Origin of the sequence: Allobrachymonas sp., from assembly GCF_041912815.1 — a bacterium.
Taxonomy (GTDB): domain Bacteria; phylum Pseudomonadota; class Gammaproteobacteria; order Burkholderiales; family Burkholderiaceae_C; genus Brachymonas.
The window spans coordinates 228,293-283,835 of record NZ_JAYRLV010000002.1; the positions used below are offsets into that span (position 1 = coordinate 228,293).

The following is a 55,543-nucleotide window of genomic DNA, read 5'->3' on the forward strand; positions in this document are numbered from 1 at the left end:
CCGGTGCACCGGCTGCAATGAGTGGCAGGGCCGCGAGCTGTGCCGTGCCCGCAAACACGAGCAGCGTCATGAGCACGCCCTCGACGAGACTCAGCCCCGAATTGGTCATGGCCACCCCGGTCATCAGCCCCCAGGCGGCAATGCCGAGCCACACGGGCAGATAGTCGCGTGCGCCCTGCCGAAAGGCGGCCTGCCGCCACATGGCAGGCGAAAGCACCACGGGTTCGAGCTGCCAGTCCCGCGCGGGAATCGGCGCGGGAATCGCCTCGCGGGCATGGTCCACGCAGGGCACAGAGGCCGACATGATGCAGTCAGCTCCGCCCGGCGGGCTGGGCCGGCGCCGATTCCCGATGGCCACCCAGCAGCGTGCCCACCGGCAGGGCCACCCCCCGCAGCCAGTCCGCCACCGGGAGCCGCTTGCCTCCGGCACGCTGCAGCTGCGTCAGGCACAGGGCACTGCGGGGCTCCTGCCCGCCGCACGCCACATGGATGCCCTGGGCATCGATGGTCAGCACCTGGCCGCACTGCACACCGGCCGGCACCGGCACTGCAGAGCGCTCGGCTCCCCATATCTTGACGATTTCCTCTGCATGCCCATGCCCCAGCGGCACCGTGGTCGACGCGCCTGGAAAGGGACAGAACGCCCGCACCCGGCGCCCAAGGGCAGCAGCCGGCAGCTGCCAGTCGACCGGAGCCTCGCTTTTCTCGATCTTGTGCGCATAGGTCACGCCGGCCTCCGGCTGGGGCACTCGTGCAGGAGCCTCGCCCCGGGCCAGCTGCTCCAGCAGGGCAACGATCTCCTGCCCCCCCAGCACAGCCAGCCGGTCGTGGAGACTGGCCGTCGTGTCATCGTCCGCAATCGGCACGCGCGCCACACGCAGCATGTCGCCGGTATCCAGGCCCGCATCCATCTGCATGAGGGTGATGCCCGTCTCCGCATCCCCGGCCTCGATGGCACGGTGAATGGGCGCCGCGCCGCGCCAGCGCGGCAGCAGGCTGGCATGGATGTTGAGGCAGCCCAGCCGCGGCAGGTCGAGCACCCACTGCGGCAGGATGAGCCCATAGGCCGCCACCACCATCACATCGGGCTGAACCGCCTGCAGCGCATCCCGCGCCGCAGCCGCTTCGTCGGGCCAGCGGCCATCGAGGCGCAGGCTGCGGGGCTGGAGGACTTCAATGCCATGGGCCAGCGCGGTGCGCTTGACGGGCGAGGCCTGCAGCTTCATGCCACGGCCGGCCGGCCGATCGGGCTGGGTCAGCACCAGAGGCACGGCGTGCCCGGCCTGCAGAATGGCATCGAGCGCCACCTGGGCAAATTCCGGCGTGCCGGCAAACACCACCTTCATCTTGGGATTCCTTGTCGTGTCGATGCGCCGCTCAGCGGGCCTCGGTGGCCACATGCGCCTGTTCGCGGGCCAGCTCGCGCTGGGCCTTGACCATCTTGCTCTTGATGCGGGTGCGCTTGAGTGGACTGAGGTATTCCACGAAGACCTTGCCCCTGAGGTGATCCATCTCGTGCTGCAGACACACCGCCAGCAGACCCTCGGCCTCGATCACGCGGCTCTGGCCGTGCCGGTCCAGCGCCTTGACATGCACCTGCGCAGCCCGCTCGACCCCGTCGTACACCCCCGGCACGGACAGGCAGCCTTCCTCGCCCTTGAGGCGCTCCTCGCTCATCCAGACCACTTCGGGGTTGATGACCACGAGCGGCTGGTTGCGCTCCTCGGACACATCGATCACCACAAGCTGCTCGTGATGGTCGACCTGGGTCGCCGCCAGGCCCACCCCGCGGGCGTCGTACATGGTCTCGAACATGTCGTCGATCACGCGGTGCAGGCGTTCGTCGAACGCCGTGACCGGCTTGGCGACCGTGTGCAGGCGGGAATCCGGATAGACGAGAATGGGGAGCTTGGCCATGAATGAAAATGCAGAAACTGAAAAGAAAACACCCGTCGCGCTGCAGCAGACGGCAGCCAACGGTGCAGGCGCGTAGCCTCTCTGGCAGCAACTGACAGAGACAGCCACCACCACATGCCCCAGGTGGGGCCATGCCCGTATTTTCCCCGTTTTGGCAAAGTCGTGGCGCGAAGAGAACAAATGCACGCGCAGGTCCCGGCAGAACCCGCCAATCCGCCGGCCCTGTTACCCGATGCAAGTATTGTGAGATATGCTTTGGAGGCTTGTTGTCTTTTCTCCTACAAACCATCGGCTGCACATCATGAGCACTTCCCCTTCCTGGCAAACGCGTCGCACCATGCTGCGCAAGATGGTCGCCGTGGCCGGCCTGGGAGCGGCGGCCGGCGCCGGGCATCTGGCTTGGGCCCGCACCTATCCCGTCACCCCCGACCAGCGCCGGATGGCCCGGGCCACTGCCGCGCGCGGAGTTCCCATCAGCGAACTGGCGCCCCATGCCCCCTCCGAATACGTCGTCAAGCGCGGGGATACGCTGTGGGACATCTCGGGCAAGTTCCTCCGGCATGCATGGCGCTGGCCCGAGCTGTGGGGCATGAATCTGGCCCAGATCCGCAACCCCAACCTCATCTATCCGGGCCAGCTCCTCTGGCTGGAAATCGTCAACGGTCGCGCCCGTCTGCGCACCGGGCGCATGCTCAGCCGCGGCAGCAGCAATGGTCGCCTCTCTCCGCAGGTGCGGGTCGAGTCGCTGGGAGACACGGCCATCCCCACCGTGCCGCCGCAGCTCATCGAGCCCTTCCTGTCGGAACCGCTGATCCTGCAGGAAGACACGCTCCGCAACGCCCCGCGCATCGTCGCCCCGCAGGAAAACCGCGAACTCATGAGCAAGGGAGACCGGGCCTATGCGCGCGGCCCCGACGGCCACCCCCTCGAAGACCGCGGCAGCGATGAAGCCAACATGTACCGCATCTTCCGCGAGGCCGTTCCCATCAAGGACCCCGCCACCAAGGAAATCCTGGGCTACGAGGCCCACTACGTCGGCCGCGCCCTGCTCGTGCAGGGCGAGAGCGTCAGCACCTCGGCCGATGGCGGGGCAGCCGGCGTTCCCGTGCCCGCATCGCTCGACATCGTGAGCGCAAAGGAAGAAGTCCGCGTCGGCGACCGCCTGCTGCCCGAACCCGAACGCGAACTCCTCACCCACAATCCGCACGCGCCTTTCGTCGAAGTGCATGCCCTGATCGCCTCGGTGTACGGCCTGGCCGTGCAGAACGTGGGCCAGAACCAGATCGTCACGATCAACAAGGGCACACAGGACGGCATCACGCGAGGCGACGTGCTGGCCATCATCAGCTCGGGCCGCCGCACCGTGGACAAGACCGAAGACCGCCATCAGGACATCAAGCTCCCGGACGAGCGCAACGGCCTGCTCTACGTGTTCCGTCCGTTCGAGCGCGCGTCCTACGCGCTGGTGATCGAAATCCGCGACCCGGTGAAGATCGGCGACCGGGCCGAGAACCCTCTCGCCCCCGCCGAAGAACCCGCCACCGACAGCCCCGAGCCGCGCTCCTGAGCCCGGCTTTCGCCACAGGCCGCCCCCAGGGCGGCCTTTTCATGTCCAGACTCTCCGACGGCTGCCTCTTCCATGGACACTCTGACCCACGATGACCTCTGCGCATGGCTGCGCCTGACCCTGGCACCGGGCATCGGGCCGGATGCGGCACGGCGGCTGCTCGCGGCCTTCGGGCTCCCTGCCCAGATCCTGTCCCAGTCCCGTCTGGCGCTCGAACAGATCGTCTCGGCGCGACAGGCCGACGCCCTGCGCTCCTCCTCCGAAGAGGTCGACGCACAGATCGCACGCACCTGGCAATGGCTGCAGGATGCCACCCCCGAGGTGCCACGCCGGGTCATTCCCCTGGGCCATTCCCACTACCCGGCCAGCCTGCTGCAGATGGCCGATCCTCCGGTGCTGCTCTATGCCCTGGGGCAGATCGACGCCCTTCCGGAGCTGTGCGGCATCGCCATGGTGGGCAGCCGCAACCCCACGCCCCAGGGAGCCGACAATGCCCGCCAGTTCGCCCGCTGCTTTGCCCAGATGGGCTGGACCGTGGTATCGGGACTCGCACTCGGCATCGATGGTGCCGCGCACGAAGGCGCTCTCCAGGGCGCCACGGAAGCCGCCTCTGCCCCGCAGCGCCCCCTGGCCACGATCGCCGTCGTGGGCACCGGACTGGACCGGGTCTACCCGCGCCAGCACCGCGACCTGGCACACCGCATCGCACGGCACGGTCTGCTGCTGAGCGAGTACCCGCTTGGCGCCCCTCCCCTCACGCACCACTTCCCCCGGCGCAACCGCCTCATTGCCGGCCTGAGCCATGGCGTGCTCGTGGTCGAAGCCGCCCTGCAGTCAGGTTCGCTGATCACCGCACGCCTCGCCAGCGAACAGGGCAAGGAAGTGTTCGCCATCCCCGGCTCCATTCACTCGCCCCAGTCGCGTGGCTGCCATGCCCTCATCCGGCAGGGAGCCAAGCTGGTGGAACATGCCGAGGATGTGCTCGAAGAGCTGCGCCCCCTGCTGGCCCGCTCCCCGCTGCCTGCCGCTGCCGCCACCAATGCACCCGCCAGTCCCGCCCCGGCTCCCGGCCACCCCGTGCTGGAAGCCATGGGGCATGACCCGGTGAATCTCGACGCCCTGCTGGCCCGCACCGGACTGGACACGGCCGCACTGCAGGCCGAACTGCTCACGCTCGAACTCGATGGCCGGGTCGGCCGACTGCCGGGCGGGCTGTATCAGCGCATCGGCAGCGCCTGACAGAAACCCACCGCCAGCCGGGCTGGCATCCGCCTCTCCCCGGTTCAGTCTTCGCCACCGTTCTCGATGGCCGCACGCTGCCGGGCTGCGAACTCCTCGTAGGTGTTGATGCCACGGAGCTCCAGAATCATGTTGCGCACGGCCGCCTCCACCAGCACGGCAATGTTGCGCCCCACCACCACCTGGATGATGGCCTTGCGGATCGGCACCCCCAGCACCGCCTGGTAGATGGGTGCCGTGGGCATGCGCTCGTAGTCGCGCTCCATGGTTTCCTTGCGCACCAGATGCACGATGAGCCGCAGCCGCATGCGCCTGCGCACGGCAATCTCGCCAAAGATCTGCTTGATGTCGAGCAGACCTATGCCCCGCACCTCCATCAGGTTCTGCAGCAGCTCGGGACAGCGGCCCTCGATGGTGGTCTGGTTGACCCGGAAAAAATCGACTGCATCATCGGCCACCAGTCCGTTGCCGCGCGAAATCAGCTCCAGCCCCAGTTCGCTCTTGCCCAGGCCGGACTCTCCCGTGATGAGCACCCCCAGCCCCAGAATGTCCATGAACACCCCATGCATGGTGTCCCGGTTGGCAAAGTGCTTGGACAGGTAGGTGCGCAGCAGGTCGATCACATACGCGGCGCGCTCCTCGGTGGCAAAGAGCGGAATCTGGGCGCGCTCGCACATCTGCAGCAGTGCGTCGGGCGGCGTCTGCGCATCGGCCACGATCAGCACCGGCGGCTCCAGCGTCACGATGCGGGCAATGCGCCGCGCCACATCCTCGCGCGAGGACGTGGTGATGTAGCTGATTTCCCGCGCGCCCAGCACCTGCACCCGGTAGGGATGGATGTAGTTGAGATACCCGACCAGATCCGCCCCCGAGGAGGCCTCGCTCACGGCCACCTCCTCGAAGCGGCGCTCGGAAGCTCCCAGCCCGGCAAGCCAGTGCCAGCCCAGTGTGGAGCGGAAATCCTCGAACAGTACGTCGGCGCTGATGGCGGTATGTTTCATGGCTGGCGGGCAATCATCGGGAAAAGGTGCTCCGATGGTAATGCAGCAACCCGCCTCTCACCACTTGGCAGGGGGCGAAGGCCCCGCCGCTTGCGCGTCAGGCGGCCTGCACCGACTGCCAGTCGGCCACGAGCTGATGCAGCATGCCGGCATCCTCTGCGTGCATCATGCGTTCGCGCAGCTCGCCATCGCTGAGCATCTCGGCAATTTCGGAAAGAATTTCCAGATGCTTCTGCGTGGCCGCCTCCGGCACAAGCAGAAAGATCAGCAGGCTCACAGGCTGATCGTCGGGCGCATCGAAGCCGATCGGGTGTTCGAGCTGGAACAGGGCGGCCAACGGCGCCTTGAGCCCCTTGATGCGGCCATGCGGAATCGCCACTCCGTGCCCCAGGCTGGTCGATCCCAGGCGCTCTCGTGCAAAGAGACTGTCGGTGATGAGGGCCCGATTGAGGTGATGCAGTTCCTCGAACAGGAGGCCGACTTCTTCAAATGCACGCTTTTTGCTGCTGGCGTCCACATGGACGACCACCTGCTCAGCCGGAAGGATGGAAGCTAGACGATTCATAGAAACAGCCAAAAAATACCGTCTGCATTATGCACAAATGTGTGCCATGCCCTACGGAAAAACCCGTACATGCCTCCAGCGGAGCCGTGATCGCGTACCCCATCCCGGCGGCGGCTTCCATTTTGAAAACGAACGCCTGACATTTCCCTGTCCGGCATTCCGACCCTGCAACAGGGTTATTGCCCATCTGCAGCCCTTGCTGCAGGCCTTTCATGCGCCGGGGCGCCCCGCAGAATGCAGGCTCCCGAGGCATTCAGGGTGTCCATGATGCCACCATGCCCATAAAAAAGGCAACCGCCACCACGGCGGTTGCCCGGAGAAAGAGTCCCTGCGCAATCAGGGGGTAAGGCGCGCAGCCTCACTCCTCTATGTGCAGGGCATCAGTCCATGCATCCGATCAGACGTGTTCCATGCGCTTCTGCGCCTGGGCCTGGTAATCCTGCAGTTTTTCCTTGTATCGGCCCACCTGGCGGTCGAGCTTGTCCATGAGGTCATCGATGGCGGCATACATGTCGTGCTGGCTGCTTTCGACATGGAGCTCATCGCCCTTGACCAGCATGTTGCACTCGGCATGCTGACGGCGTTCCTTTTCCTTTTCGTTGAGGATCGACAGGGTCACCCGCACATCGACCACCTGGTCGAAATGGCGCAGGATACGCTCCAGCTTGGTGGACACGTAGTCGCGCAGGGCGGGAGTGACTTCGAGATGGCGTCCGCTGATATTGAGATTCATGGATCCTCCTGTAGGCATGGCAGGAATGGCAACGACCGGAAACCGCACTGCGGTGCATCCGGATGGCGGAGGTCGTCGTCACAACCCACCGCACGCATCGAACATGTTCGTTGCTTCTACTATGCCACCGCAAAAGGCCGAAGTTCAAGCGCGCTGCACTTTTTTACCAGCCGCCTGCGGGCAAACCCCGATCGGCCCATCACGCACCGGCGGCCCCCTCACTCGCCCCTTCAGTAGCCTCGTGCGAGCAGCACACCCAGCAGGGGCAGCACCAGCATCAGATGCGCCGTCCAGAACATGCGCCGGCGTGTGGCATCCACTTCGGGCGCAGGCGGCAGCACTCCGGTGCCGGCCTGCGTGCGGCGCCAGCGTGCCAGAGTGATGGAAGGACGCACCGACAGCACCAGCATCACCACGAAAAGCGTGACCTTGACGTGAAAGAGCGGGTTGTGCACATACCATTCCCAGCCCTTGGCCCCCAGGGCAAACCGTGCCAGTCCCGTGGCCAGCACCGTCAGCGCAGAGCCCATGTAGATCAGATCCACGCGCGCGAGCCGCTGCACCACGGCAGCATTCATCCAGGCCGGACGGCACAGCGCCACTTCGGCGCTCAGGAAGACGGTCATGGTCAGGATGGCGATCAGGTGGAGATAGGCAAGTACGACTTCGGTCATGATGGAAATGCAGATGCAGGCAGGGACTCGACTCTGGCGAGCGGCCAGCATAACTTATCCCCGATAATCGCAGGATGAGTGGCAATACCCTAGGCACCCTTTTCGCTGTCACCAACTTCGGTGAATCCCACGGCCCGGCCATCGGCTGCGTCATCGACGGCTGCCCGCCCGGCATGGCTCTGTCCACGGACGACATCCAGCCCGACCTGGATCGACGACGCCCTGGCACCAGCCGCCATGTCACCCAGCGCAACGAGGCCGATCAGGTCGAAATCCTCTCGGGCATCTACGAGGGACGCACCACCGGCACACCGATCTGCCTGCTGATCCGCAACACCGACCAGCGCAGCAAGGACTATGGCGACATTCTCCAGACCTTCCGCCCCGGTCATGCCGACTACACCTACTGGCACAAGTACGGCATCCGGGATCCACGCGGTGGCGGACGCTCCTCGGCCCGACTCACGGCCCCCACGGTGGCCGCAGGGGCCGTGGCGCGCAAGTGGCTGGCCGAGCACCATGGCGTCGTCATCCGAGGCTGCATGACGCAGGTGGGCGAGATTCCCATCCCCTTCGAGAGCTGGGACCACGTGGCGCACAACGCCTTCTTTGCTCCCTGTGCCGACGTGAGCGCACTGGAGTCCTACATGGACAGCCTGCGCAAGGCCGGCGACAGCTGCGGAGCCCGCCTGCGGGTGGTGGCCAGCCATGTCCCGGTCGGATGGGGCGAGCCGCTGTATGACCGGCTCGATGCCGACATTGCCAAGGCCATGATGGGACTCAATGCCGTCAAGGGCGTGGAGATCGGCGACGGCTTCGCCAGCGTCGCCCAGCGCGGCAGCGTCCACGGCGACTCCCCCACGCCCCACGGCTTTGCCAGCAACCATGCAGGCGGCATCCTGGGCGGCATCAGCAGCGGGCAGGACATCGACGTGTCCCTGGCCATCAAGCCCACCAGCTCGATCATGACGCCCCGCAACTCCATCACCCTGGCCGGAGACGCCACTGTGGTGCAGACCAAGGGCCGGCACGATCCCTGCGTGGGCATTCGTGCCACCCCCATCGCCGAAGCGCTGCTGGCGCTGGTACTCATGGAACACGCCCTGCGGCAGCGCGCCCAGTGCGGCGATGTGCACGTCGATACCCCCGACGTGGCCCGGCTGGGCTGACTCCCCGAAGGGCACGTCCATGCGCTCGCTCTCCGGCTGGATCGCTGACCATCTGCTGCGCCACCGCATCCTGAGCGACCTGGAAGAGGCCGGTTTCTCCGAAGCCGACTGCATGGCCGTGGAGAGCACTTCCTGCATGTGGGAACAGGTCAGCCTGTTCTATCGGCAGGGAGGACGCGTGGTCACCCTCCGCGACGGTTTTTCTGCAGCCAGCGGCGCTCCGGACCAGATCACCATCTACCGCCCTGAAGACCCCGCCGACTGCATCCACTCCACCTACGCGACGCTCGCCCACGAGCTGGGCCATGCCCTGCAGGAACCCGACCAGTGGCGCCCTCCGGGTGACTTCTCCACCGCCGATGCCTATGCCCATGCACGCGAGCTGGGTGAAGCCCATGCATGGCTCAACGAATACCTCCTGTGCATCGCCCGCGCCGACGATGCTCCCATGCCCCGCCTGGAGCTGCACATCGAGAACCGAGAGGATTTTGGCACCCATGTCGTCGAGCCCTTCTCCCTGATCGTGCAGTGGCACCACGAAGGCGCCTCGAATGCGGTCATTCTGGAACGCCTGGCCGAACTCAACTCTCACATGTTCCCAAGCGGCATGGGCCCCGGCAACCACAAGACCTATGGCCAATGCAACCGCTGGGACTACCTCATGGCCACCGGCCACCATGAGGTACTCGACAGCTTCTCGGCCGCCATGGGACGTGCCCCCCTGCCCGACGAGCAGAAGGTTCTCATGAAGTTCCATCTCCAGGGCAACTGCGTGCAGGATCCCATCGTCCCGGCCATGTTCGAGACCGTCTACCAGGTCTACCCGGACGGACGGCCCGAAGCCCTGCTGGGCGCCGCAGCAGCCCCTGCTCCCGCCCACGGAGCTCCCGCACAACCGGCGGCGTCCGCCACCATGTGACTCGCCCCCGCATCTCCGGTCTGCCATGCCCGACGACCTGTTCTCCACTCCGGGCCTGCCCCCCATCAATCTGATCCCCCGGGATGGCGTGCTGCATGATCTGGGCACCATGCTCACGGCCCGCGAAGCCGACGCCGCCTTCCAGGCCCTGCAGGCTGAAGCAGCATGGGAGCATGACACCCTGCGCATGCATGGCCGCACCGTCGTCACCCGCCGCGAAATTGCCTGGCACGGCGATCCCGGCATGGTCTACCGCTATTCCGGACGCCCACACGCCGCAGCCCCCTGGACCCCGACGCTGCAGCATCTGCGGGACGAGGTGAGTCTTCTGACCGGCTCCACCTTCAACTCCTGCCTGCTCAACCTCTACCACGACGGCCGCGAAGGCATGGGCTGGCACAGCGACGATGAACCGGAACTCGGCCCCCTGCCCTGCATCGCCTCCCTGAGCCTCGGAGCCACCCGGCGATTCCGCTTCCGCCATCGCAGCATGCCGCACACATGCGAACTGCTGCTGCATCACGGACAGCTCATCGTCATGGCGGGTACCCTGCAGCGCCACTGGCAGCACGCCCTGCCTCCCATGACAGGCATCCGGGAGCCGCGCATCAACCTCACCTTCCGCACCATCACGCTGCCACGTTCTGCCCGCTGACCTCACTTCGGCCCCCTCAGTCGCCGCGTCGCAACAGGCAGAAGGCCCCATGCCCCATTCGACCACCCAGCAGGTTTCGCACCACCACTCCGCACTGCCATGGTGCATATTGCAGTGCGATAATTCCGTGCATTCCCTCAACGGCATTTGCCCTCCCCTCATGGAACCCAGCCCGAGTTGCTGGCTTCCGCGCGACTGACGACGGTCCTTCTCCCGGACTGGCCGCACGCGACGGAAGCCACCCCCGCCCCTCCGTGCCCTGCCAGTCGCGCCTTCCGAGGTGCGACTCCGAACCGTGGATGAAACGACCCCATGCTGAACATTTTCACGCTGGCCAACGGCCGCCTGTTCCAGGAAGAAATCGAGTCGCTCGAAGAGCTCACCCGCTTCAAGCCCATCTGGGTCGACCTCGAAGACCCGACCATGGAAGAAAAGCGCTGGATCAAGCAGCACTACGGCCTCTCCATCCCCGAAGATGCGATGGACGAGGACATCGAGGAATCCGCCCGCTTCTACGAGGAAGACAACGGCGAACTGCACATCCGCTCCGACTTCCTGGTGGCTGACTTCGACGACCCCAGCACCGAGCGCGTGGCCTTCATCCTCAATCAGAACAATCCCGAGCTGCGCAGCTTCAACATCCTGTTCTCCATCCACGACGACACGGTGCCTGCCTTCCGGCTGATCCGCATGCGGGCCCGCCGCATGCCCGGGCTCATCACCGATGCCAAGGAGCTGCTGCTCAAGCTCTTCGATGCCGATGTCGAATACAGCGCCGACACGCTCGAAGAAATCCACCTCGCGCTCGAAAAGGCCAGCGATCAGGTCCTCAAGGGCGACGTCACCGACGATGTCGCCGGCGAAGTGCTTGGCACCATCGCCCGCCAGGAAGACATGAACGGCCGCATCCGCCGCAACGCCACCGACACCCGCCGTGCCGTGAGCTTCATGATGCGCAGCCGCATGCTCACGGCCGAGCAGTTCGAGGAAGCCCGCCAGATCATGCGCGACATCGACTCGCTCGACAGCCACACCACGTTCCTGTTCGACAAGATCAACTTCCTCATGGACGCCACCGTCGGCTTCATCAACATCAACCAGAACAAGATCATCAAGCTGTTCTCGGTTGCGAGCGTGGCCCTGCTTCCTCCCACGCTGGTGGCCAGTCTCTACGGCATGAACTTCAAGTTCATGCCCGAGCTGGAATGGAAATTCGGCTATGCCTGGGCCATCGTCCTCATGATTGCCAGTGCGCTGCTGCCCATGTGGTACTTCCGGCGACGCGGGTGGCTCAAGTAAGCCGCCTGTCGGGTTCAAGGCGCATGCTCCGCCCACAGACACGCCGGCATACGCTCCCTTTTGAAGCATGTGCGCCTAATTGGAGCAATGCAGGGTTTCTCTGGAACACTCTTTCCGACAGCCGCGCGACATAATTGACGCACCAGATTCTCCGCTCTTCGCCGGATCATGCGCACACGAGACAGACACCCCCTCCCGCCCCGCAGGGATGCGCGCCAGGCTTCCTCGCCGGCACAGCCCCTGATCGCCCCGACACCGGACACGTCCAGCCACACCGCTTCCCGGACGCCTCTCCCGGAACAGGCCCACACCATGACCATCGAGGAGCTCGCCTCACAGGTCGGCATGACCGTGCGCAATGTCCGCGCCTACAACAGCGCGGGACTCCTGTCCCCGCCCACCCTCAAGGGACGCCTTGGTCTGTACGGTGACGAACATCTCATGCAGCTTCAGGTCATCCGCACCCTGCGGGGACAGGGCATCAGCCTGGAACGCATCAAGGCCGTCTTCACCGAATCCGGCGACCAGAGCGGTCTTACGCCCTGGCTGCGTCTCGGCAACCTCGCACGCACCCTCACGCGCCACCTGCCGCCCGACTCCGAACCACAGCGCATCTCGGTGGAAAGTTTCGAGGACAAATGGCAGGAAAACCTCACCCCTGCCATGATCGAGCTCATGCACAGGAGCGGCCTGCAGCGCATCCTTCCGGGCGGCACCATCGAACGCGACAATCCCGAGGTGGAGGCCGTGGCTGACCGCATGGTCGAGCTGGGCATCCACCTGGAGCAGGCACTCGAGATTCAGGCCACCATCAGCCGCGAACTCCGGCTGGTGGTTCGCAGCTATCTCCGTCTGCTGCTGTCGGCCCTTTCTGCCCAGCAGACCGGACACAGCCCCGGCCATGCCTCTGCAGAAGCCATGATCACAGAAGGTCCCCAGCTGCTCATGCAGGCCATCAAGGGCATGCTGCCTGTCCTGCTGAGTCAGGAAACACAGCGCATGGCCGAACTCGAACAATCCATCGTGCCCCCACCCCCCTTGGCACAGCAGGCTTCAGCACGCGCACAGAACGACCGCTGATCTGCATCTGCCGCAGGGCCTTGGTGCGGTGCCTGTCTGCAGCAGCAGGCTCTGGCCGAGAAGACTCAGTGCTCCGAAGGTTCCGAGACCGCCGGTGCTTCCGCTTCTCCCAGGCGGGCATTGAGCTCCTCGATGGCTGCCCGACGATTGCGCCGATGCGCCAGGTGCCCCGCCACCAGAATCAGCAGCGTCACAGCGACTACCACGCCCCAGTACGCCACGGGACGCTGCGCAAAGAAGGCTTTCAGCCCCCACGGCTCGCTCACGATCATCTTGCCGGCTGTCACGCCCAGCACCCCTGCACCCAGATAGGTGATGATGGGGAACCGGTCCACCACCTTCAGCACCAGGCTGCTGCCGAACACCATGATGGGCACGCTGATGAGCAGCCCCGCCACCACCAGATCCACGCGCCCATGCGCTGCGCCTGCCACCCCCAGCACATTGTCGATCCCCATCAGGGCATCGGCCACGATGATGGTCCGCAGCGCCCCCCAGAACGTAGTGGCCGAAGGTCCGGCCTCCTCGCCGTGCCCCACATCCGCCAGCAGCCGATAGGCGATCACGACCAGACCCAGTCCGCCGATCAGCATCAGCCCCGGAATGCGCAAAAGCCAAACCACCCCGATGGTCATCAGCGTGCGCACCACTACAGCACCGACAGTCCCCCACACAATGGCCTTGCCCTGCAGGTGGCGCGGCAGGGAACGCGCAGCCAGCGCCACCATGATGGCGTTGTCCCCCGCCAGCAGCAGATCGATCAGCACAATGGCCATCAGCGACGACCACCAGGCCGCAGTCAGCAATTCCATGATTCTCCTTTGTGATCGGAAAAGGAGGCTCCGCATCCATCTCCGACTTCCTCGCCCGGAGCACACAGACGCTTGCCTCATACAGAGGATGCCCACAACGGGCATGACCTTTTTCTGGTTCTAGTGTAGCGAGCCCACTCCCTTGACCACAGAGAAACGGAACACGCACCTCCTGATGCATCCTGCAGCATAAGCACAACCAGGAGGCCATCGCCCTCCCGAAGTACATCGCCATGCGCAGCCCTGGAGGCAGCGGGTTGATACCGATGCCTCAAAAAAAAGTCCACACGTCCCGAAGGAGGTGTGGACCTGGGAGCCTCTGGCTCCCCCGGCATCCTGCCCAAAGGCAGGGACGCGAGGAGGTGCTCAGTGCTTCTGGCGGAAGCGGCGCAGCGCAGCGAGCTGTGCTGCCATGACAGCCAGTTCAGCCTGTGCAGTCGCCACATCGAAGTCGGTCTTGGCGTTCTTGAGGGCTTCCTCGGCCGCCTGACGCGCCCGATTGGCCTTCTCCTCGTCCAGATCCTTGCCACGGATGGCCGTGTCGGACAGAACCGTCACGCCGTTGGGCTGCACTTCCAGAATGCCACCGGCCACGAAGACGAATTCCTCGTTGCCATCTTCCTTCTGGATGCGAACCGACCCCGGCTTGATGCGCGTGATCAGCGGCGTGTGGCCGGGCAGAATGCCCAGCTCGCCGCTCTCGCCGGGGAGTGCCACAAAGCGTGCCCGACCCGAGAAGATCGACTCCTCCGCGCTGACGACATTGACGTGCAGGGTATTCATTCAGCGTCCCCTTTTCAGCCCAGCTTCTTGGCTTTTTCGATGGCTTCGTCGATGGTACCGACCATGTAGAAGGCCTGTTCGGGCAGATGGTCGCACTCGCCGCTGACGATCATCTTGAAGCCGCGGATCGTTTCGGACAGGGGCACATACTTGCCCGGAGAGCCCGTGAACACTTCGGCCACATGGAACGGCTGCGACAGGAAACGCTGCATCTTCCGTGCACGTGCCACGGTGAGCTTGTCTTCAGGAGCCAGTTCGTCCATGCCCAGAATCGCGATGATGTCACGCAGTTCCTTGTAGCGCTGCAGCGTTCCCTGCACCGCACGGGCCACGCCATAGTGCTCTTCACCCACCACCTGCGGATCGAGCTGGCGGCTGGTGGAATCGAGCGGATCGACGGCCGGATAGATACCCAGAGCCGCGATGTCGCGGCTCAGCACCACGGTGGAGTCCAAGTGGGCGAAGGTCGTGGCAGGAGACGGGTCGGTCAAGTCATCCGCAGGCACGTAGACGGCCTGGATGGACGTGATGGAACCGACCTTGGTCGACGTGATCCGCTCTTGCAGACGGCCCATTTCCTCGGCCAGCGTCGGCTGGTAGCCCACGGCGGAAGGCATGCGGCCCAGCAGAGCGGACACTTCGGTACCGGCCAGCGTGTAGCGGTAGATGTTGTCCACGAAGAACAGCACATCCTTGCCTTCGTCACGGAAGGACTCGGCCATGGTCAGACCGGTCAGGGCGACGCGCAGACGGTTGCCCGGAGGCTCGTTCATCTGGCCATACACCATGGCCACCTTGGATTCGGACAGGTTGTCCTGCTTGACCACGCCGGCGTCCGACATTTCGTGATAGAAGTCGTTGCCTTCGCGGGTACGCTCGCCCACACCAGCGAACACCGACAGGCCCCCGTGGCCCTTGGCGATGTTGTTGATGAGTTCCATCATGTTCACGGTCTTGCCCACGCCAGCACCACCGAACAGACCCACCTTGCCGCCCTTGGCGAACGGGCAGACCAGGTCGATCACCTTGATGCCGGTTTCGAGCAGTTCGCGCGAGGGGCTCAGTTCGTCGTAGGCCGGAGCCTTGCGGTGGATCGAGGCCATCTGCGCCTGATCCACGGGACCGCGCTCGTCGATCGGATTGCCCAGCACGTCCATGATGCGGCCGAGGGTCGCAGGACCCACCGGCACGGTGATGGGAGCCTGCGTGTCATACACCGTCATGCCGCGACGCAGACCATCGGAAGAACCGAGGGCAATGGTACGCACCACGCCGTCACCCAGCTGCTGCTGGACTTCCAGCGTCAGCGGAGAACCCTCCATCTTGAGGGCATCAAAAATTTTCGGCAGGTGACCGCGCGAGAATTCGACGTCCACCACGGCGCCGATACACTGCACGATCTTGCCTTCTACCAGGTTTTCCTGAGCCATTTTTTGCTCCAATGATTTGAATATTTACACTGCGGCGGCGCCGGCCACGATTTCCGAGAGCTCCGTCGTGATGGCAGCCTGGCGGGTCTTGTTGTAGACCAGCTTGAGCTCGTTGATCACGTTGCCGGCATTGTCGGAAGCGGCCTTCATGGCCACCATGCGCGCAGACTGCTCGGACGCCATGTTCTCAGCCACGGCCTGGTAGACGAGGGCTTCCACATAGCGCACCAGCAGGTCATCGATTACCGACTGGGCATCGGGTTCATAGATGTAGTCCCAGGAATGGGCCTTGCCGCTGGCGATGGATTCTTCCTCCATCTTGGCCTTGGACAGGGGCAACAGTGCCTCCACCACAGCTTCCTGCTTCATGGTGTTGTGGAACTGGGTGTAGCTGATGTACACCCCGCTCAGCTCACCCTTGGCGTAGGCATCGAGAAGCACCTTCACGGGGCCGATGATCTTCTCGAGGTGGGGGGTGTCCCCCAGCTGGATGCTGTTGGCCACCACCGTCGCTCCGGCCCGGTTCAGAAAACCGAGACCCTTGTTGCCGATGGCGACCGCGCGCACATGCTTGCCCTTGGTCTGGAGCTCCTGGATCTTGTGGGTGACCCAACGCAGCACGTTGGTGTTCATGCCACCGCACAGGCCCTTGTCCGTGGTCACCACGATCAGGCCCACATCCTTCGCATCCTCATGTTCCTTCATGAAGGGATGAACATACTCGGGATTGGCCCTGCCAAGGTTGGCAGCAATATCGCGGACCTTCTCGCTGTAGGGCCGAGCCGCGAACATGCGATCCTGTGCCTTGCGCATCTTGGAGGCGGCGACCATTTCCATGGCTTTGGTGATCTTCTTGGTGTTTTCCACCGATTTGATCTTGCCGCGAATTTCCTTACCTGCTGCCACGTTGCTCTCCCGTGATCAAGCGAAGGACTTCTTGAAGGCAGCGATGGCGTCAGCCAGCTCCTTCTCGGCCTTGCCTTCCTTGTCGAATGCCTTGCTGGTTTCGAGCTGTCCGAGCAGTGCGGCGTGCTTGTCCTTCAGATAGGCATGCAGGCCGGATTCGAAATCAAGCACGCGCTTGACTTCGATGTCGTCCAGGAAGCCCTTGTTCACAGCAAACAAGGTGGCAGCCATCAGGCTGATGGACAGCGGGCTGTACTGGGCCTGCTTGAGCAGTTCGGTCACGCGGGCACCGCGGTCGAGCTGCTTGCGCGTGGCTTCGTCCAGATCGGAAGCGAACTGTGCAAAGGCTGCCAGCTCACGGTACTGAGCCAGATCGGTACGGATACCGCCGGACAGGCCCTTGATGAGCTTGGTCTGGGCTGCACCACCGACGCGGGACACGGAGATACCGGCATTGATGGCAGGACGGATACCGGCGTTGAACAGGCTGGTTTCCAGGAAGATCTGGCCATCGGTGATGGAAATCACGTTGGTCGGCACGAAGGCGGACACGTCACCTGCCTGCGTTTCGATGATGGGCAGTGCGGTCAGGGAACCAGTCTGGCCCTTGACTTCACCCTTGGTGAATTCCTCGACGTAGTGGGCATTCACGCGGGCAGCACGCTCCAGCAGACGGCTGTGCAGATAGAACACGTCGCCAGGGTAGGCTTCACGTCCCGGCGGACGACGCAGCAGCAGGGAAACCTGGCGGTAGGCCACGGCCTGCTTGGACAGATCGTCATAGACGATCAGGGCGTCCTGGCCACGGTCGCGGAAGTATTCGCCCATGGTGCAGCCTGCATAGGCAGACACGTACTGCATGGCGGCCGACTCGGACGCGGTGGCAGCCACGACGATGGTGTAGTCCATGGCGCCTGCGGCTTCGAGAGCACGCACGATGTTCTTGATCGACGATGCCTTCTGACCGATGGCAACGTAGATACAGGTCATGTTCTGACCCTTCTGGTTGATGATCGCGTCGATGGCCACGGCGGTCTTGCCGGTCTGACGGTCACCAATGATCAGCTCGCGCTGACCGCGGCCGATCGGCACCATGGAGTCGATGGACTTCAGGCCGGTCTGCACCGGCTGATCCACGGACTGACGTGCGATCACGCCCGGAGCAACCTTCTCGATCACATCGGTCATCTTGGCGTTGATGGGGCCCTTGCCGTCGATCGGCTGACCCAGCGCATCCACCACGCGCCCGATCAGTTCGGGGCCGACCGGCACTTCCAGAATGCGTCCGGTGCACTTGACCGTATCGCCTTCGGAAATGTGTTCGTACTCGCCCAGCACCACGGCACCGACGGAGTCGCGCTCCAGGTTCAGCGCCAGACCGAAGGTAGGAGTACCGTCGGCGGTTGCGGGGAATTCCAGCATTTCGCCCTGCATCACATCGGACAGACCGTAGATGCGGCAGATGCCGTCGGCCACCGAGATCACGGTGCCTTCATTGCGCACATCGGCCTTGCCTACGAGGCCTTCGATGCGGCTCTTGATGTTCTCAGAAATCTCTGCGGGATTGAGCTGCATGACTCTTTCCTTCTTTCCTATATAGACTCAGACCCTGCTGCTCACGCAGTCAGCGCCTGTTTCATTTGTTCGATACGAGCCTTGACGGAGGTGTCGAGCACCTCGTCGCCCACCACCACGCGCACGCCGCCGATGAGGCTGCTGTCGAGGACCACTTTCACCTGCAGACGCGTGTGGAAGTGTTTCTCGAGTCGCGCCTGCAGATCGGCCAGATCGGCGCCTTCGAGCGGGAAGGCGCTGTAGATCACGGCATCGGCAGCACCATCAGCCGAGTTCTTGAGGGACTCGAACTGGAGTGCCATCTCGGGCAGCGCCTGAAGGCGGCCGTTTTGCAGCACGGTACGCAGAAAATTGACACCCGCCTGGGGCAGGGGAGCCGGCAGCAGACCTGCAATCAGATCAAACAGCTGGCTGTCGTCAATCTTGGGATTGCCCACCAGCTGTTCGAGTTCGGCATTGCCGGCCACGGCGGCAAGCTGCCGGAGCCATTGGGACGTGCCCGCCAGGTTGCCTTGGCTGGCTTCGTACAGCGCCTGTGCATAGGGACGGGCAATGGTTGCAAGTTCTGCCATGGTCGTCCCTTATTACAGCTCTGCCTTGAGGCGGTTGAGCAGCTCGGCATGTGCGCTGGCATCGATCTCGCGACGGAGAATCTGCTCGGCGCCCTTCATGGCAAGCGTGGCGACCTCATCGCGCAGGGCATCACGTGCCTTGATCACCTGCTGCTGGGCCTCGGCCTGTGCAGCGGCGATGATGCGGTTGCCTTCCTCGTTGGCCTTGGCCTTGGCTTCCTCGATGATGCCCTGTGCACGGCGCTCGGCGTCAGCCATGCGCGTGGCAGCATCATTGCGGGAGCTGGCGAGCTCCTGCTCCACCTTCTTGTTCATGGCCGAGAGCTCGGACCGGGCCTTGTCGGCCGCTGCCAGCCCTTCGGCTACTTTCTGGGCCCGCTCGTCCAGAGCCTTTGCGATCGGAGGCCACACATAGGTCATGGTGAACCACACAAGAATCGCGAAGACCAGGCCTTGCAGGATCAAGGTTGCATTGATATTCATGTCATCCCCTTTCGGTCATGAAAGGTGAACAGAATTACTTCAGCACGAAGGGGTTGGCGAAGGCGAACAGCAGGGCGATGGCAACACCGATCAGGAAGGCCGCGTCGATCAGACCGGCCAGAATGAACATCTTGGTCTGCAGTTCGTTGATCAGCTCAGGCTGACGTGCAGAGGACTCCAGGAACTTGCCGCCCATGAGTGCAATACCGATCGATGCGCCGATAGCGCCCAGACCGACGATCAGACCACAAGCCAGTGCGACGAGGCCGAGAATGTTTTCCATGAAATGCTCCTAAAGGTTGGTGGAAAAGTGAAAAGGTTGAAAAGGAAAATCAGTGTGCGTCGTGTGCCTGACCGGTGTAGATCAGCGTCAGCATCATGAAGATGAATGCCTGCAGCGTGATCACCAGGATGTGGAACAACGTCCAGACGGTGCCTGCGATCAGATGGCCAATGGCCAGACCGATCCCGGTTCCCGTCACGGCCCAGGCGCCGCCCATGAGGGCGATCAGCATGAACACGAGTTCACCGGCAAACATGTTGCCGAAGAGTCGCATGCCGTGGGACACGGTCTTGGCGACATATTCGATGACCTGCATCAGGAAGTTCACGGGGTACAGCGCCCAGTGGTCTCCGAAGGGAGCAGCGATGAGCTCATGGGCCCAGCCACCGAGTCCCTTGATCTTGATGTTGTAGAAGAGGCAGACCAGCAGCACGCTCGTGGACAGTCCCAGCGTGGTGGACAGATCGGCAGTCGGCACGACGCGCATGTAGGCATGGTGCGCCTCGCCACCTGCGGAGGCATAGATGCCGGTCCAGATGCGCGGCAGCAGATCCACGGGCAGCATGTCCATGGCGTTCATGAAGAAGATCCACACGAACACGATCAGGGCCAGGGGAGAGATGACCTTGCGGCTCTGGGGATTGTGGATCACGCTCTTGGCCTGGTTATCGACCATTTCAGCGAGGATTTCGACGGCAGCCTGGAAGCGCCCCGGCACACCGGAAGTGGCCTTGCGCGCACCGCGCCACAGCATGAAGCAGGCCAGCGCCCCGAGCAGGACTCCCCAGAAGATGGAATCCGCATTGAACAGGCTGAAGTCGACCAACTTGGCCTGCTTGACCGGCTCGAGATGGAAATTCAGCTGCAGATGCTGCAGGTGATGGGTGATGTACTCACCCGCGGTCGGCCCCTGGGTGGCCGCGTGCTCAACGTTTCCAGACATGTTGCTCCATCCGTCAAATACAAATCAGCGCTGGTGGCGCCTCGCCTGGCTGCGCATCCATGCCCACCAGTACGTCTTGAGCGTCACCACGAAGCCAGCCACCAGGGCCAGCCAGTTTATCCATCCGTGCAGCACCCTGGGCGCCATGACCAGCATGGCGATGGTGAGCAGCACCTTGAAGCCCTCCCACAGCAGGATGACCGCGAAGCCGAATCCTGCACCTGCAACCTTGCTCACCCCTTGCATGCGCTGCGAGGCACGCCACATTCCTGCAGTGGCCAGCCCCCCAGGCACCAGCACAGCCAGCACTCCGTAAGCGACAGACACGGGCACAGCCCACGGCCACGAGAGCGCCTGCCGCAGCAACAAGGCCAGCACACACGCACAGATACCCATCGCGACCTGGCTGCGCCAGATGCGCCACAGAGAAGGCTGGGGATGTGCGGCACGCCACGCCTGCGCCTCTTCGGCGGACAGGGGGACGAAGGTTTCCTGAGAGGGTTCGTCATCGACGAGGGCCGTGGACTTGTGCTCGGGACCAGACATTTTACAAATCGCCACTCCTGGGTACAAATGGGCACGGGCCTTCGTGCGGCGAATTATACATAGGCAAGCTTTATTTGCGTGCGCAAATCGTTGTATTGCCTCTGGATTTGGTGCGGAACGCCCCAGGTTGGGGCATGGACACAGTTGAATCCCCTCTGCCTACCCCCATGTCGAGGGTTTGTGCTTCAATTCCACTGACAACGGGATGCTTGGCGTGGCGTGGCAGAGACACTCTCCGGCCCAGTCGCTCCCCTTCCCCGCCTTTTCCACCAGGATGCCCTTCATGACGCTCCCCTCCTCCTCTCCGCTGAGCGATGCCGATCTGGCCGACGACCGCAAATCGCTCATTGAATATCCCAGCGCATTTCCGATCAAGGTGATGGGGCTGTGTGCCGATGGCTTCGTGCATGCCATGACGGAGGTGGCCGAACGCTTCGATCCCAGCTTCGACGCCTCCACCATCGAGCTCCGCGAGAGCAAGGGTGGGAAATATCTGGGGGTCACCCTGACGGTGACGGCCACGAGCCGCGAACAGCTCGACGATCTGTACCGCGCACTGACCGGACACCCCATGGTGAAGGTGGTGCTCTGATGACCATCACCGTGGTGCCGCGCGGCAGGATGGACTATGCCGCGGCCTTCGAGGAAATGCGGGCCTACACCGCCACCCGGACGCCCGAGTCCCCGGATCAGATCTGGCTGTGCGAGCACCCTGCGGTGTTCACGCAGGGGTTGGCTGGCAAGCCGGAGCATGTGCTGCATGCCGGGGCAATTCCGGTGGTTCAGAGCAACCGGGGCGGACAGGTGACGTATCACGGGCCGGGGCAGGTGGTGGCCTACCCGCTGATCGACCTGCAGCGTGCTGGATATTTCGTGAAGGAGCTGGTGTTCCGGATCGAGGAGGCGGTGCTGCGCACGCTGGCAGGCTACGGCGTCACCGGCCACCGCGTGCCGGGGGCTCCGGGCATCTATGTGCGGCTGGCCGATCCCTTCGATCACAGTGCGCTGACATGGCCCCGTCCGCCGGAGCAGGAATTCGACGGTCTGGGCAAGATCTCGGCCCTGGGCATCAAGGTGAGTCGGCATTGCAGCTATCACGGCGTGGCCCTGAACGTGGACATGGATCTGGAGCCCTTTCACCGCATCAACCCATGCGGCTATGTGGGCCTGCAGACGGTAGATCTGGCCTTCTGCGGCGTCCACACGTCCTGGGAGGAAACGGCGTCCCGCCTGGGCGGGGCGCTGGCGGCCCGGCTGTCGCCCTGACGGGACACACGCGAGACAGGGACAGGGCCTGTCGATTACACTGCGGCGAGTTTCCCTTCCGTCTTTCTGTCCCCGGCGTGTCGCCCGCTCCCTGTGACGGGCCATGCCCCGGGCGTGTGCGTCTCTTTTCTGCCTGCGTGCTGCAGGCGTTTTCTCTGCATCATGAGCACCGATCACTCCTCCGTTTCCGGCAGCCATCCCGTCGTGCGCGAAGCGCAAAGCGTGGAGGATTACAACCCTCTGGCCAAACAGAAGGCGGCAGCCAAGCTCAGCCGCATCCCGGTCAAGATCGAGCAGCACGAGATTCTGCGCAAGCCCGAATGGATCCGCGTGAAGGCGGGCAGCCCGAGCACGCGCTTCTATGAAATCAAGGACATTCTGCGGCGCAACAAGCTCGTGACGGTCTGCGAGGAAGCATCGTGCCCCAATATCGGGGAGTGCTTCGGGCATGGCACGGCCACCTTCATGATCATGGGAGACAAGTGCACGCGACGCTGCCCGTTCTGTGACGTGGGCCATGGCCGCCCCGATCCGCTCGATGCGGACGAGCCACTGAACCTGGCGCGCACGATTGCGGCCCTCAAGCTGCGCTATGTGGTCATCACCAGCGTGGACCGTGACGATCTGCGCGACGGAGGGGCTCAGCATTATGTGGACTGCATCCAGCGCACGCGCGAGCTGTCCCCCGACACACAGATCGAGGTGCTGGTGCCGGATTTCCGGGGGCGTGACGACAAGGCGCTGGAGATTCTGAAGGCGGCTCCGCCCGATGTGATGAACCACAACCTCGAAACGGTGCCGCGCCTGTACCGGCAGGCCCGACCGGGCGCCGACTACCAGTTCAGCCTGAGCCTGCTGAAGAAATTCAAGGCTATGTTCCCCGATGTGCCGACCAAAAGCGGACTGATGGTGGGACTGGGCGAGACGGATGAAGAGATCCTTGAGGTCATGCGCGACATGCGTGCCCACGGCATCGACATGTTGACGATCGGCCAGTATCTGGCACCGAGCAACAGCCATCTGCCCGTGCGCCGCTACGTGCATCCGGACACGTTCCGGATGTTCGAAGAGAAGGCACGCGAAATGGGCTTCAGCCATGCGGCCGTGGGCGCCCTGGTGCGCAGCAGCTACCACGCCGACCAGCAGGCGCACGCCGCTGGCGTCTGAGCGCGTTCCTCAGGCGCCCAGCGCCAGCAGCAGGCGGTTCCAGCCATAGCCGCCTGCCATGAGGTAGATCCACAGGGAGGCTGCCAGCAGGAGTGGGCGCACGCCAGCCTGCCGCACGGCCGACACATGGGTGCGCAAACCCAGCGCGGCCATGGCCATGGCAAGCACGAAGGTATCGAGCCCGTCCAGCAGTGCCACTTCCCGTGCGGACAGCCAGTTCAGGGTGTGCAACCCGGCCACGCCCATGAAGGCCAGCACAAACCAGGGCACGGTCACGCGCCGGGAGGCAGGTTCTGCAGCGCCCTCTCCGGCTTCCTGCCTGCGCAGCCCAGCGAGCCAGGCCCCCATGACGAGCAGCACGGGTGCGAGCAGCATGACGCGCAGCATCTTCTCGATCACGGCCGTGGCGGCGGCCTGTTCTCCGACGGCATGACCGGCCACCACCACCTGGGCCACCTCGTGGATGCTGGAGCCGACATAGAGTCCGTAGGCGTGGGCATCGAGCCCCGGCAGGTGCGACAGCAGGGGATAGACGAACATGGACAGGGTGCCAAACACCACCACCGTGGCCACGGCAATGGAGACCTTGTGTGCCGGTGCACGCACCACCGGCTCCGCCCCCATGACGGCTGCTGCACCGCAGATGGCCGAGCCCGTGCCCACGAGCAGCGTGGTTTCGCGATCCAGATGGAACACATGGCGCCCGAGCACCCAGGCCAGTCCGAGCGTGCTGGCGACCATGACCATGTCCAGCAGCAGCCCCACCCACCCCACGGCCAGGATCTGGCCAAAGGTGATTCGGAACCCGTAGAGAACGATGCCGGCGCGCAGCAGGCTGGAACGGGCAAAGTCGACGCCCGGGGCCACATGGGGGAGCCAGCGCGGGCCGGCGAGATTGCCGACGACCATGCCGATCACGATGGCGAGTGTGAGGGCCCCCAGGCCGCTGTCGCGCAATGCGGGCAGATCGGCCGCCCCCATGCCCGCAGCGGCCACCAGTGCTGACAGAAGGAGGCCCAGAGCCATGGGAGTGCGGATGCGAAACAGCCGGGAGCGTGACGGGAAAAGGGAAACGTGCGACATGGAAAAGGAGCGAAACGGAAGGCCGTCCGCCGCAGAGAGCATGGAAGATGGGTGCACTGTAGGGCGTGTGCACCCATCAGTGAAATAGAATGTTTTTCTGTTTTCATCCACTTTCTTGATGGAATACCGCCATCGAGTCCTCACGGGGAAGGAGCTGCCGACATGGACACACGCATGGCGTCGAGCCTCAATCTGCATCTGCTGCGCATGTTCGAGGCCGTGGCACGGCTGGGCAGTTTCTCGGAGGCGGCCACAGCCCTGCATGTGAGCCAGCCAGCCGTCTCCCGCGCAGTGCGGGAGCTGGAGGAGCAGGTGGGACTGCCGCTGATCGAGCGCGGCAGCGATCTGCACCGCAGCGCCATCCGGGGTGTGCGCCTTACCCCGGACGGTCAGGCGCTGCAGGCCCATGCGCAGGGCATCTTTGCGCTGGAGCATGCCGCCGTGCAGGATTTGCGGCAGCGGGTGGGACTGCAGTCGGGCACCCTGGTGGTGGCCGCCAGCACGACGGTGGCCGGATACTGGCTGCCGGGCTATCTGGCCCTGTGGCGCCAGCACTATCCGAGGCTGCACTGTGCCCTGCGGGTGGGCAACACCGAGGAAGTGGCAGGCTGGGTGGCGCGCTGCGAGGCGGATGTGGGGCTGGTGGAAGGCGAAGTGACGGGCCCCACTCTGGAAGTGGCCGACTGGCACGAGGATGCGATGGCGCTGGTGGCCGCCCCCGATCACCCTCTGGCGCGGGCCGGAACCGTCACGCCACGGCAGCTGCAGTCATGCCGGTGGCTCGCTCGTGAGGCCGGATCGGGCACGCGCACGGAGATGGAGGCCTTCTGGGCTGTCATGGGCATTGCCCCCACCGCCTGCGACGAACTGGGCAGCAACGAGGCCATTGCCCGTGTGGCGGCGGCAGGAGATGGTGTGGCGCTGCTGCCTCAGGTGCTGGTGGCGGATCTGCTGCAGCTGCAGGCCCTGCAGGTGCTGGCCCCTTCCGCAGCCATGCTCCGCAGAGCCCCGACCGTGCAGCGGCAGCCGCGACCGGCCGGAACCTGCTGGGTGCGCGCACTGCATGTGCTGACCTTGCGGGGACGCCCCCGGGGGCCAGCAGTGTCCATGTTCATGACCCTGTTGCGCCCGCCAGGTTGAGGGAGGAGGCGGCAGGCAGCGGAGCCGGTCCGGCCACGGGAGAAGCCGAGGCCGCCGCAGAGCCTGTGGGCAGGGCTTCTGGCGGCAGCTGCAGCATGACGGCAGGGTCATCGCTGTGGATGACGGACTGTGCCCAGGATTCGAGCTTGGCCGCATGGGCGCGCACGATTTCCTGCTTGACGGCAAGAATCTGCGCGGGATGCATGGAGAAGCTGCGCAGCCCCAGCCCCAGCAGCAGCCGGGTATAGGTGGTGTCGCCGGCCATTTCGCCGCAGACGCTCACGGGCTTGCCGGCGGCACGGGCGGCCGCAATGGTGCCTGCGATGAGCTGCAGCACGGCCGGATGGAGCGGATCGTACAGATAGGCGACCGACTCGTCGGCACGATCGATGGCCAGGGTGTACTGGATCAGGTCGTTGGTGCCGATGGAGAGGAAGTCGAAGTACTTGAGGAACTCGCGCGCGGTGAGTGCCGCCGCAGGCACCTCGATCATGGCGCCGAGCTTCACCTCGCCATAGGCCACGCCCTTGGCGTCCAGCTGCTCACGGGCCATGGCGATCATCGCAATGGTCTGCCGAATCTCGGTGACATGTCCCAGCATGGGAATGAGCAGATGCACCGGCCCCAGAGCCGCCGTGCGCAGAATGGCGCGCAGCTGGGTCAGGAACATGCTGGGCTCGGCCAGACTCCAGCGGATGGCGCGCAGCCCCAGCGCGGGGTTGAGGTGGGCATTGTCGGGCACGGCATCGTTGAGGGGCTTGTCGGCCCCGACGTCGATGGTGCGGATGGTCAGGGGCAGGCCCTTCATGCCTTCGAGGGCACGGCAGTAGGCCTGGTACTGTTCCTCTTCGTCGGGCAGGTTGCCCTTGCGTCCCATGAACAGGAACTCGCTGCGGAACAGCCCCACGCCCACGGCCCCGGCCGCCAGGGCGGCTGCGGTGTCCTCGGGCAGTTCGATATTGGCGAGCAGCTCGACCTTCTGTCCGTCGAGCGTGACGCAGGGAGTGTTGAGCAGGCGACGCAGGCGGGTGCGGTCCAGCTCTTCCTGCCGGCGCCGGAAGCTGTATTCATCGAGCGTGATGGGGGGCGGGTTGATGAGCAGCACCCCGGCATCGCCGTCGATGATGACCCAGTCGTCCTGCTGGACGAGCTGGCTGGCACTGCGCGCCCCCACCACGGCGGGAATGCCCATGCTGCGTGCGACGATGGCCGTGTGGCTGGTCTTGCCGCCGACGTCGGTCACAAAGCCCTTGAAGATGCTCTGCCGGAACTGGAGCATGTCTGCCGGAGACAGATCGTGTGCGACGAGCACAAGGGGCACGTCCTGGGCGTTGATGTCCAGGAAGCTGGCCTCGGCCTCCCGGGCCTGCCGCCGGGCCTGCTGCTGGGCTGCGAGCAGCGACTGCTCGCCCTGCATGCGCTTGATGATGCGCTCGATGACCTGTTCGAGGTCGGCCTTGCGCTCGCGCAGATAGGGGTCGTCCATCTCGTCGAACTGGCGTGCGAGCTTCTCGAACTGGGTGGACAGCGCCCAGCCTGCGTTGTAGAGGCGGTCGGCGATCCAGTAGCGCACGCCACTGAAGATCTCGTCGTCCTGCAGCAGAAGCATGTGCACTTCGAGCAGGGAATACAGCTCGCTGGGCACGTCCTTGGGCATGGTGGCCAGCAGGAGCTGGATTTCCTGGACGGCCGAGGCGCGGGCATCGCGCACACGGTTCATTTCGGCCTCGACCTGGTCGGGCTCGATGAAATAGTGGCCTACGTCTGCGCGGCTCGAACCGATGACCACGGCGCGCCCGATGGCCACGCCGCGCCCAACGCCGATGCCATGGATGGAAATGGTCATGGGTGTGTCTCCGTGGATGCCCCGCTCGCCTCCTGCCGGCTCCGGTCAGGCGGGGCTGCGCACAGGAAGGGCGAAGTCTTTTGCCAGAGCCTCCGCAGGCACAGGCCGCCGGAGGATCTGGCAAAGGACGCCCTCCCCCGGCCGCATCGGCCATCGGGGGAGCACTGCCCGATCATACCCACAGATGTGCACAGGCCCTGCCGGAAAATCACTCCCCTTCGCCGAACTTGTCCTCGAACAGGGCCACCAGGGCCTGCATGGCCTCGGCCTCGCGCTCTCCGTCGGTTTCCAGCGTGACCTCGGTGCCGATGCCGGCAGCCAGCATCATCACGCCCATGATGCTCTTGGCGTTGACGCGGCGGCTGCCCCGGCTGATCCAGACCTCGCAGGGGAACGATCCGGCGAGCTTGGTGAGTTTGGCCGAAGCCCGCGCATGCAGGCCCAGCTTATTGCTGATGGTGATGGATTGCTGAATCATCGGGAGGCTCTCGTTTCTGGTCCTGCCGCGGTACGCGGCCTACGGTCATGATGCCCTGGCTGCCGCCGGACATGGCGCGTTCGAGCATGTCGGGCAGCGGCAGTGCGGCATAGGTCACGGCGCGCAGCAGCATGGGCAGGTTCACCCCGGCAAGTGCACGCAGCTCCAGCCCATCCTCTCCCGGCTCCTGCACCAGGGTCTGCACCACGTTGCTCGGCGTGGCGCCGAACACATCGGTGAGCACCAGTACCCCCCGGCTGCCGTGCACGTGCTCAAGCAGGATGCGCGCCGATTCCAGAGTCACTTCGGGAGATTCATTGGGCTGCACGTCGAGTGCCAGCACGCGCTCGCCACTGTCCGGGAAGACGTGCAGGGCACACTGGCGCAGTGCATGGGCCAGCGGGGCGTGGGCAATGAGGAAGATATGGTTCATGGAAAAGAGGATGGTCGGACACACTGCACCCGCCTGTTCGCAGGCAGGGTGCGGTGCACCTATCCGTGCATGATACTTCGGCGCTCTCCCCCTCCCGCCCCCATGCCATGCTCCGTCGCCCTGCGCCGACACTCCATGCCATGCCAAGGGCATGGTCCGGCGGGGCGCTGTAGGTCCTTTTGCCACAGTGCATCGGCATGGAGCGGGAAACGGGGACTTGCCCCCGGTCCTGCACGCCCCGGGGAAAGCCACTACACTTTGCGCACCGATCTCCCCACGATGGAAACGACACGGAACGGGCTCGCCGCCCGCCGTCGCGCAAGGCATCTGTCATCATGAAACGCATCTTCTCCCTCATGGGCCTGCTGGCCGCCCTCGGCGTGGCAGCTGCCGCCTACTTCACCTTTGCCAGCCATGACCGTGCTCCGCAGAGCAGCTTCGTGATGCTCGACGGCAGCCAGCGCACCACCGACGACTGGAAGGGCAAGGTCACACTGGTGAACTTCTGGGCCACGAGCTGCACCACCTGCGTGGGCGAAATGCCGATGCTCAAGGCCACCCAGGAAAAATACGGCAGCCAGGGCTACCGCACGCTGGCCGTGGCCATGCAGTACGACCCCCCGGCCTACGTGGTGAACTTCGTCAAGACCCGCCAGCTCCCCTTCGATGTGGCCCTCGACAGCACCGGCAGCGCAGCCAGGAACTGGGGCAACATCTCCATCACGCCGACCTCGTTCCTGCTCAACAAGAAGGGCGAGATCGTCAAGCGCTACGTGGGCGAACCCAATCCCCAGGAGCTGCATGCCCTGATCGAGAAGCTGCTCCACGAGGCGTGATGCCTCTGCCAGACGCCCTGTCTGTCCAGCCCCTGCCCCGCAGGGGCTTTTTTGTGCAGCACGCCTGTCCGCCGCAGCAGGCGCTGCCCCCGGCCATCGGGCAGTCATGGCCTGGATATGAATGTCTGATCTGGATCATGGCGCAGACGGAACGCAACGCCAGTCAATGAAAACAATTCTCATTCATTAGGGTTTTGCGCTATGATGCCCGCATCATTCAGCCACTCGAATGGCCTCTGGCCATCTCCATGCCGTGAAAACCATCTCTCCCGATGCAGGCCCGATTGCCCTGCATGCCCTGCCGACCGGTCAGCAGGCCGTCGTCAGCCAGGTGTTGCCCGATGCAGACGGCAAGAACGACAACCTGACTCTGCGCCTCACCGAAATCGGCTTCGTGCCGGGTGAAAGCGTGCGCATCATGGCTCGCGGATTCGCTGGGCGCGATCCGCTGGCAGTGCGCATTGGCCACACCACCTTTGCCATGCGCCGGCACGAGGCCGCACGCATCCTGGTCCAGCCGGAGGAACGCCATGCGCAAGCCCACTGAACAGCCGGTGCAGATGCCCGCCTCCACCCAGCCGCGTCCGCCGCAGCGCATTGCCCTGCTGGGCAACCCGAACTGTGGCAAGACGGCCCTGTTCAACCTGCTCACGGGCAGCCGCCAGAAGGTGGCCAACTACGCCGGCGTGACGGTGGAGCGCAAGGAAGGCGTGGCCCGCACGCCTGCCGGGCGTGATGTGTTCGTGCTCGATCTTCCGGGCACCTACAGCCTGCATGCCGCCTCGGCCGACGAGGCCGTGACACGGGACGTCATCACCGGACATTCCCGCGAGGCGCTGCCCGATCTGGTGGTGAGCGTGGTGGATGCGACCAACCTGCGGCTCAACCTGCAGCTGGTGCTGGAAGCCCGTCAGCTCGGCCTGCCCATGCTGCTCGCGCTCAACATGAGCGACATGGCGCGCGACAACGGCATCGAGATCGATCTCGCCGCCCTGTCGCACGAACTGGGCATGCCCGTGGTCGAGACCGTGGGGGTCGAGGCCGACGGCGCCCGCGATCTGCTGGCCGCGCTCGACGAGCCCCTGCAGCCCCCGCACCTCATCAAGGCCGAGGCCCGTGAGTGGCGCAAGCCTTCGCTGGCCGACATCCTGGCCACTCAGGCGCAGGTGCGTCATATCGTGCACACTGCCGTGCACCAGACCACACGCAAGCTCGAAATCAGCGACCACATCGACCGCTGGGTGCTGCATCCGGTGTGGGGCCCCGCCATCCTGGCGGTGACTCTGTTCCTGATGTTCCAGGCGGTGTTCAGCTGGGCCTCCATCCCCATGGACGCCATCAAGGCCGGCACCGAAGCCGCTGGCCAGTGGGTGAGCCATGTCATGCCTCCGGGCGTGCTGCGCAGCCTGATCGTGGATGGTGCCATCGCCGGGGCCGGGGCAGTGCTGGTGTTCCTGCCGCAGATCCTGATCCTGTTCCTGTTCATCCTGGCGCTGGAGGATTCGGGCTACCTGCCGCGGGCCGCTTTCCTGCTGGATCGCATCATGGGCACCGTGGGGCTCTCCGGGCGGTCCTTCATCCCGCTGCTGTCGAGCTTTGCCTGTGCCGTGCCGGGCATCATGGCCACGCGCACCATCGGCAACTGGCGCGACCGGCTGCTCACGATCATGATCGCGCCGCTCATGACCTGCTCGGCCCGCCTGCCGGTGTATGCCCTGCTGATCGCGGCCTTCATCCCCTCGCGGCCCGTGCTGGGGCTGTTCAACCTGCAGGGGGTGGTGCTGTTCTCGCTCTACCTGTTCGGCATCGTCTCGGCCATGCTGGTGGCGTGGGTGATGAAGCACTGGCGCCGCCATGCCTCGTTCTCGCCGCTGCTCATGGAGCTGCCTTCCTACCGCTGGCCCAACCCGCGCAACCTGGCGCTGGGCCTGTATGAGCGCGGCTGGATCTTCGTGCGCCGCGTGGGCACCATCATCCTCGCGCTGACCGTCGTGCTGTGGTTCCTGAGCAGCTATCCGGCCCCGCCTGCGGGTGCCACGGGTGCCGCCATTCAGTACAGCTTTGCCGGCATGCTGGGGCGCCTGCTCGAACACATCTTTGCCCCCATCGGATTCAACTGGCAGATCGCCATTGCGCTCGTGCCCGGCATGGCCGCACGGGAAGTGGTGGTGGGCGCGCTGGGCACCGTGTATGCCCTGTCGAGCAGCGGGGACGGCGTGGCCGAACAGCTCGCTCCGCTCATCGCCCACCAGTGGTCACTGGCCACGGCCGTCTCGCTGCTCGTGTGGTTCGTGTTTGCGCCCCAGTGCGTCTCCACGCTGGCCACCGTGCGCCGAGAGACGCACAGCTGGCGCTACGTGTGGATCATGGCGGCCTACCTCTTCGGCATGGCCTACCTGGCCAGTTTCGTGGCCTATCGGATGACGCTGGCGCTCGCGGCCTGACCCGGCCTGCCGCGCCGAAAGGAGAACTCTCATGCTGCAGCAATTCATCGTCTATGCCATTGTTCTGGTTGCGGCCGTGTACGCGGCCTGGCGCCTCATGCCCGCGACATGGCGCACGCAGCTGGCCAGCCGGCTCGCAGGCGGCGCGCAGCGTTCCGGGCTGATGGATGCCCACAAGGCCGAGCAGCTCCGCCAGCAGCTCAGCACCACACCCGGCTGCGGCAGCTGCAGCAGCTGCAAGGGTTGTGGCCATGCCCCGCACGACACCGCTTCCTGAAGGCGCTTTCCACCGACCGGCCACCCCTGCAGGCGGCGTGGTCCGTCAGAGCACCACGGGGGTATCCGGCAGGGTGTTGTCCCGGGGCGCGCCGGGCGCACGGGGGTAGCTGCGTGCCAGCTCGGCCGTGACGGCCTCGATGGCCTGGCGGAGCCCTTCCTCATAGCGGCCCGCACGCAGATCCGCTGACAGGCCGGCCACCATGTCCTGCCACACCGTGGTCGGCACATGGCGGTCGATGCCTCGGTCGGCCACGATCTCGATGGCGTGCTGCGACAGCAGCAGGTAGATGAGCACGCCGTTGTTGTCCTCGGTATCCCACACGCGCAGCTTGCCGAAAAGCGTGATGGCCCGCTCACGCGCAGTGGCCTCGCGACGCACATAGCTGGGTGGCAGACGGGCTTCGATGCACAGCCGCACCTGCCCCGTGTGGCGTGCCTCGCTGGCGGTCACGCAGGCGGTCAGGCGCTGCAGTGCCTCGGCAGGCACCACGGCATGCACCCTTCGCGCATCGGCCGCACGGGGATCGGCCCCGAACAGAGTCTTCCAGAATTGCCATCCCGCCATCACCAGTCTCCCGAGGCGCCACCGCCTCCGAAATCGCCCCCGCCTCCGGAGCCGAAGCCTCCACCGGATCCCCCTCCCCACGAGCCGCCACCGCCGCCGCCCGGAAAGATGAAGGGCCCGCCACTGCTGCCGCCACGTCCGCTGCCGCTGCCCAGCGCCACCAGGGCAGCCACCACGCCGGCGCCCAGCGATGCCAGCAGCAGGCTGGTGAGACCAAAGACCACCACGCCCACGAGCAGCCCCGTCGCCACCGACCCCTTGCCCACCCCGAGCCACATGCGCAGAAAAGCGCCGCCCACCATGGTGAGCATGGCCGCGAGCACCAGCACCTCGAACGGATCCATGCCCTGCTGCGCCGCCGCGCCATTGCGGGGTGCACTGGCCGCCGAGGGCAGCGCGGCATCCCCCGCGATGCGCGCACCCAGCGCATCGATGGCGGCAGCCAGCCCCCCGGCGTAGTCGTTGCGGCGGAAGGCGGGTTTCATCACGTCGTCGAGAATCTGCGCGGCAGCCAGATCGGGGATGGTCCCCTCCAGGGCCTTGGCCACCTCGATGCGCATGCGGTGGTCGTTCTTGGCCACCACGATGAGCAGCCCGTCACCCACGTCGCGGCGCCCGATCTTCCAGGTGCTGGCCACGCGGTTGGCGTAGGACGCAATGTCCTCAGGCTGCGTGGTCGGCACCATGAGCACCACGATCTGTGACCCACGGGACTGTTCGATGGCGGCCAGCTGTGCATCGAGCCGTCCCACGTCGGCCGTGCTGAGCGTGCCGGTCTGGTCGATCACACGGTCGGTGAGCGCAGGCACGGGCAGCACATTCTGCGCCGCGGCCTGCCCCATCGGGACCAGCAGCACTGCCAGCAGCAGGACGCACGCCGCCAGCAGCCGACCGACGAGGGTCGTGCTCCGCAGACACGGGAGCCCGGGCTGCATTCGTCTTCCGGTCAGACGGACTGCGTGCGTCATGCAGCGAGTCCCTGCATCAGTTGCGGCTGCCGCTCGCAGCCGTCCCGGTCCCGAAGTCCACCTTGGGCGGCGTGGCCAGCTGAGCCTCGTTGTCCACCGTGAAATTCGGCTTGGGCTTGTAGCCGAAGACCATGGCGGTCAGGTTGGTGGGGAACTGGCGAGCCAGAATGTTGTAGGCCTGCACGGACTGGATGTAGCGGTTGCGGGCCACGGTGATGCGGTTTTCCGTGCCTTCGAGAGTCACGCGCAGATCGCGGAAGCCCTGATTGGCCTGCAGCTGCGGATACTGCTCGGACACCACCAGCAGCCGGGAAATCGCGCTGCCCAGCTCGCCCTGGGCGGCCTGGAATTTCTTGAACGCCACGGGATCGTTGACCAGCTCGGGCGTGGCCTGGATGGCGGTGGCCTTGGCACGCGCCTCCACCACGCGGGTCAGGGTGTCCTGCTCGAAGTTGGCCTGCCCCTTGACGGTGGCCACGATGTTGGGCACGAGATCGGCCCGACGCTGATACTGGTTGAGCACCTCGCTCCAGGCGGACTTGGTCTGCTCGTCGAGCGTCTGGAACTGGTTGTAGCCACATCCCGACAGGCCCATCACGGCCAGCACGGTCAGGACTATCGCAAACAGGCGTTTCATGCGGTCTCCTTGAGAAAGACTGGGATGATGACAGGAAATGCGCCTCTTCGGTGCATTTCTGCGATGATCGTCGCCAGTACCCGGGGGTTCCGGGAAGGAATACGATCCATGGACGACATCGTCAAACAGGCCATGGCCAAATGGCCCCATGTGCCCCACTGCCACGGCTGGCTGGGCCTGGGCGCGCGCGGAGAGTGGTTCATGCGCGATGCCCGCACGCAGCAGGCGGGCCCCTTTGCCGGTGCGGGCAGCTGCCCGGCAAGCCGGGGAGCCATGCTGCGGCACGAGGCCCTCGTCGCCTTCATCGGCCGCAATTATCTGGCCGATGCACAGGGCTGCTGGTACTTTCAGAACGGGCCGCAGCGGGTCTTCGTGGAGCTGGAAGCCACGCCCTGGATTCTGCGCCTGTCCGCAGGGAGCACCGACACCGGTCCCGCCATCACCACCCACACCGGCCTGGCGGTACAGGGCCGTCAGGCCCTGTGCGACGAACAGGGACGCGCCTATCTGGTGACCGACCTCGGGCTCGGTCTCGTGCACAGCCTCGATACCCTGCAGATGGCCGATGCGTTGGAGCAGGGACTCTGGCCGCTGGAGGAGGTCGAAGCGGCCACCCTGCCCGCACGCTACGGCTATGTGGTCAGCCCGCAGCATCTGACAGAAGCCCTGCCCTCCTGAACCCGACCCCCGTCTCAGCCACGTGACACAGGGCCCCGACCCCTGCTCCGGGCACGAAAAAGCCACCTCACAGAGGTGGCTCGGCAGAGGATGGGGGCAGCAGCTCGGCAAGGAGCGCTGCCGCACCCGGCAGGAGCAGGCTTACTTGCCTGCTGCGACCATGTAGCGCACGGCGGCCTTCACGTCGTCATCGGAGGCCGGGGAGCCCCCCTTGGGCGGCATGACGCCACTCTTGCCCTGGAAGCCACCGATGGCGTGCTTGAAGAGCGTGTCCTCGCCCTGGGCGATGCGGGGAGCCCAGGCGGCCTTGTCGCCAAACTTGGGCGCACCGGCCACACCGGCGCCGTGGCAGGCCTGGCAGGTCTGCTTGAACAGTGCCTCGCCTGCATTGCCGGCCGCGGCAGTGGTGGTGCCTGCGGCACCGGAAGCGGCAGGAGCAGCGGCTGCAGATGCGCCACCTGCAGCGGAAGCGGCACCGCTGGCTGCACCGGCTGCTGCACCCGCCTTGGGTTCTGCGAACTTGGCGCCGCCTGCATTGGCCATGTAGACCATGGCGCGGTGCACTTCGTCATCGCTCAGCGAGCTGCCACCCTTGGGAGGCATCACGCCCTTGCTGCCCTTGAAGCCTTCGAGGGCATGCTTGAGCAGCACGCTCTCCCCCTGGGCGATGCGGGGGCCCCATTCGGCGGCGTCGCCGAACTTGGGAGCGCCTGCGGCGCCGGTGCCGTGACAGGCCGCGCAGACAGCCTTGTAGGCCTCTTCGCCGGTCTTGGGAGCGCCGCCGCCCGCGTCGGTGATCTGCAGGCTCACGTCACCCACCTTCTGGAGGCGACGGTTGGCGGCCATTTGGGCAGCAGGGCTATTCATGTTGTAACCGGACCCCGCATACTTGGCGAAGTACAGTGCGGTACCGAGGGCTCCCACCAGGACGGCGAAGGTCAGCCCCGACACGACCGCCAGCTGACGGTTCTTGACGATCTCGGGAACTTGGTACGAATCAGAAGCGTTGTCGCCCATGGTGATCCTCTGTTTTTGGAATTGAAAAAATCTGAAACAAGTGGTCTGTCGCGATTATAGACACGGGCGGCCGTAAAAACACCTACAATTGCCGGCTGCACGCCACAAAGCCCTGCACCGCTCGCGGTGGGGCGTCTGTGTGTCGTCCGTGCGGCTGTAGCTCAGTGGATAGAGTATTGGCCTCCGAAGCCAAGGGTCGTGGGTTCGATCCCCGCCAGCCGCACCACCCCCTTTTCCCCGTTTCCGGCACGAGCCGGGCTGCGCACGCCAACCCTTCGGTTGGCGTTTTTCATGGGCGCATGACAGCCGGTACCGTGCTCAGAGGGCCGCTTCGAGAATGCTCCGGCTGATGGCGGGCGTGATGTCGCGGCGTTCGCCCAGGCGGGTCATGCCGTGCTTTTCGAGCTGGGCCACGAGCGGATCGATGGCGGAGGCGTCGAGCTGGTAGGCCGACAGGTGCGTGGGCACCTCCAGCGACTCGAAGAACGCCCGGGTCCGCGCGAGGGCGGCGTCGATGCGCTCCTCTTCGCTGCCCTCGCGCAGATCCCACACCCGCTCGGCGTACTGCAGCAGCTTGAGGCGCTTGGCGTCGCGACGGACCTGCAGGAGGGCCGGCAGCACCACGGCCAGCGTGCGGCCATGGTCGATGCCGTGCAGGGCGGTGAGCTCGTGGCCAATCATGTGGGTGGCCCAGTCCTGCGGCACGCCAGCCCCGATGAGGCCATTGAGCGCCAGAGTGGCAGTCCACATGAAGTTGGCACGGATGGCGTAGTTCTGCGGCTCGCTCAGGGCCCGGGGCCCGATGTCGACCAGGGTGCGCAGCAGCCCCTCGGCCAGGCGGTCCTGCACCATGGCGTCGGCCGGGTAGGTGAGGTACTGCTCCATGATGTGCACATAGGCATCCACGATGCCGTTGGCCACCTGCCGCAGCGGCAGCGTGTAGGTGCGGGTGGGGTCGAGCACCGAGAACCGGGGGAAGGTGTGCGGGCTCATGAAGCCGAGCTTGTCGTGGGTGGCGCGCCGCGTGATGACGCCCCCGGAGTTCATCTCGGAGCCGGTGGCCGGCAGCGTGAGCACGGTGCCCAGCGGCAGCGCGCGGGTGATGGAGCGGCCATGCGTCTGCAGGATGGTCCAGGCATCCTCTTCGGGGGGCAGCAAGGCAGCGGCCGCGACGAACTTGGTGCCGTCGATGACCGACCCGCCGCCCACCGCGAGCAGGAAGTCGATGCGCCGCTCGCGCACCTCGGCCACGGCACGCATCAGGGTTTCGAAGGACGGGTTGGGCTCGATGCCGGCGAACTCGTGCACGGTACGGGTGCCGCCCTCGGCCAGTGCGGCACGAACCTGGTCGAGCGTGCCGTTGCGCGTCACGCTGCCGCCTCCGTAGAGCACCAGCACCTGGGCGGCGGGCGGCACGAGGGTGGAGAGCTGCGCGATGGTGCCCTCGCCGAACACGATGCGGGTGGGGTTCTGGAAATCGAAGTTCTGCATGATGATGATCGCTCCTGTACGAATCCTGGTTCAGGGGAAGACAAGGCTGCCTGTCCGACGGCCCATTGTGCGGCGCCCCCGCGCGGCCTGCACGCCTGGGGCAGGATGCCCCGCTGCCATGGGGGAATCCGGCGTAGGGGGCGTGTCCTGCAAGAGTCCGCAGGGTTCCCGGCGAACGAGGTGTTTCGCCTACTACACTAGGACGCCGGAATCCTTCTTTTTACCGCGTTGCCCCCACCATGCCCGCAGACATCCAGACCCTGTACGCCGCCCCCGAAAGGCGCCCGAGCCTGCACAGATCGCCCACGGGCAGGAGCAGGCATATCCCGATCCATGACTATCCGGTGCACTTCAGCGGCACGGGGAGCGAATACTTCCGCATCTGGATCGTGAATCTGCTGCTGGTGATCGTGACCTTCGGGATCTACTGGCCGTGGGCGCGCCGGCGCAAGCTGCAGTATCTCTACCACTGCACGTGGGTGGACGGGCATGCCTTCGACTTTCACGGCAATCCGCGCTCGATGCTGCGCGGCTCGCTGCTCGCAGGGGTGCTGCTGGCGGTGTACGGCATGGGCAACCGCGTGGCGGGCGGCGCGTCCGCCGTGCTCATTGCCCTGCTGATGGTGGCGCTGTTTCCGCCGCTGTTCCGGGGCTCGCAGCGCTTCCGGCTTGCCAACACCAGCTGGCGTGGCCTGCGCTTCCATTTCACCGGCACCACGGGCGAGGCCTACCGGGCCCTGCTGGTACCGCTGCTGTGGCTGCTGCTGCCCGGGCCGCTGCTGGCCTGGGGCCTGGACATCGACCTCTCGCAGCTCGACCGGCGCGGCACGCTGCGCACCGGCACGCATGCTGTGGTCTACCAGGCCTGGATGCTGGGCTCGGGGGTGCTGTTCTCGCTGGCGCTGCCCTATTTCTACTGGCGCTACAAGCGCTACCAGCAGGGCCACATCCGCTATGGGCAGGAGGAAATGGAATACCGCGCCACGGCTGCCGACTACTACCGCCTGCTGGCGTCGGGAGTGGGCGTTTTCGTGGCCCTGTTTCTGGCAGGGCTGCTGCTGGTGGCGGGGGGTGCGGCCCTCAAGCGGCTGGTCTTTGGCTCGGGCCATGCCAGCTTCGGCATGATGCTGGCCCTGTCGCTGCTCGGGAGCATTGCCGGCTTTCTCCTTGCGCTGCTGGTGGGGCGGCACTGGTTCAAGGTGCGGCTCTACAACCTGCAGTGGTCGCGCACGGGCAACCGCCATCTGCGGCTGCGGACCACGCTCTCGCTGGGCCGCTACCTGCTGCTGCAGTTCAAGAACTACCTCCTGATCGGCCTGACGCTCGGGCTGTACTGGCCCTATGCCGTGATGGCCACGCGCCGGCTGGTGCTCGAATCCACGGTGCTGCGGGCCCGCATGCCGCTCGAACGCCTGCACGGGTCCAGCCGCGACGGCGACAACGACGCCATGGGGGACGCCGCCATGGAGTTCGTGAACTTCGATTTCGGTCTCTGAAGAAGGGCACGCCGTGGTCATGCCCGCTCCAGCCCCCTTGCCCCCCGATGCAGCTCCCGGCAGGACGGAAGACACCGTGCGGGTGTTCTGGTTCGACGGCCAGCACGCGCAGGGCCGCCCCGCACGGCTGCGCCTCGAAGAAGAGAGCGTGCAGGTGCTCGATGCCGTGACAGGCCGTGTGCTGACCGCCTGCCCGGCGCGACAGGCCCGGTGGACCGAGCGCACACAGGGCGGCACCCGCACGGTCACGCTGGCCGACGGCAGCAGCGCCGAATCGCTCGACCGCGCGGCCTGGGATGCCTGGGCTGCCACCCACCTGCAGGCCGTGCGTCCCGAGTCGCTGGTGGTGCGCGCGCAGCAAAGCGGGCGACGCACCCTGCTGGCGCTGCTGGTGCTGGGAGTGCTGCTGCTGGCTGCCTACCGCTGGGGGCTGCCCCTGATGGCCCGCGGCGTGGTGACGCTGATTCCGCCACGCATCGACGCCATGGTGGGCGACTCGGCCCTGCAGAGCGTCGAAGGACAGCTGCTGGCCCCGAGCCGTCTGCCCGCGGCACGGCAGGCAGCGCTGACGCAGCGGCTGCAGGCGGGCATGGCTGCGCTGGCGCCTGCGAGTGGGGCCCGGCCGACTTACCGGCTCCTGTTTCGCAGCGCACCGCGCATGGGCCCCAATGCCTTTGCGCTGCCCGGCGGCACCATCGTGCTGCTCGACGAACTGGTGACCACGGCAGGCAACGACGACGACATGGTGCTGGGCGTGCTCGGCCACGAAATGGGCCATGTGGTGCACCGCGACGGCATGCGCCAGCTGGTGCAGACCTCCGCACTGGGAGTGGTGGCAGCGGCCGCGTTCGGGGACTATGCGAGCTTTGTGACCATGGCGCCGGTGCTGCTGCTCAACATGGGATATTCGCGCGGTGCCGAGCACCAGGCCGATGTGTATTCCGTGCGCTTCATGCGGGCAGCAGGCATTTCGCCGCAGGCCATGGTGCGGTTCTTCGAGCGCATGCAGGCCCTGTCGCACGAGAAGGGGGCGGCCTCGCGCCCGTCGCGGCTGGGCATCGCGTTTTCGAGCCATCCGGCCACGGTCGACCGCATTGCCTTCTTCCAGGCGGCGGCGCGGGGAGCGCAGCCGTAGGCGCGCCACTGTGGCCGGAGGGTAGCGATATCCGTCTGTTTCCGTCCACGCGACGGGCGGACTATGATTGCCGGTTGCCTTCTGTTTTTTCCGGCACTCAGCCCGCCGGCCCCGCCGCATGCCTGCCAAGAAAACCTCTTCCCCGTCTGCTTCCGTTTCCGCCCCTGCCGCCACCGACTCGGGGACCGCACGGCCCGCAGCCCTGCGTGCGCCGCATGCACTCACGCACATCAGTGTGCGGGGGGCGCGCACGCACAACCTGCGCGACATCGACCTCGACATTCCGCGCCACGCCCTGGTGGTGATCACGGGGCTGTCGGGCTCGGGCAAGTCGAGCCTGGCCTTCGACACGCTCTATGCCGAAGGGCAGCGGCGCTATGTGGAGAGCCTGTCGACCTATGCGCGGCAGTTCCTCCAGCTCATGGACAAGCCCGACGTGGACCTGATCGAGGGGCTGTCTCCTGCGATTTCCATCGAGCAGAAGGCGACCAGCCACAACCCGCGCTCGACCGTGGGCACGGTCACCGAGATCCATGACTACCTGCGGCTGCTGTTTGCCCGTGCGGGCACGCCCTACTGCCCGGATCACCACCTGCCGCTGCAGGCGCAGACGGTGAGCCAGATGGTCGATGCCGTGCTCGGCCTGCCCGAAGACATGCGCGTGATGGTGCTCGCGCCGGTGGCACGCGAGCGCAAGGGCGAATTCGCCGATCTGTTCGAGCAGATGCAGGCGCAGGGCTATGTGCGCTTTCGCGTCGACGGCGAGATCGTGGACAGCGAGCGCATTCCCGCGCTGGTCAAGACCGAGAAACACGACATCGACGTGGTGGTGGACCGGCTCAAGGTACGGGCCGACGCCCGCCAGCGGCTGGCCGAGAGCTTCGAGGCTGCGCTGCGCCTGGCGGATGGCCGCGCCATCGCCATGGAAATGGACAGCGGCCGCGAGCACGCCTACCACGCGCGGTATGCCTGTCCGGTGTGCAACTACAGCCTCTCGGAGCTCGAACCGCGCCTGTTCTCGTTCAACTCGCCCGTGGGGGCCTGTCCGGCCTGCGACGGCATCGGCTCGGTGGAGGTGTTCGACCCCGAGCGCGTGGTGGCCTTTCCGAGCCTGAGCCTGGCCAGCGGGGCCATCCGGGGCTGGGACCGGCGCAATCCGCATTACTTCCCGCTGCTCGACAGCGTGTGCCGGCACTACGGCGCCGATGTGGAGGCGCCCTTCGAGTCGCTTCCGGAACGGGTGCGGCAGGTGGTGCTCTACGGCTCTGGCGAGGAGGCCATCGCCTTCACCTACCAGGCCGAAGGCCGGGGCGGCAAGGCGCGCGAAGTGGTGAAGGAGCATCCCTTCGAGGGGGTGATCCCGAACATGGAGCGGCGCTTCCGCGAAACCGATTCGGCCGTGGTGCGCGAAGATCTGGCCCGCTACCGGCAGATCCAGCCCTGTCCCGCCTGCCACGGCACACGCCTGCGCCGCGAGGCGCGCCACGTGTACGTGGGCGAGGGCGAACAGCGCCGCGCGATTTACGAAATCAGCCGGGCCACGCTGGGCGATGCGCTCGCCTACTTCCGCACCCTGCAGTGGCAGGGCGCCAAGGCCGAGATCGCTGCCAAGGTGGTGCGCGAGATCGCCAACCGGCTCGGCTTTCTCAACGACGTGGGGCTCAACTACCTGAGCCTCGACCGCAGCGCGGAGACGCTCTCGGGCGGCGAGGCCCAGCGCATCCGGCTCGCCTCGCAGATCGGCTCGGGGCTCACGGGCGTCATGTATGTGCTCGACGAGCCCAGCATCGGCCTGCACCAGCGCGACAACGACCGCCTCATCGTCACGCTGCAGCATCTGCGCGATCTGGGCAACAGCGTGCTCGTGGTGGAGCACGACGAGGACATGATTCGCGCCGCCGACTGGGTGGTGGACATGGGCCCCGGGGCGGGCGTGCACGGCGGCCGCGTGATGGCACAGGGCACCGTGGACGACCTGCTCGCCTCGCCCGACTCGCTCACCGGCCGCTATCTGGCGGGCACCCTGCGCATCGAAGTGCCCGCGCACCGGGTGGCCTGGCTGCCGGAGCGGGCCGCCAGCGCGCCCGTGCCGGCCCGGAAGACGCCCCGCTTTGCCTCTGCCCGGCCTGCCGGCGGCAGCGGCAGGGACACCGACAGTGCCGCCGAGACCGCGGACACCCCCGCTGCGGGCCCCCATGCCGGCCTGCAGAAAATCACCATCGTCGGCGCGCACGGACACAACCTGCACGAAGTCACGGTGGACATTCCGGTCGGCCTCATGACCTGCGTGACCGGCGTGTCCGGCTCGGGCAAGTCCACCCTGGTCAACGACACCCTCTATGCCGCAGCGGCCCAGACCATCCACCGCGCGCACACCGAGCCCGCCCCGCACGAGGCCATCGAGGGGCTGGAGCAGTTCGACAAGGTCATCAACGTCGACCAGAGCCCCATCGGGCGCACCCCGCGCAGCAACCCGGCCACCTACACCGGCCTGTTCACCGCCATCCGCGAGCTCATGGCCGAGGTGCCCATGGCGCGCGAGCGCGGCTACGGGCCGGGGCGCTTCTCGTTCAACGTGGCGGGGGGCCGCTGCGAGGCCTGCCAGGGCGACGGCATGGTGAAGGTGGAAATGCACTTTCTGCCCGACGTGTACGTGCCCTGCGACGTCTGCCACGGCAAGCGCTACAACCGCGAGACGCTGGAGGTGCAGTACAAGGGCCGCAACATCGCCGACATTCTGGACATGACGGTGGAGGAGGCCTATGCCTTCCTGGGCGCGGTGCCCACCATCGCGCGCAAGCTGCAGACGCTGCTGGACGTGGGCCTGTCCTACATCCGGCTCGGGCAGAGTGCCACCACCCTCTCGGGCGGCGAGGCCCAGCGCGTCAAGCTCGCCTTCGAGCTCTCGCGCCGCGACACCGGCCACACGCTCTACATCCTCGACGAGCCCACCACGGGCCTGCACTTTGCCGACATTGCGCTGCTGCTCAGGGTGCTGCACCAGCTGCGCGATGCAGGCAACACCATCGTGATCATCGAGCACAACCTCGACGTCATCAAGACCGCCGACTGGATCATCGACATGGGCCCCGAAGGCGGGGCAGGTGGCGGCACCGTGGTGGCGCAGGGCACGCCCGAGCAGGTCGCCGCAGTGCCCGAGAGCCACACCGGCCGCTATCTGGGGCGGCTGCTGCGCTCCCGCGCCTGAACGGCGCTTGCGCTTTTGCGTTCGCCCCCACGCTCACCCTGAACGCTCCCCCGCAGCGCCTCTGCGGGTTTCCCCTCGAAACTGGCATGCAATCTGCATGTATGGCCTCACCCTGAGCCCATCGGTGGGCTCAGGGCGGAAAAACGCCCTGTTTTTCCGCCATGGCGCACCGGATTCGCCCCCATGCGGGCACCGCCGGTGCATCGAATCCGGCGCGATGCCCCATTCCGATCCAGAGGAGAACCCCAAGATGTCGTATCTGTCACCCACCGAATTCGTCACCAAGATGGTGGACGCGGGCGAATCCAAGATCTTCATGTCCACGCGCGACACGCTGATCCGCGCCTTCATGGCCGGTGCCATCCTGGCCCTGGCCGCCTGCTTTGCCGTGACCATCAACGTCCAGACCGGCCAGCCCCTGCTGGGCGCGGTGCTGTTCCCGGTGGGCTTCTGCATCCTGTACCTGCTCGGCTTCGACCTGCTCACGGGCGTGTTCACCCTGGCGCCGCTCGCGCTGCTCGACCGCCGCCCCGGCGTGACGCTCGGCGGCGTGCTGCGCAACTGGGGGCTGGTGTTCGTGGGCAACTTCGCGGGCGCCCTGCTCGTGGCGCTGATCATGGCCATCATCTTCACCTACGGCTTCACCACGCCCCCGTCCATCGTGGGCCAGAAGATCGGCGGCATCGGCGAAGGCCGCACGCTGGGCTACGCCGCCCACGGCGCAGCCGGCATGCTGACGCTGTTCCTGCGCGCCGTGCTGTGCAACTGGATGGTCTCCACCGGCGTGGTGGGCGCCATGCTCTCGACCCATGTGTCGGGCAAGGTCATCGCCATGTGGATGCCGATCATGGTGTTCTTCTACATGGGCTTCGAGCACTCGGTGGTGAACATGTTCCTGTTCCCGTCCGGCCTGATGATGGGCGGCAAGTTCTCGGTGGCCGACTACATGATCTGGAACGAAATCCCCACCGCGCTGGGCAATCTGGTGGGCGGCATCACCTTTGTGGGGCTGACGCTGTACTCCACCCATGTGCGCACGGCCCCCAAGCGCGTGGCCTGAACCGCCTCCGCCGTCTGCATGCCTGACTGATCCACGGACGCCGACCGCGCGGCAGGGCACCGAACCAGCCCCTCGCTGCCGCGCGGCCACTCCCACAGGCCCACACACATGACTGCCGCCACCGCACCTCCCGCGCTGCTGCGCGTCTCGGTGGGCCAGTGCACCGAGGCAGGCCGCAAGCCGCTCAACCAGGACAGCGTGGGCGCCCGCATCGCGCAGGGCGCCCTGCTGGAGCGCAAGGGCGTGGCCTGCGCGGTGGCTGACGGCATCAGCAGCAGCCCCGTGAGCCACCTGGCCAGCGAGACCGCCGTCACGGGATTCCTGGCCGACTACTACAGCACCCCCGACACCTGGAGCGTCCAGACCTCGGCCGAACGGGTGCTGGTGGCCCTGAACGCATGGCTCCATGCGCAGAGCCGCGCCGGGGAATTCCGCTACGAGCGCGACAAGGGCCATGTCTGCACCTTCAGCGCCCTGGTGCTGCGCTCGGCCACGGCCCACCTCTTCCATGTGGGCGACAGCCGCATCTACCGCCTGAGCGCCGACGGCCTGGAGCAGCTCACGCAGGACCATCGCGTCACCGTATCGGCCGAAGAAAGCTACCTGGGCCGCGCCCTCGGGGCCGACTCGCAGGTGCGCATCGACTACCTGGCCCTGCCCCTGTCGGCGGGCGACATCTACCTGCTGGCCACCGACGGTGCCTATGCCCACCTGAGCGAAGCCGACATCCGGCAGACGCTGGCCGCCTGTGCCGGTGATCTGCAGGAAGCCGCCCAGCGCCTCGTGCAGCAGGCACTGGACGCAGGCAGCACCGACAACCTGAGCCTGCAGCTCGTGCGGGTGGATGCCCTGCCCGCCCCCGATGCCCCCGACCGGCAGCAGCAGCGCCTGACCCTGCCCGTTCCGGAGCTCAAGTCCGGCCTGCGCCTGGACGGCTATCGGCTGGTGCGCCCGCTGCACGTGACCAGCCGCAGCCACCTGTTTCTGGCAGAGGACGAAGCCACCGGCTGCCGCGTGGCGATCAAGGCCCCCTCGGTGGAGATGCGCGAGAACGCCGCCTTTCTGGAACGGCTGCAGCTGGAGGAATGGGTGGCCCGCCGCATCCACGACCCCCATGTGGTCGGGGCCGCCTTTCCCGAGCGCCGTCGCACCGCGCTGTACACCGCGCTCGAATTCATCGAGGGCCAGACACTGACCCAGTGGATGACCGACCACCCCCACCCCGATCTGGACACCGTGCGCCGCATCGTCGAACAGATCGGGCAGGGCCTGCGCGCCCTGCACCGCCTCGAAATCCTGCACCAGGACCTGCGGCCCGAAAACATCATGATCGACACCACCGGCACCGTGCGGCTGGTGGACTTCGGCGCCGTCCGCGTGGCCGGCCTCGACCCCCGCCCGGACGACGACACACCCCCCGGCACCCTGCAATACATGGCCCCCGAATACGTGGCCGGACTGCCCCCCTCGCCCGCCTCGGACCTGTTCTCGCTCGCCGTCATCACCTACCAGATGCTCTGCGGCGCACTGCCCTATGGCGCGCGGCTGGCACAGGCACGCACCCGGGCCGACCAGCGCCGCATCGGGCAGGGCTACCGCTCCCTCTGCCGCGACGGCGCCGCCCCTGCCCACGCCGCCATCCCCGGCTGGGTGGACGACGCGCTGCGCAAGGCACTCGACATCGACCCCCACCGCCGCCAGGCCGACGTGGCCGAATTCCTGCACGACCTGCGGCACCCCCACGCCGGCTACCGCAGCCGCCACCGCACCCCCTGGGTGGAACGCGACCCCGTGCAGTTCTGGAAAGTCCTGGCCCTCGTCGGCCTCGCCTGCACGCTCATCCTGCTGTACCTGCTGGCCCGGATGCACGCGGGTCGGTGAGCCCCTGCGACCTGCGGATGGAGAACTGAAGCAGGACAGGGCTGACTATACACGCGGCCTTCGTCATCGACGTCTATGCACGGCGTATCGTGGGATGGCGCGTGAGCAACAGCATGGAGTATCAAGAAGGCACAGGTCGAGGTGAATTTTTGATCCACTCCACGTTGCCGAGAGCACATCGATACTGTAAAGTGCAGTACTTTTACAGTGGTTTCTGGGGGGAGAGTCATGGCCACAGGCAAAACCGCCACGCTCACATTTCGTATCGACCCCGGACTCAAGGAAGCGCTTCGTGCAGCAGCAGATCAGGAACATCGATCCATCGCTAACATGGTCGAAGTGCTGATTAGGGGCTACTGCGAGCGGCATGACATTGCGATTTCGCCTCCCAAGGAAACCAAGAGCCCCAACGGAGCGCGTTCATGATCAAGACGGTCAAGCAAGCCTGCCGGTTCAACCCCGTCATCCGCGACTATCGGATGAGCCAAGGAATCGAAAACCTCGCCGACCTCATCAATGACGCAGGTGACGGTAGCGATTTCTTCTCTCGCAACTTCGTCACCCACGGCATGGAGCAGCTCTTCCGCGAAAGTCTTTTGCGCCTCTCGGGCAAATCAGATCAGGCGGTGTTTGAACTGACCCAAGCGATGGGTGGCGGTAAAACGCACACGATGATCGCGCTGGGTCTGCTGGCACGGCACGCGTATCTGCGCAAAGACGTTCTGCCTGCCGATTTGGCTTCACGCGTCGATTTTGGGCAAGCACGCATTGCTGCGTTCAACGGCCGCAACAACCCCGACAACTTCATCTGGGGCGAAATCGCCACCCAGCTCGGGGCTGCAGAAGCCATCAAACCGTATTGGGCAAACGGCCCGAAGGCAGTCGACCAGCGCCAGTGGAAGGAAATCATCGGCGACAAGCCTACGCTGATCCTGCTTGACGAACTGCCGCCCTATCTCGACAACGCCAGTACGCAGGTGTTCGGTCAGGGCACGCTGGCCAACATGGCAGTCTACAGCCTCTCCAGCCTGATGAGCGCAGCGCTAGAGCTGCCCAACTGCGCCATCGTGGTCGCCAACCTGTCGGGCAGCTACAAGGCCCAGACTAAGGCGCTGGCCGACGCCATCTCCAACCTGCAGCAGGAAACCCGCCGTCAGGCGATGACCATCACGCCAGTGCAATTGGCGGGCAACGAAATCTACGAAATCCTGAAGAAGCGCCTCATCGACGAACTGCCTAACGAGCGTGTCATCTCCGATATCGCCGAGGAGTACGCGCAGCAGATCAAGAAGGCCGAGGACGGTGGTTACATCGTTGCCAGCAGCATCGAGCAGATCGCCGAGCAGGTGCGGGAAACGTATCCCTTCCACCCATCCTTCAAGCACCTCGTCGCGCTTTTCAAGGAGAACGAAGGCTTCCGCCAGACCCGTGGCCTGATGCAGTTCACCGCGCGCCTGCTCAAGAGCGTGGATGAGCGAGAGGCAGACGACGTCTTCCTGGTCGGTACACAGCACCTCAACTTGAACGATGAGCAGGTCAAGGACGAAATCGAGCGCATTGCGCCCAAGCTGATGCCTGCGGTGACGCGCGACATCGCCGATGCGGGCAACGCCATCGCCGAGCACATCGATGTCGAGTTGGCCGGGGATGCCGCACAGCAGCTCATGACCTTGTTGCTGTCATCCAGCCTGTCGCGCGCCGTTGGTGGACGCATTGGTCTGTCGGAGAGCGAGCTGATCGAGTTCCTAGCCGCTCCGCAGCGCAAGCCCGACGAGTTCCTGCATGCTTTGCAGCGCCTGCGCGAATCGGCGTGGTATCTCCACCGTGAAGAGCAGCGCTTCTTCATCAAGGAAACCGAAAACCTGTCGCGTCAAATTGAGCGCAACGCCAAAGACGTCCCTCAACCCAAGGTCGATCAGGCGCTCATCAATCGCCTCACGGGCATCCTCGTTCCGGTCAGCAAGATCGCCTATCAGGACGTGCAGGTACTGCCCCGGCTGGATGAACTCAAGCTCGGTGGCCCGCGCACGTTGATCGTCATCAAGCCGGATGGCAAGGTGCCGCCCAGTGAATTGCAGAATTTCTTCGACTACCAACAGGAGAAGAACAATCTGCTGGTGTTGAGCGGTCAGGACAGTCTGCTGGCCGATGCGGTCGAAGAGCGCTTGCGCGAGCTGTACGCCATCGAGCAGATCCACAAGCGCCTCAAATCGGGCGACACCTTGTTCGAGGAAGCCCGCGACCGCTTTGAGGAATCGGAAGACCGCTTCGGCAAGGCGCTGTCCGCCGCCTACAACTGCCTCTACATTCCCATCAACGATGCGGGGGACGGCAGCAACAAGCTGGGCAAAGTCAGCATTGACCAAGGGCTGAAGCTCGGCCAGGGCGATCAGTCTGCCGAGACGCAAATCGAAAAACTGCTGGCCAGCCCACGCGCCGATTACAAGCTCGTGGCAGAACTGGGCAAGGACAACTTCGATGAATGTTTCGCGCAGGCCGAGGAGTACCTGTGGCCATCTGGCAAGGACAACCGCCGCACCCCTTGGAAGGACGTCGCTACCCGCGCCAAGTGCTCGCCTATCTGGCCGTGGATGCCAGGTGCCAGTGGGCTGGATACGCTCAAAACCGAGGCTCTGAAACGAGGTCGCTGGCGCTTGGGCGAGGACGGCTACATCGAGAAGGGGCCCTTCCCCAAGGACAAGGCTACCGTCAACGTGTCCGTCATCAACGTCAAGCCGGACACCGGGGAGACGGTGTTGAGCCTCACACCGCGCCACGCAGGTGACAGTCCGGTCGTCTATTGGTCGACCAAGACCGACGTTTCCGACAAAGACAACAAGGTCGAGGACTTAGACAACTTCAGCTCGACTGAAGGCACCTTGTACTTCTGGGTTAAGGACACCACTGGCCAGCATGAAAGTGCGGCGGCTACTCGCTGGCTTGCTGACCTCAAAATCCGTCATCAGGTCGATCCAGCCGCTGACAAGCGACGTGTCACCCTGGCCGCCACACCGCACGCTGACATCTACTACACCCTGGACGGCTCCAACCCCAAGGACGGCACTCGCTACAACGCGCCGTTTGAGATCGGTTCAGCAAGTTGCCGCCTTCTGGTGTTCGCCCGCGCGGGCGAGGCTAACAAGACAGCGGATTTCCAGATTCCTGCCAGCGGTGACAAGACGGTGCAGATCGTCGACAGTAAGCCCGCGCGCCTGCAAAGCAAGCGTGTTGCTCTCGACACGACCGACCGCGTCTTCAGCGTCATCAACCGTTTCCGCGATCAGCCGGGTACGCGCTTCAAGGGTGTGCGCGTCGAAATCGGTGAGGGCGAGAACACCGTAACCGTGCGCTTCCAGGAGCGCGAAGTCACCGCCGCCATCATCGAAGGCGTCGTCAACAGCCTCCGCGATGTGCTCAAGGAGCCCGACGCCCCGCTCAATATTGCCATTGCCGACGGCATCGCCTTCGATACCGGCTTTGCACTCAAAGAGTTCGCCAAGCTCGCCGGGATCGAGCTCAAGCCTGGCGACATCAATCAGGAGGAATGAGGATGGCTAAAGCCGCAGGTAACACGCCATCGCCCAAGGCGCGTGCGCAAGTGCTGCACACGCTGGGTTTTGGCGTGCCTGCGACTTCTGATCCTCATCACTTCAAGGTCGTTATTCCCAAGGCCAGTACAGGCAAAGTTCAGATCAGTGAACACCTCGGCTTGCAGTCTGCAAGCAACGACAACGCAGTGATCGACCGCGTTCTGCTGGATCGCCCGCGCTGGACCGCCATTCGCGCCGAAGTTCAACGAGCCTTCAACGCTCGTCTGGCCACGCATGGCATCAAGCCCGGTGCTTGGAAGGTCGGCGACAACCCGGTGGATCGGTTGCTCGGCAAGGAATTATGCGTACTGGCCTGGGCCGTCGAGCAGATGGAGATGGAGAAGATTCCAGTCGCTGTGCGCAACTGGTTGGCGCTGCGCCCGGAGGAACGCTGGTGGTTGTTTGGCATGACGGCCATGAGCACCGGCGGGGTGATGGATGGGGGCAAGGGCTGGCGCGCAGCGCTCAAACACGCCTTGGGCGATGTGGCACAGAGCGAACTGCTCGCTCCTCGTGCCCGACGCGGCAAGCCGGAACAGGAAGTTGCCCAAGCCTCATTGGGGCTGTTCGGAGACGAAGCGCCATGAACGCCGTGCCCCTGCAGCCGAAGATCTACCACATTGCCCACGTAGATCGTCTGCCATCCATCGTGGCAACAGGTGGCCTATTGTCGGACGCAATGGTGCAAGCGCAGGCGCTGGGCGGAACGATGATTGGGATGAACCACATCAAGCAGCGTCGTTTGACTGAGCTTCAGCTTGCAAGTCATCCCGGCTTGTTCGTCGGTGCCTGCGTGCCGTTTTACTTCTGCCCGCGATCCGTGATGCTTTATTTGATCCACCGACGCAACGCAGAACTGGCTTACCAAGGTGGGCAAGCGTCCATCATCCACTTGCAGGCGGATTTGGGCGCAGTTGTGGCCTGGGCCAACGCGCAACCCGCTCGCTGGGCGTTCACGCTATCAAACGCCGGATCCTATTTTTTTGAAGACCGCAATGACTTGGCGCGTCTTGGTGAAATCAACTGGGCGGCGGTGCAGGCGAACAACTGGAGTGGCGGCCTGAAAGAAGGCAAACAAGCCGAGTTCCTGTTGGAGCAACATTTTCCGTGGCACCTGATCGAACGCATCGGCGTGCAGTCGGCCACGGTCTATCGACAAGTCGTCAACGCCCTTCCGGCCCACGGACACCGGCCTCCGGTCGAAGTGCGCCCGGACTGGTATTACTGAATGAGAGGAGCACAGCCATGATCGAGTACACCTCGGGCGACATCCTCCAGTGTGAGGCCGACGCACTGGTCAACACCGTCAATTGCGTCGGCGTGATGGGGCGTGGCATCGCCTTGCAGTTCAAGAACGTCTACCCCGAAAATTTCAAGGCCTACGAGGCCGCCTGCAAGCGTGAAGCCGTGCAGCCTGGTCGCATGTTCGTTTTTGAAACGGGGCAGCTCACCTTGCCGCGCTTCATCATCAACTTCCCGACCAAGCGCCACTGGCGTGGCAAGAGCCGCATCGAGGACATCGAGTCGGGCCTTATCGATCTCGTGAAGATCATCCGCGACAAGGGCATCCGATCCATTGCCATCCCACCCCTGGGCGCAGGCCTGGGCGGGCTGGACTGGAACGAGGTGCGACCACGCATCGAGCGCGCACTGGCAGAGCTTGCCGAAGTACGCGTGCTGGTGTTTGAGCCCAAGGGAGCCCCGGCCAACGACAAGATGGCGCACGTGCGCGAGGTACCCAAAATGACGGCGGGCCGCGCCGCCTTGGTGGAACTGATGCAGCGCTATCTTGGCGGCCTGCTTGACCCCTTTGTCACCCTGCTGGAAGTCCACAAGCTGATGTACTTCATGCAGGAGACAGGTGAGCCGCTGCGTCTCCAGTACGTCAAGCACCACTACGGCCCTTATGCAGAGAACCTGCGCCATGTGCTGAAGGCGGTGGAAGGCCATTTGATCGCGGGTTATGCCGACGGCGGCGATACGCCGGACAAGCCGCTCACACTGGTACCCGGTGCAGTGGAAGACGCCAAGGACTATCTGGATCAACACGACATCAGCCGCGTGCGTTTCGAGCGCGTAACCAAGCTGGTCGAGGGCTTCGAGTCGCCTTACGGGCTAGAACTCCTGGCCACAGTGCATTGGGTGATGAGCCGCGAGGGTGCCACACAGCACGAGAGCGTGGAACGTCAGGTCTATGGCTGGAACGCACGCAAGCAGCAGTTCACCCCGCGCCAGCTTGCCATAGCCGAAGAGCGGCTGCGCTCCCACGGCTGGCTATCACCGGACGTGGCAACGGCCCATTGAGGATTCATCAGGGAATGCAAAAAGCAACAATCACTCTCACGCCCTTGGCCCTGAAAGATGCGCCCGCGCTGATCGAAACAGTTTTCCCCGCCCAGAAGGTGTCGTTCGAGGCACAAAAGGAGCGCAAAGCAGGACCGGGCCAGACACTAACTGCGCTTGGATCATTCTGGAAAGGCCGCAAACCGCTAATCCTGGTGCGGGCCGTTGTGCTGGGCAGCCTTCTGCCGCCAACTAATGATGCGGAAGCAGACCTCGCCCTTTTTGAAAAACTCATGGCCTTCGACGACGAGGGCTTGGCGCGCCGTGCGCTGATCGGCAACGCCGTATCGCCAGCTGAGATTGCCGCGCGAATCCAACTTGAAAATCCGTGGGACTACTTTAAGGCCACGCTCAGGCGAGGTGATGTCACAGGTGGGGATGTTCGCTGGATGCGCTTTCCACTTGACGCGGATGCAGAAGGCATCTCTCTGCGCTGGCAGCGCAGCCTGAGTGACGACGAGAAGCTGGTGATCTATCGCAAGTTGATGGCCACCTACTCCAGCTATGAGGAAAAGGCCAGTCTGGGCAAGCGTCCGGAAGAGTTAGATCAGGAATGGCTGTATGCCCCAGTTTGGGCAGTGGTCAATCGCCACTACGCCCATTTGGGCGTGAACGTAAGATCTATCTCAGAGCTGGTGGAGCAACTGGGCATCCTGCGTTACGGCCATCGTCCACGCGTAGGCGACACCTTCTCGGGGGGCGGCTCCATCCCGTTCGAGGCCGCGCGCATCGGCTGCGATGTCTATGCCTCAGATCTCAACCCCATTGCCTGCATGCTGACTTGGGGGGCGTTGAACATCATCGGCGCCTCACCCAAGCGACAGACAGAAATAGAGAAACTTCAGCGTGAGGTGGCCAAGGCAGTAGACAAAGAAATCACCGACCTTGGCTTCGAGCATGACGAACAAGGCAATCGGATAAAGGCCTACCTTTACTGCATTGAAGCAAAGTGCCCGGAAACAGGCTGGCTTGTGCCTTTAGCGCCAAGCTGGGTTGTTTCGCCTCGGCAGCGGGTCGTTGCCAAGCTTGTCCCGAATTTTGCATTGAAGCGGTTCGACATTAAGTTGGAGTTTGGCGTTTCCGCATCTGCAATTGAAGAAGCGCAGAAAGGAACTGTTTCCGACGGCGATATGCTCTATGAGCTTGAGGGTAAAACCTATCGCACTTCAATCAAAACCCTACGTGGTGATTATCGAAAGGAAGATGGCAGCACTGGCAACCGTCTGCGCCTTTGGGAGAAGAGTGATTTCAAACCGCGCCCAGACGACATATTTCAGGAGCGACTGTACGCGATCCAGTGGATCACCAAGGACACCCTGTACGCAGGAAGGCAAGAGACATATTTCGCTGCACCTACCCAAGCTGACCTCGAGCACGAACGGGCCGTTGAAAAAGTTCTCTCAGAAAACCTGAGTCGCTGGCAGAACGAAGGCTTAGTGCCTGACATGGCTATCGAACAGGGAGACGAGACGACCCGCCTGCTGCGTGAGCGCGGCTGGACGCACTGGCATCATTTGTTTTCACCAAGGGATCTTTTAAAGTTAGCATTACTGCGGAAACATATCAGTGATCCTGCGTTGGCACCGGAACTCTGCGGGACGCTTGATTTTTGCTCTAAGCTATCACGCTGGATTGTGCGGTTTTCATCTGGGGGCGGCAGTGACTTCACTTCCAATGTGTTCTCGAATCAGGCGCTAAACACACTCTACAACTGGGCAAATAGATCTTTCTTCGATCACAGCTTTGTGCAGAGCTATAAAAATACGCCGATTCATGTAAACGCGTCTGTGGTCTGTTCGCCTAGTCGTGAAATTACCGAAGAACAGGATATCTTCATTACTGATCCGCCGTATGCCGATGCTGTGGCCTACGAGGAAATTACCGAATTCTTCATTGCATGGCTGCGAAAGAATCCGCCCAAACCTTTCGATGATTGGGTATGGGATTCGCGCCGTGCTCTGGCAGTCAAAGGCTCCGGCGATGACTTCCGGCACGGTATGGTTGCAGCCTACAAGGCGATGGCAGAGCATATGCCCGACAACGGCATGCAGTGTGTGATGTTCACGCATCAGGACACCGCCGTCTGGGGCGACCTGATCGGCATCTTCTGGGCGGCAGGGCTGCAAGTCGTCGCAGCCTGGTACATCGCCACTGAAACCACCTCCAAACTCAAGGATGGCGGCTACGTCCAGGGTACTGTCATCCTGATGCTCAAGAAGCGCGCTGCGGGCGAGCGCACTGGCTTCAAGCAGCGTCTGCTGCCCGCAGTACGTCAGGAAGTGGCACGGCAGATCGAGACCATGATGCACCTGAACGATGCCGTGGAAGCGCATCACGGTGAGCCGGTGTGGGGTGACTCCGATTTGCAGATGGCCGGTTATGCGGCAGCGCTGAAGGTGCTGACCGCCTACACACGCATTGGCGATGAGGACGTCACCAGCTTCGCCCTGCGCCCGCGCGCACGGGGTGAAGTCACGGTGGTGGATGAAATCGTCCAGCAGGCAGCGGAAACCGCATCCAGCCTGCTGGTGCCCGAAGATCTCACCGCCGACGCCTGGGGCCGCCTCACTGGCATCGAGCGATTTGTACTGCGGATGATGGACATGGAAACCGCAGGCGCGGGCAAACTGGACAACTACCAGAACTTCGCCAAGGCCTTCCGCGTAACGGACTACACCCGTGTGATGGGCGACATGCGGCCCAACAACGCACGTCTCAAGCGTGTCAGCGAATACGCTTCGCGCGATCTGACAGATGCCACCGAGATCGGCGTGACGCGGCTGGGTCAGCTCATCATTGCCTTGCAACAACTGCTCAAGGACACCGAGGCGCAAGTCATCGTCGAACAACTGCGATCCGAGATGGCTGACTTCCTGGAAGTCCGCTCCCTGCTGGTGGACATGCTGGCCTTCATCGAGCGCAAGTCGCCAGAGCCGCAAGCCCGCACCGCCGCCGAGGTGCTGGGCGCACGCCTGAAAAACCTGCGCTTCGGCGAGTGAGGGAAATTGCATGCAAGCAGATTTTCTAGATGCACATGAGCGCCACTGGGCTGATGCAGAGCGCTTGTTTCAAGCACAACGCTGGGCCAATGCCGATCATCTGTACGGCATGGCTGCAGAGTGCGGTTTGAAGCGGTTGATGCTGGTGTTTGGAATGCCCTTCGATACAAACAAGGATTGGCCTGCCAAGTTTGAGGATCGCGCGCATGCTGACGGAATATGGCTGCGTTTCGAGAGCTATCGCAGCGGCTATGCGCAAGGCGTCGGCTATGTGTTGCCTGTTACCAACCATTTTTCTCAATGGAAAGTCTCTGATCGCTACGCCCATCAGTCCAGTTTCGATCAAGCACGA

At 64.7% G+C, this 55,543-nt stretch carries 54 protein-coding genes and 1 tRNA gene (2 of these 55 cut by a window edge); 29 read left to right on the plus strand and 26 right to left on the minus strand.

Annotated elements, in window-relative coordinates; translation table 11 throughout:
* From ACE3P9_RS03515 to def, 3 genes are all read right to left on the minus strand, one after another.
* Positions 1–220 carry the beginning of an AzlC family ABC transporter permease gene (locus tag ACE3P9_RS03515; protein WP_374491943.1) on the minus strand. The gene continues 548 nt to the left of window position 1, outside the view, so only the first 220 of its 768 coding nucleotides appear in the window; it begins with the start codon at positions 218–220; its stop codon lies beyond the left edge, outside the window.
* A gap of 91 nt (positions 221–311) precedes the next feature.
* Positions 312–1,346: a methionyl-tRNA formyltransferase gene (gene fmt, locus ACE3P9_RS03520; RefSeq protein WP_374491865.1), complete on the minus strand. Its 1,035-nt coding sequence runs from the start codon at positions 1,344–1,346 to the stop codon at positions 312–314.
* A 31-nt stretch (positions 1,347–1,377) separates the two neighbouring features.
* The gene (gene def, locus ACE3P9_RS03525) at positions 1,378–1,917 is read right to left on the minus strand and encodes a peptide deformylase (RefSeq protein WP_374491867.1); all 540 of its coding nucleotides are present in this window, start codon (positions 1,915–1,917) and stop codon (positions 1,378–1,380) included.
* 301 nt (positions 1,918–2,218) lie between these two features.
* Here def and ACE3P9_RS03530 point away from each other — a divergent pair, with 301 nt between their 5' ends.
* The gene (locus ACE3P9_RS03530) at positions 2,219–3,484 is read left to right on the plus strand and encodes a LysM peptidoglycan-binding domain-containing protein (protein ID WP_374491868.1); all 1,266 of its coding nucleotides are present in this window, start codon (positions 2,219–2,221) and stop codon (positions 3,482–3,484) included.
* A gap of 81 nt (positions 3,485–3,565) precedes the next feature.
* Entirely contained in the window at positions 3,566–4,723 is a 1,158-nt protein-coding gene (dprA, locus tag ACE3P9_RS03535) for a DNA-processing protein DprA (protein WP_374491944.1), read from the plus strand.
* A 44-nt stretch (positions 4,724–4,767) separates the two neighbouring features.
* Here the strand turns inward: dprA and hprK are convergent, their stop codons facing one another.
* The 4 genes from hprK to ACE3P9_RS03555 form a co-directional block, all read right to left on the minus strand.
* Positions 4,768–5,724: an HPr(Ser) kinase/phosphatase gene (hprK, locus tag ACE3P9_RS03540; protein ID WP_374491869.1), complete on the minus strand. Its 957-nt coding sequence runs from the start codon at positions 5,722–5,724 to the stop codon at positions 4,768–4,770.
* Between the two features lie 97 nt (positions 5,725–5,821).
* Positions 5,822–6,289 (minus strand): PTS sugar transporter subunit IIA, encoded by a 468-nt coding sequence (locus ACE3P9_RS03545; protein ID WP_374491870.1) that lies wholly within the window; start codon positions 6,287–6,289, stop codon positions 5,822–5,824.
* A gap of 397 nt (positions 6,290–6,686) precedes the next feature.
* Positions 6,687–7,022 carry a ribosome hibernation-promoting factor, HPF/YfiA family gene (gene hpf, locus ACE3P9_RS03550; RefSeq protein ID WP_374491871.1) on the minus strand — a complete coding sequence of 112 codons (336 nt, stop codon included), beginning with the start codon at positions 7,020–7,022 and terminating at the stop codon, positions 6,687–6,689.
* 230 nt (positions 7,023–7,252) lie between these two features.
* Positions 7,253–7,699 carry a DUF2214 family protein gene (locus ACE3P9_RS03555; protein ID WP_374491945.1) on the minus strand — a complete coding sequence of 149 codons (447 nt, stop codon included), beginning with the start codon at positions 7,697–7,699 and terminating at the stop codon, positions 7,253–7,255.
* A gap of 71 nt (positions 7,700–7,770) precedes the next feature.
* On the opposite strand from ACE3P9_RS03555, the gene aroC reads away from it, so the two are divergent.
* The 5 genes from aroC to ACE3P9_RS03580 all read left to right on the plus strand — a co-directional run bounded on the left by aroC (position 7,771) and on the right by ACE3P9_RS03580 (position 12,818).
* Complete coding sequence (gene aroC / locus ACE3P9_RS03560) at positions 7,771–8,865, plus strand: chorismate synthase (RefSeq protein WP_374491872.1); 1,095 nt, start codon at positions 7,771–7,773, stop codon at positions 8,863–8,865.
* A 19-nt stretch (positions 8,866–8,884) separates the two neighbouring features.
* Entirely contained in the window at positions 8,885–9,784 is a 900-nt protein-coding gene (locus ACE3P9_RS03565; RefSeq protein WP_374491873.1) for a hypothetical protein, read from the plus strand.
* A 25-nt stretch (positions 9,785–9,809) separates the two neighbouring features.
* Entirely contained in the window at positions 9,810–10,439 is a 630-nt protein-coding gene (locus ACE3P9_RS03570; protein ID WP_374491874.1) for an alpha-ketoglutarate-dependent dioxygenase AlkB, read from the plus strand.
* Positions 10,440–10,751: 312 nt separating this feature from the next.
* Entirely contained in the window at positions 10,752–11,738 is a 987-nt protein-coding gene (gene corA / locus ACE3P9_RS03575) for a magnesium/cobalt transporter CorA (RefSeq protein WP_374491876.1), read from the plus strand.
* A gap of 312 nt (positions 11,739–12,050) precedes the next feature.
* A complete protein-coding gene (locus tag ACE3P9_RS03580) occupies positions 12,051–12,818 on the plus strand; it encodes a MerR family transcriptional regulator (RefSeq protein WP_374491878.1) in 768 nt (255 codons plus the stop codon).
* Between the two features lie 65 nt (positions 12,819–12,883).
* Here the strand turns inward: ACE3P9_RS03580 and ACE3P9_RS03585 are convergent, their stop codons facing one another.
* The 10 genes from ACE3P9_RS03585 to ACE3P9_RS03630 all read right to left on the minus strand — a co-directional run bounded on the left by ACE3P9_RS03585 (position 12,884) and on the right by ACE3P9_RS03630 (position 21,151).
* Positions 12,884–13,630, minus strand: a complete 747-nt coding sequence (locus tag ACE3P9_RS03585; RefSeq protein ID WP_374491879.1) for a TerC family protein — start codon at positions 13,628–13,630, stop codon at positions 12,884–12,886.
* Between the two features lie 366 nt (positions 13,631–13,996).
* Positions 13,997–14,413, minus strand: a complete 417-nt coding sequence (locus ACE3P9_RS03590) for a F0F1 ATP synthase subunit epsilon (RefSeq protein ID WP_374491880.1) — start codon at positions 14,411–14,413, stop codon at positions 13,997–13,999.
* 14 nt (positions 14,414–14,427) lie between these two features.
* Positions 14,428–15,843 (minus strand): F0F1 ATP synthase subunit beta, encoded by a 1,416-nt coding sequence (gene atpD / locus ACE3P9_RS03595; protein ID WP_374491881.1) that lies wholly within the window; start codon positions 15,841–15,843, stop codon positions 14,428–14,430.
* A 24-nt stretch (positions 15,844–15,867) separates the two neighbouring features.
* The gene (gene atpG / locus ACE3P9_RS03600; RefSeq protein ID WP_374491882.1) at positions 15,868–16,749 is read right to left on the minus strand and encodes a F0F1 ATP synthase subunit gamma; all 882 of its coding nucleotides are present in this window, start codon (positions 16,747–16,749) and stop codon (positions 15,868–15,870) included.
* Positions 16,750–16,764: 15 nt separating this feature from the next.
* A complete protein-coding gene (gene atpA / locus ACE3P9_RS03605) occupies positions 16,765–18,324 on the minus strand; it encodes a F0F1 ATP synthase subunit alpha (protein ID WP_374491883.1) in 1,560 nt (519 codons plus the stop codon).
* Positions 18,325–18,365: 41 nt separating this feature from the next.
* Positions 18,366–18,896 (minus strand): F0F1 ATP synthase subunit delta, encoded by a 531-nt coding sequence (locus ACE3P9_RS03610; RefSeq protein ID WP_374491884.1) that lies wholly within the window; start codon positions 18,894–18,896, stop codon positions 18,366–18,368.
* A gap of 12 nt (positions 18,897–18,908) precedes the next feature.
* Complete coding sequence (locus tag ACE3P9_RS03615) at positions 18,909–19,379, minus strand: F0F1 ATP synthase subunit B (RefSeq protein WP_374491885.1); 471 nt, start codon at positions 19,377–19,379, stop codon at positions 18,909–18,911.
* Between the two features lie 34 nt (positions 19,380–19,413).
* A complete protein-coding gene (atpE, locus tag ACE3P9_RS03620) occupies positions 19,414–19,662 on the minus strand; it encodes a F0F1 ATP synthase subunit C (protein ID WP_042429601.1) in 249 nt (82 codons plus the stop codon).
* A gap of 49 nt (positions 19,663–19,711) precedes the next feature.
* The gene (atpB, locus tag ACE3P9_RS03625) at positions 19,712–20,605 is read right to left on the minus strand and encodes a F0F1 ATP synthase subunit A (protein WP_374491886.1); all 894 of its coding nucleotides are present in this window, start codon (positions 20,603–20,605) and stop codon (positions 19,712–19,714) included.
* Positions 20,606–20,629: 24 nt separating this feature from the next.
* Positions 20,630–21,151: an ATP synthase subunit I gene (locus ACE3P9_RS03630; protein WP_374491887.1), complete on the minus strand. Its 522-nt coding sequence runs from the start codon at positions 21,149–21,151 to the stop codon at positions 20,630–20,632.
* Between the two features lie 283 nt (positions 21,152–21,434).
* On the opposite strand from ACE3P9_RS03630, the gene ACE3P9_RS03635 reads away from it, so the two are divergent.
* The 3 genes from ACE3P9_RS03635 to lipA all read left to right on the plus strand — a co-directional run bounded on the left by ACE3P9_RS03635 (position 21,435) and on the right by lipA (position 23,584).
* A complete protein-coding gene (locus tag ACE3P9_RS03635; RefSeq protein WP_374491888.1) occupies positions 21,435–21,743 on the plus strand; it encodes a YbeD family protein in 309 nt (102 codons plus the stop codon).
* Complete coding sequence (gene lipB / locus ACE3P9_RS03640) at positions 21,743–22,417, plus strand: lipoyl(octanoyl) transferase LipB (protein WP_374491889.1); 675 nt, start codon at positions 21,743–21,745, stop codon at positions 22,415–22,417. The genes ACE3P9_RS03635 and lipB overlap by 1 nt, the downstream gene beginning before the upstream one ends.
* Before the next feature lie 162 nt (positions 22,418–22,579).
* A complete protein-coding gene (lipA, locus tag ACE3P9_RS03645; RefSeq protein WP_374491890.1) occupies positions 22,580–23,584 on the plus strand; it encodes a lipoyl synthase in 1,005 nt (334 codons plus the stop codon).
* Positions 23,585–23,593: 9 nt separating this feature from the next.
* Here lipA and ACE3P9_RS03650 read toward each other — a convergent pair whose 3' ends face one another.
* Positions 23,594–24,610 carry a YeiH family protein gene (locus tag ACE3P9_RS03650; RefSeq protein ID WP_374491891.1) on the minus strand — a complete coding sequence of 339 codons (1,017 nt, stop codon included), beginning with the start codon at positions 24,608–24,610 and terminating at the stop codon, positions 23,594–23,596.
* A 219-nt stretch (positions 24,611–24,829) separates the two neighbouring features.
* Between ACE3P9_RS03650 and ACE3P9_RS03655 the strand changes: the two genes are divergently transcribed.
* Positions 24,830–25,807, plus strand: a complete 978-nt coding sequence (locus ACE3P9_RS03655; RefSeq protein WP_374491892.1) for a LysR family transcriptional regulator — start codon at positions 24,830–24,832, stop codon at positions 25,805–25,807.
* On the opposite strand, the gene ptsP is transcribed toward ACE3P9_RS03655, so the two are convergent.
* The 3 genes from ptsP to ACE3P9_RS03670 form a co-directional block, all read right to left on the minus strand.
* Positions 25,779–27,653, minus strand: coding sequence for a phosphoenolpyruvate--protein phosphotransferase (gene ptsP, locus ACE3P9_RS03660; protein ID WP_374491893.1), 1,875 nt, complete (start codon positions 27,651–27,653; stop codon positions 25,779–25,781). The genes ACE3P9_RS03655 and ptsP overlap by 29 nt on opposite strands.
* Positions 27,654–27,861: 208 nt before the next feature.
* Positions 27,862–28,131, minus strand: coding sequence for an HPr family phosphocarrier protein (locus tag ACE3P9_RS03665; protein ID WP_374491894.1), 270 nt, complete (start codon positions 28,129–28,131; stop codon positions 27,862–27,864).
* Positions 28,100–28,564 carry a PTS sugar transporter subunit IIA gene (locus tag ACE3P9_RS03670; protein ID WP_374491895.1) on the minus strand — a complete coding sequence of 155 codons (465 nt, stop codon included), beginning with the start codon at positions 28,562–28,564 and terminating at the stop codon, positions 28,100–28,102. The genes ACE3P9_RS03665 and ACE3P9_RS03670 overlap by 32 nt, the downstream gene beginning before the upstream one ends.
* A 335-nt stretch (positions 28,565–28,899) precedes the next feature.
* Here ACE3P9_RS03670 and ACE3P9_RS03675 point away from each other — a divergent pair, with 335 nt between their 5' ends.
* The 4 genes from ACE3P9_RS03675 (at position 28,900) to ACE3P9_RS03690 (ending at position 32,121) form a co-directional block, all read left to right on the plus strand.
* Positions 28,900–29,400 (plus strand): TlpA disulfide reductase family protein, encoded by a 501-nt coding sequence (locus tag ACE3P9_RS03675; protein WP_374491896.1) that lies wholly within the window; start codon positions 28,900–28,902, stop codon positions 29,398–29,400.
* Between the two features lie 253 nt (positions 29,401–29,653).
* Complete coding sequence (locus tag ACE3P9_RS03680) at positions 29,654–29,947, plus strand: ferrous iron transport protein A (protein WP_374491897.1); 294 nt, start codon at positions 29,654–29,656, stop codon at positions 29,945–29,947.
* A complete protein-coding gene (gene feoB, locus ACE3P9_RS03685; protein ID WP_374491898.1) occupies positions 29,931–31,844 on the plus strand; it encodes a ferrous iron transport protein B in 1,914 nt (637 codons plus the stop codon). Before ACE3P9_RS03680 ends, feoB begins: the two co-directional genes overlap by 17 nt.
* 31 nt (positions 31,845–31,875) lie before the next feature.
* Entirely contained in the window at positions 31,876–32,121 is a 246-nt protein-coding gene (locus ACE3P9_RS03690; RefSeq protein ID WP_374491899.1) for a DUF6587 family protein, read from the plus strand.
* Between the two features lie 45 nt (positions 32,122–32,166).
* Here the strand turns inward: ACE3P9_RS03690 and ACE3P9_RS03695 are convergent, their stop codons facing one another.
* Genes ACE3P9_RS03695 through ACE3P9_RS03705 form a run of 3 tightly spaced genes read right to left on the minus strand, consistent with a single transcriptional unit; the run spans position 32,167 to position 34,293 of the window.
* A complete protein-coding gene (locus ACE3P9_RS03695) occupies positions 32,167–32,688 on the minus strand; it encodes a TPM domain-containing protein (protein WP_374491900.1) in 522 nt (173 codons plus the stop codon).
* Positions 32,688–33,623, minus strand: coding sequence for a YgcG family protein (locus tag ACE3P9_RS03700; RefSeq protein WP_374491901.1), 936 nt, complete (start codon positions 33,621–33,623; stop codon positions 32,688–32,690). The genes ACE3P9_RS03695 and ACE3P9_RS03700 overlap by 1 nt, the downstream gene beginning before the upstream one ends.
* Positions 33,624–33,672: 49 nt before the next feature.
* The gene (locus ACE3P9_RS03705; RefSeq protein ID WP_374491902.1) at positions 33,673–34,293 is read right to left on the minus strand and encodes a LemA family protein; all 621 of its coding nucleotides are present in this window, start codon (positions 34,291–34,293) and stop codon (positions 33,673–33,675) included.
* 108 nt (positions 34,294–34,401) lie between these two features.
* On the opposite strand from ACE3P9_RS03705, the gene ACE3P9_RS03710 reads away from it, so the two are divergent.
* Positions 34,402–34,971 (plus strand): DUF2946 family protein, encoded by a 570-nt coding sequence (locus ACE3P9_RS03710; protein ID WP_374491903.1) that lies wholly within the window; start codon positions 34,402–34,404, stop codon positions 34,969–34,971.
* A 141-nt stretch (positions 34,972–35,112) separates the two neighbouring features.
* Here the strand turns inward: ACE3P9_RS03710 and ACE3P9_RS03715 are convergent, their stop codons facing one another.
* The gene (locus tag ACE3P9_RS03715) at positions 35,113–35,988 is read right to left on the minus strand and encodes a cytochrome c5 family protein (RefSeq protein ID WP_374491904.1); all 876 of its coding nucleotides are present in this window, start codon (positions 35,986–35,988) and stop codon (positions 35,113–35,115) included.
* 150 nt (positions 35,989–36,138) lie between these two features.
* Between ACE3P9_RS03715 and ACE3P9_RS03720 the strand changes: the two genes are divergently transcribed.
* Positions 36,139–36,214, plus strand: a tRNA-Arg gene (locus tag ACE3P9_RS03720).
* Between the two features lie 92 nt (positions 36,215–36,306).
* Here ACE3P9_RS03720 and ACE3P9_RS03725 read toward each other — a convergent pair.
* Entirely contained in the window at positions 36,307–37,479 is a 1,173-nt protein-coding gene (locus ACE3P9_RS03725; protein ID WP_374491906.1) for an iron-containing alcohol dehydrogenase, read from the minus strand.
* Between the two features lie 239 nt (positions 37,480–37,718).
* Between ACE3P9_RS03725 and ACE3P9_RS03730 the strand changes: the two genes are divergently transcribed.
* The 12 genes from ACE3P9_RS03730 to ACE3P9_RS03785 form a co-directional block, all read left to right on the plus strand.
* Positions 37,719–38,975 carry a YjgN family protein gene (locus tag ACE3P9_RS03730; RefSeq protein ID WP_374491907.1) on the plus strand — a complete coding sequence of 419 codons (1,257 nt, stop codon included), beginning with the start codon at positions 37,719–37,721 and terminating at the stop codon, positions 38,973–38,975.
* A gap of 19 nt (positions 38,976–38,994) precedes the next feature.
* Complete coding sequence (locus ACE3P9_RS03735; RefSeq protein WP_374491946.1) at positions 38,995–40,110, plus strand: M48 family metallopeptidase; 1,116 nt, start codon at positions 38,995–38,997, stop codon at positions 40,108–40,110.
* 118 nt (positions 40,111–40,228) lie between these two features.
* Positions 40,229–43,318, plus strand: a complete 3,090-nt coding sequence (gene uvrA / locus ACE3P9_RS03740) for an excinuclease ABC subunit UvrA (RefSeq protein WP_374491908.1) — start codon at positions 40,229–40,231, stop codon at positions 43,316–43,318.
* Between the two features lie 250 nt (positions 43,319–43,568).
* Positions 43,569–44,378 (plus strand): formate/nitrite transporter family protein, encoded by an 810-nt coding sequence (locus tag ACE3P9_RS03745; protein WP_374491909.1) that lies wholly within the window; start codon positions 43,569–43,571, stop codon positions 44,376–44,378.
* A 108-nt stretch (positions 44,379–44,486) separates the two neighbouring features.
* A complete protein-coding gene (locus ACE3P9_RS03750; RefSeq protein WP_374491910.1) occupies positions 44,487–46,259 on the plus strand; it encodes a protein kinase in 1,773 nt (590 codons plus the stop codon).
* A gap of 228 nt (positions 46,260–46,487) precedes the next feature.
* On the plus strand, positions 46,488–46,685 hold the full coding sequence (locus ACE3P9_RS03755) for a hypothetical protein (RefSeq protein ID WP_374491911.1): 198 nt from the start codon (positions 46,488–46,490) through the stop codon (positions 46,683–46,685).
* Positions 46,682–49,807 (plus strand): anti-phage-associated DUF499 domain-containing protein, encoded by a 3,126-nt coding sequence (locus ACE3P9_RS03760; RefSeq protein WP_374491912.1) that lies wholly within the window; start codon positions 46,682–46,684, stop codon positions 49,805–49,807. Before ACE3P9_RS03755 ends, ACE3P9_RS03760 begins: the two co-directional genes overlap by 4 nt.
* 2 nt (positions 49,808–49,809) lie before the next feature.
* Entirely contained in the window at positions 49,810–50,436 is a 627-nt protein-coding gene (locus ACE3P9_RS03765; protein ID WP_374491913.1) for an anti-phage-associated DUF3780 domain-containing protein, read from the plus strand.
* Entirely contained in the window at positions 50,433–51,077 is a 645-nt protein-coding gene (locus ACE3P9_RS03770) for a DUF4433 domain-containing protein (protein ID WP_374491914.1), read from the plus strand. The genes ACE3P9_RS03765 and ACE3P9_RS03770 overlap by 4 nt, the downstream gene beginning before the upstream one ends.
* A 17-nt stretch (positions 51,078–51,094) precedes the next feature.
* Entirely contained in the window at positions 51,095–52,153 is a 1,059-nt protein-coding gene (locus ACE3P9_RS03775; RefSeq protein ID WP_374491915.1) for a macro domain-containing protein, read from the plus strand.
* A gap of 14 nt (positions 52,154–52,167) precedes the next feature.
* On the plus strand, positions 52,168–55,191 hold the full coding sequence (locus ACE3P9_RS03780) for an anti-phage-associated DUF1156 domain-containing protein (protein ID WP_374491916.1): 3,024 nt from the start codon (positions 52,168–52,170) through the stop codon (positions 55,189–55,191).
* 10 nt (positions 55,192–55,201) lie between these two features.
* A protein-coding gene (locus ACE3P9_RS03785) for a hypothetical protein (RefSeq protein WP_374491917.1) crosses the window boundary here: on the plus strand, positions 55,202–55,543 show its 5' portion. 75 nt of this gene lie beyond the right edge of the window; 342 of the gene's 417 nt are visible here — the first part of the coding sequence; it begins with the start codon at positions 55,202–55,204; the stop codon falls past the right edge of the window.

What these genes read in the sequence shown, in the direction of transcription:
- ACE3P9_RS03570 (WP_374491874.1), top strand. Translation starts at nt 9,810, where the DNA reads ATGCCCGACGACCTGTTCTCCACTCCGGGCCTGCCCCCCATCAATCTG.
- ACE3P9_RS03690 (WP_374491899.1), top strand. Translation starts at nt 31,876, where the DNA reads ATGCTGCAGCAATTCATCGTCTATGCCATTGTTCTGGTTGCGGCCGTG.
- ACE3P9_RS03565 (WP_374491873.1), top strand. Translation starts at nt 8,885, where the DNA reads ATGCGCTCGCTCTCCGGCTGGATCGCTGACCATCTGCTGCGCCACCGC.
- aroC (WP_374491872.1), top strand. Translation starts at nt 7,771, where the DNA reads ATGAGTGGCAATACCCTAGGCACCCTTTTCGCTGTCACCAACTTCGGT.
- ACE3P9_RS03705 (WP_374491902.1), bottom strand. Translation starts at nt 34,293, where the DNA reads ATGAAACGCCTGTTTGCGATAGTCCTGACCGTGCTGGCCGTGATGGGC.
- hprK (WP_374491869.1), bottom strand. Translation starts at nt 5,724, where the DNA reads ATGAAACATACCGCCATCAGCGCCGACGTACTGTTCGAGGATTTCCGC.
- ACE3P9_RS03760 (WP_374491912.1), top strand. Translation starts at nt 46,682, where the DNA reads ATGATCAAGACGGTCAAGCAAGCCTGCCGGTTCAACCCCGTCATCCGC.
- lipB (WP_374491889.1), top strand. Translation starts at nt 21,743, where the DNA reads ATGACCATCACCGTGGTGCCGCGCGGCAGGATGGACTATGCCGCGGCC.
- ACE3P9_RS03580 (WP_374491878.1), top strand. Translation starts at nt 12,051, where the DNA reads ATGACCATCGAGGAGCTCGCCTCACAGGTCGGCATGACCGTGCGCAAT.
- ACE3P9_RS03770 (WP_374491914.1), top strand. Translation starts at nt 50,433, where the DNA reads ATGAACGCCGTGCCCCTGCAGCCGAAGATCTACCACATTGCCCACGTA.
- ACE3P9_RS03650 (WP_374491891.1), bottom strand. Translation starts at nt 24,610, where the DNA reads ATGGCTCTGGGCCTCCTTCTGTCAGCACTGGTGGCCGCTGCGGGCATG.
- ACE3P9_RS03655 (WP_374491892.1), top strand. Translation starts at nt 24,830, where the DNA reads ATGGACACACGCATGGCGTCGAGCCTCAATCTGCATCTGCTGCGCATG.
- ACE3P9_RS03725 (WP_374491906.1), bottom strand. Translation starts at nt 37,479, where the DNA reads ATGCAGAACTTCGATTTCCAGAACCCCACCCGCATCGTGTTCGGCGAG.
- ACE3P9_RS03630 (WP_374491887.1), bottom strand. Translation starts at nt 21,151, where the DNA reads ATGTCTGGTCCCGAGCACAAGTCCACGGCCCTCGTCGATGACGAACCC.
- ACE3P9_RS03745 (WP_374491909.1), top strand. Translation starts at nt 43,569, where the DNA reads ATGTCGTATCTGTCACCCACCGAATTCGTCACCAAGATGGTGGACGCG.
- fmt (WP_374491865.1), bottom strand. Translation starts at nt 1,346, where the DNA reads ATGAAGGTGGTGTTTGCCGGCACGCCGGAATTTGCCCAGGTGGCGCTC.
- lipA (WP_374491890.1), top strand. Translation starts at nt 22,580, where the DNA reads ATGAGCACCGATCACTCCTCCGTTTCCGGCAGCCATCCCGTCGTGCGC.
- corA (WP_374491876.1), top strand. Translation starts at nt 10,752, where the DNA reads ATGCTGAACATTTTCACGCTGGCCAACGGCCGCCTGTTCCAGGAAGAA.
- ACE3P9_RS03700 (WP_374491901.1), bottom strand. Translation starts at nt 33,623, where the DNA reads ATGCAGCCCGGGCTCCCGTGTCTGCGGAGCACGACCCTCGTCGGTCGG.
- ACE3P9_RS03590 (WP_374491880.1), bottom strand. Translation starts at nt 14,413, where the DNA reads ATGAATACCCTGCACGTCAATGTCGTCAGCGCGGAGGAGTCGATCTTC.
- ACE3P9_RS03635 (WP_374491888.1), top strand. Translation starts at nt 21,435, where the DNA reads ATGACGCTCCCCTCCTCCTCTCCGCTGAGCGATGCCGATCTGGCCGAC.
- hpf (WP_374491871.1), bottom strand. Translation starts at nt 7,022, where the DNA reads ATGAATCTCAATATCAGCGGACGCCATCTCGAAGTCACTCCCGCCCTG.
- ACE3P9_RS03715 (WP_374491904.1), bottom strand. Translation starts at nt 35,988, where the DNA reads ATGGGCGACAACGCTTCTGATTCGTACCAAGTTCCCGAGATCGTCAAG.
- atpD (WP_374491881.1), bottom strand. Translation starts at nt 15,843, where the DNA reads ATGGCTCAGGAAAACCTGGTAGAAGGCAAGATCGTGCAGTGTATCGGC.
- ACE3P9_RS03735 (WP_374491946.1), top strand. Translation starts at nt 38,995, where the DNA reads ATGCCCGCTCCAGCCCCCTTGCCCCCCGATGCAGCTCCCGGCAGGACG.
- ACE3P9_RS03615 (WP_374491885.1), bottom strand. Translation starts at nt 19,379, where the DNA reads ATGAATATCAATGCAACCTTGATCCTGCAAGGCCTGGTCTTCGCGATT.
- ACE3P9_RS03665 (WP_374491894.1), bottom strand. Translation starts at nt 28,131, where the DNA reads ATGATTCAGCAATCCATCACCATCAGCAATAAGCTGGGCCTGCATGCG.
- ACE3P9_RS03670 (WP_374491895.1), bottom strand. Translation starts at nt 28,564, where the DNA reads ATGAACCATATCTTCCTCATTGCCCACGCCCCGCTGGCCCATGCACTG.
- ACE3P9_RS03710 (WP_374491903.1), top strand. Translation starts at nt 34,402, where the DNA reads ATGGACGACATCGTCAAACAGGCCATGGCCAAATGGCCCCATGTGCCC.
- ACE3P9_RS03750 (WP_374491910.1), top strand. Translation starts at nt 44,487, where the DNA reads ATGACTGCCGCCACCGCACCTCCCGCGCTGCTGCGCGTCTCGGTGGGC.
- uvrA (WP_374491908.1), top strand. Translation starts at nt 40,229, where the DNA reads ATGCCTGCCAAGAAAACCTCTTCCCCGTCTGCTTCCGTTTCCGCCCCT.
- ACE3P9_RS03775 (WP_374491915.1), top strand. Translation starts at nt 51,095, where the DNA reads ATGATCGAGTACACCTCGGGCGACATCCTCCAGTGTGAGGCCGACGCA.
- def (WP_374491867.1), bottom strand. Translation starts at nt 1,917, where the DNA reads ATGGCCAAGCTCCCCATTCTCGTCTATCCGGATTCCCGCCTGCACACG.
- ptsP (WP_374491893.1), bottom strand. Translation starts at nt 27,653, where the DNA reads ATGACCATTTCCATCCATGGCATCGGCGTTGGGCGCGGCGTGGCCATC.
- ACE3P9_RS03765 (WP_374491913.1), top strand. Translation starts at nt 49,810, where the DNA reads ATGGCTAAAGCCGCAGGTAACACGCCATCGCCCAAGGCGCGTGCGCAA.
- ACE3P9_RS03695 (WP_374491900.1), bottom strand. Translation starts at nt 32,688, where the DNA reads ATGGCGGGATGGCAATTCTGGAAGACTCTGTTCGGGGCCGATCCCCGT.
- ACE3P9_RS03610 (WP_374491884.1), bottom strand. Translation starts at nt 18,896, where the DNA reads ATGGCAGAACTTGCAACCATTGCCCGTCCCTATGCACAGGCGCTGTAC.
- ACE3P9_RS03755 (WP_374491911.1), top strand. Translation starts at nt 46,488, where the DNA reads ATGGCCACAGGCAAAACCGCCACGCTCACATTTCGTATCGACCCCGGA.
- atpE (WP_042429601.1), bottom strand. Translation starts at nt 19,662, where the DNA reads ATGGAAAACATTCTCGGCCTCGTCGCACTGGCTTGTGGTCTGATCGTC.
- ACE3P9_RS03675 (WP_374491896.1), top strand. Translation starts at nt 28,900, where the DNA reads ATGAAACGCATCTTCTCCCTCATGGGCCTGCTGGCCGCCCTCGGCGTG.
- atpA (WP_374491883.1), bottom strand. Translation starts at nt 18,324, where the DNA reads ATGCAGCTCAATCCCGCAGAGATTTCTGAGAACATCAAGAGCCGCATC.
- feoB (WP_374491898.1), top strand. Translation starts at nt 29,931, where the DNA reads ATGCGCAAGCCCACTGAACAGCCGGTGCAGATGCCCGCCTCCACCCAG.
- ACE3P9_RS03545 (WP_374491870.1), bottom strand. Translation starts at nt 6,289, where the DNA reads ATGAATCGTCTAGCTTCCATCCTTCCGGCTGAGCAGGTGGTCGTCCAT.
- ACE3P9_RS03780 (WP_374491916.1), top strand. Translation starts at nt 52,168, where the DNA reads ATGCAAAAAGCAACAATCACTCTCACGCCCTTGGCCCTGAAAGATGCG.
- ACE3P9_RS03730 (WP_374491907.1), top strand. Translation starts at nt 37,719, where the DNA reads ATGCCCGCAGACATCCAGACCCTGTACGCCGCCCCCGAAAGGCGCCCG.
- ACE3P9_RS03530 (WP_374491868.1), top strand. Translation starts at nt 2,219, where the DNA reads ATGAGCACTTCCCCTTCCTGGCAAACGCGTCGCACCATGCTGCGCAAG.
- atpB (WP_374491886.1), bottom strand. Translation starts at nt 20,605, where the DNA reads ATGTCTGGAAACGTTGAGCACGCGGCCACCCAGGGGCCGACCGCGGGT.
- ACE3P9_RS03585 (WP_374491879.1), bottom strand. Translation starts at nt 13,630, where the DNA reads ATGGAATTGCTGACTGCGGCCTGGTGGTCGTCGCTGATGGCCATTGTG.